General features: G+C 72.6%; 54 protein-coding genes and 1 tRNA gene (1 of these 55 only partly in view). 25 read left to right on the top strand and 30 right to left on the bottom strand.

Translation table 11 applies throughout. The annotated features are described in order from the left end of the window. Together ACSBPG_RS11240 and ACSBPG_RS11235 are read left to right on the top strand one after the other, a co-directional pair. Positions 1–600 carry the final stretch of a methyl-accepting chemotaxis protein gene (locus tag ACSBPG_RS11240; protein ID WP_435537250.1) on the top strand. The gene continues 1,611 nt to the left of window position 1, outside the view, so only the last 600 of its 2,211 coding nucleotides appear in the window; the start codon falls outside the window, past its left edge; it ends in the stop codon at positions 598–600. Positions 601–721: 121 nt separating this feature from the next. After that, positions 722–1,783, top strand: coding sequence for a transporter substrate-binding domain-containing protein (locus ACSBPG_RS11235; protein ID WP_435537249.1), 1,062 nt, complete (start codon positions 722–724; stop codon positions 1,781–1,783). Between the two features lie 2 nt (positions 1,784–1,785). Here the strand turns inward: ACSBPG_RS11235 and ACSBPG_RS11230 are convergent, their stop codons facing one another. The 5 genes from ACSBPG_RS11230 to ACSBPG_RS11210 form a co-directional block, all read right to left on the bottom strand. Continuing rightward, positions 1,786–3,765, bottom strand: coding sequence for a prolyl oligopeptidase family serine peptidase (locus ACSBPG_RS11230; RefSeq protein WP_435537248.1), 1,980 nt, complete (start codon positions 3,763–3,765; stop codon positions 1,786–1,788). A gap of 26 nt (positions 3,766–3,791) precedes the next feature. Next, positions 3,792–4,994: a TAXI family TRAP transporter solute-binding subunit gene (locus tag ACSBPG_RS11225; RefSeq protein WP_435537247.1), complete on the bottom strand. Its 1,203-nt coding sequence runs from the start codon at positions 4,992–4,994 to the stop codon at positions 3,792–3,794. An 84-nt stretch (positions 4,995–5,078) separates the two neighbouring features. Continuing rightward, complete coding sequence (locus tag ACSBPG_RS11220) at positions 5,079–5,633, bottom strand: HupE/UreJ family protein (RefSeq protein WP_435537246.1); 555 nt, start codon at positions 5,631–5,633, stop codon at positions 5,079–5,081. Next, the gene (locus ACSBPG_RS11215; protein ID WP_435537245.1) at positions 5,624–5,884 is read right to left on the bottom strand and encodes a DUF29 family protein; all 261 of its coding nucleotides are present in this window, start codon (positions 5,882–5,884) and stop codon (positions 5,624–5,626) included. The genes ACSBPG_RS11220 and ACSBPG_RS11215 overlap by 10 nt, the downstream gene beginning before the upstream one ends. 83 nt (positions 5,885–5,967) lie before the next feature. Next, on the bottom strand, positions 5,968–6,393 hold the full coding sequence (locus ACSBPG_RS11210) for a hypothetical protein (RefSeq protein WP_435537244.1): 426 nt from the start codon (positions 6,391–6,393) through the stop codon (positions 5,968–5,970). A 138-nt stretch (positions 6,394–6,531) separates the two neighbouring features. Here ACSBPG_RS11210 and ACSBPG_RS11205 point away from each other — a divergent pair, with 138 nt between their 5' ends. Further along, entirely contained in the window at positions 6,532–8,055 is a 1,524-nt protein-coding gene (locus ACSBPG_RS11205; protein ID WP_435537243.1) for a Y-family DNA polymerase, read from the top strand. Between the two features lie 136 nt (positions 8,056–8,191). Then, entirely contained in the window at positions 8,192–11,410 is a 3,219-nt protein-coding gene (locus ACSBPG_RS11200; RefSeq protein WP_435537242.1) for an error-prone DNA polymerase, read from the top strand. Between the two features lie 126 nt (positions 11,411–11,536). Here ACSBPG_RS11200 and ACSBPG_RS11195 read toward each other — a convergent pair whose 3' ends face one another. Beyond that, a complete protein-coding gene (locus tag ACSBPG_RS11195; RefSeq protein ID WP_435537241.1) occupies positions 11,537–12,112 on the bottom strand; it encodes a tyrosine phosphatase family protein in 576 nt (191 codons plus the stop codon). A gap of 160 nt (positions 12,113–12,272) precedes the next feature. Here ACSBPG_RS11195 and ACSBPG_RS11190 point away from each other — a divergent pair, with 160 nt between their 5' ends. Next, positions 12,273–13,346 carry a saccharopine dehydrogenase family protein gene (locus ACSBPG_RS11190; RefSeq protein ID WP_435537240.1) on the top strand — a complete coding sequence of 358 codons (1,074 nt, stop codon included), beginning with the start codon at positions 12,273–12,275 and terminating at the stop codon, positions 13,344–13,346. A gap of 7 nt (positions 13,347–13,353) precedes the next feature. Here the strand turns inward: ACSBPG_RS11190 and ACSBPG_RS11185 are convergent, their stop codons facing one another. Both ACSBPG_RS11185 and ACSBPG_RS11180 read right to left on the bottom strand, forming a co-directional pair. After that, positions 13,354–13,956, bottom strand: a complete 603-nt coding sequence (locus tag ACSBPG_RS11185; RefSeq protein ID WP_435537239.1) for a 2-hydroxychromene-2-carboxylate isomerase — start codon at positions 13,954–13,956, stop codon at positions 13,354–13,356. An 85-nt stretch (positions 13,957–14,041) separates the two neighbouring features. Then, the gene (locus ACSBPG_RS11180; RefSeq protein ID WP_435537238.1) at positions 14,042–14,755 is read right to left on the bottom strand and encodes a response regulator; all 714 of its coding nucleotides are present in this window, start codon (positions 14,753–14,755) and stop codon (positions 14,042–14,044) included. A gap of 246 nt (positions 14,756–15,001) precedes the next feature. Here ACSBPG_RS11180 and ACSBPG_RS11175 point away from each other — a divergent pair, with 246 nt between their 5' ends. Next, on the top strand, positions 15,002–15,184 hold the full coding sequence (locus ACSBPG_RS11175; protein ID WP_435537237.1) for a hypothetical protein: 183 nt from the start codon (positions 15,002–15,004) through the stop codon (positions 15,182–15,184). A gap of 168 nt (positions 15,185–15,352) precedes the next feature. Here ACSBPG_RS11175 and ACSBPG_RS11170 read toward each other — a convergent pair whose 3' ends face one another. Next, entirely contained in the window at positions 15,353–15,730 is a 378-nt protein-coding gene (locus tag ACSBPG_RS11170) for a RidA family protein (protein WP_435537236.1), read from the bottom strand. 171 nt (positions 15,731–15,901) lie between these two features. On the opposite strand from ACSBPG_RS11170, the gene ACSBPG_RS11165 reads away from it, so the two are divergent. Continuing rightward, on the top strand, positions 15,902–17,959 hold the full coding sequence (locus tag ACSBPG_RS11165; protein WP_435537235.1) for a DUF4139 domain-containing protein: 2,058 nt from the start codon (positions 15,902–15,904) through the stop codon (positions 17,957–17,959). 123 nt (positions 17,960–18,082) lie between these two features. Here the strand turns inward: ACSBPG_RS11165 and ACSBPG_RS11160 are convergent, their stop codons facing one another. From ACSBPG_RS11160 to ACSBPG_RS11135, 6 genes are all read right to left on the bottom strand, one after another. Beyond that, a complete protein-coding gene (locus tag ACSBPG_RS11160; protein WP_435537234.1) occupies positions 18,083–18,688 on the bottom strand; it encodes a hypothetical protein in 606 nt (201 codons plus the stop codon). Between the two features lie 250 nt (positions 18,689–18,938). Next, the gene (locus tag ACSBPG_RS11155; protein WP_435537233.1) at positions 18,939–19,637 is read right to left on the bottom strand and encodes an NnrU family protein; all 699 of its coding nucleotides are present in this window, start codon (positions 19,635–19,637) and stop codon (positions 18,939–18,941) included. A gap of 108 nt (positions 19,638–19,745) precedes the next feature. After that, positions 19,746–20,183 (bottom strand): PaaI family thioesterase, encoded by a 438-nt coding sequence (locus ACSBPG_RS11150; protein WP_435537232.1) that lies wholly within the window; start codon positions 20,181–20,183, stop codon positions 19,746–19,748. Between the two features lie 28 nt (positions 20,184–20,211). Then, positions 20,212–21,660, bottom strand: coding sequence for a magnesium transporter (mgtE, locus tag ACSBPG_RS11145; protein WP_435537231.1), 1,449 nt, complete (start codon positions 21,658–21,660; stop codon positions 20,212–20,214). 118 nt (positions 21,661–21,778) lie between these two features. After that, positions 21,779–22,816 carry a LacI family DNA-binding transcriptional regulator gene (locus ACSBPG_RS11140; protein WP_435537230.1) on the bottom strand — a complete coding sequence of 346 codons (1,038 nt, stop codon included), beginning with the start codon at positions 22,814–22,816 and terminating at the stop codon, positions 21,779–21,781. Positions 22,817–22,932: 116 nt separating this feature from the next. Beyond that, entirely contained in the window at positions 22,933–24,114 is a 1,182-nt protein-coding gene (locus tag ACSBPG_RS11135; RefSeq protein ID WP_435537229.1) for a glycoside hydrolase family 88 protein, read from the bottom strand. 372 nt (positions 24,115–24,486) lie between these two features. Here ACSBPG_RS11135 and dctP point away from each other — a divergent pair, with 372 nt between their 5' ends. From dctP to ACSBPG_RS11120, 3 genes are all read left to right on the top strand, one after another. Then, a complete protein-coding gene (gene dctP / locus ACSBPG_RS11130; RefSeq protein ID WP_435537228.1) occupies positions 24,487–25,467 on the top strand; it encodes a TRAP transporter substrate-binding protein DctP in 981 nt (326 codons plus the stop codon). 127 nt (positions 25,468–25,594) lie between these two features. Further along, complete coding sequence (locus tag ACSBPG_RS11125) at positions 25,595–27,520, top strand: TRAP transporter large permease (RefSeq protein ID WP_435537227.1); 1,926 nt, start codon at positions 25,595–25,597, stop codon at positions 27,518–27,520. Between the two features lie 133 nt (positions 27,521–27,653). After that, on the top strand, positions 27,654–29,468 hold the full coding sequence (locus ACSBPG_RS11120) for a DUF2264 domain-containing protein (RefSeq protein ID WP_435537226.1): 1,815 nt from the start codon (positions 27,654–27,656) through the stop codon (positions 29,466–29,468). 140 nt (positions 29,469–29,608) lie between these two features. Here ACSBPG_RS11120 and ACSBPG_RS11115 read toward each other — a convergent pair. Further along, positions 29,609–29,695: transfer RNA gene (locus ACSBPG_RS11115), tRNA-Leu, on the bottom strand. 153 nt (positions 29,696–29,848) lie between these two features. Between ACSBPG_RS11115 and lipB the strand changes: the two genes are divergently transcribed. Next, positions 29,849–30,532, top strand: coding sequence for a lipoyl(octanoyl) transferase LipB (gene lipB / locus ACSBPG_RS11110; protein WP_435537255.1), 684 nt, complete (start codon positions 29,849–29,851; stop codon positions 30,530–30,532). Between the two features lie 90 nt (positions 30,533–30,622). After that, positions 30,623–32,323: a methyl-accepting chemotaxis protein gene (locus tag ACSBPG_RS11105; RefSeq protein WP_435537225.1), complete on the top strand. Its 1,701-nt coding sequence runs from the start codon at positions 30,623–30,625 to the stop codon at positions 32,321–32,323. 33 nt (positions 32,324–32,356) lie between these two features. Here ACSBPG_RS11105 and ACSBPG_RS11100 read toward each other — a convergent pair whose 3' ends face one another. The 6 genes from ACSBPG_RS11100 to ACSBPG_RS11075 all read right to left on the bottom strand — a co-directional run bounded on the left by ACSBPG_RS11100 (position 32,357) and on the right by ACSBPG_RS11075 (position 37,193). Continuing rightward, positions 32,357–33,580, bottom strand: a complete 1,224-nt coding sequence (locus tag ACSBPG_RS11100; RefSeq protein ID WP_435537224.1) for a beta-ketoacyl-[acyl-carrier-protein] synthase family protein — start codon at positions 33,578–33,580, stop codon at positions 32,357–32,359. Positions 33,581–33,585: 5 nt separating this feature from the next. Next, the gene (locus tag ACSBPG_RS11095; protein ID WP_435537223.1) at positions 33,586–33,843 is read right to left on the bottom strand and encodes an acyl carrier protein; all 258 of its coding nucleotides are present in this window, start codon (positions 33,841–33,843) and stop codon (positions 33,586–33,588) included. Continuing rightward, the gene (gene lpxD / locus ACSBPG_RS11090; RefSeq protein WP_435537222.1) at positions 33,840–34,955 is read right to left on the bottom strand and encodes a UDP-3-O-(3-hydroxymyristoyl)glucosamine N-acyltransferase; all 1,116 of its coding nucleotides are present in this window, start codon (positions 34,953–34,955) and stop codon (positions 33,840–33,842) included. The genes ACSBPG_RS11095 and lpxD overlap by 4 nt, the downstream gene beginning before the upstream one ends. Positions 34,956–35,047: 92 nt before the next feature. Continuing rightward, complete coding sequence (locus ACSBPG_RS11085; protein ID WP_435537221.1) at positions 35,048–35,581, bottom strand: AAA family ATPase; 534 nt, start codon at positions 35,579–35,581, stop codon at positions 35,048–35,050. 44 nt (positions 35,582–35,625) lie between these two features. Continuing rightward, positions 35,626–36,429, bottom strand: coding sequence for an ABC transporter permease (locus tag ACSBPG_RS11080; RefSeq protein WP_435537220.1), 804 nt, complete (start codon positions 36,427–36,429; stop codon positions 35,626–35,628). Positions 36,430–36,434: 5 nt separating this feature from the next. Beyond that, entirely contained in the window at positions 36,435–37,193 is a 759-nt protein-coding gene (locus ACSBPG_RS11075) for an ABC transporter ATP-binding protein (RefSeq protein ID WP_435537219.1), read from the bottom strand. 42 nt (positions 37,194–37,235) lie between these two features. Here ACSBPG_RS11075 and ACSBPG_RS11070 point away from each other — a divergent pair, with 42 nt between their 5' ends. Then, positions 37,236–38,570, top strand: a complete 1,335-nt coding sequence (locus ACSBPG_RS11070) for an ActS/PrrB/RegB family redox-sensitive histidine kinase (RefSeq protein WP_435537218.1) — start codon at positions 37,236–37,238, stop codon at positions 38,568–38,570. 71 nt (positions 38,571–38,641) lie between these two features. Next, positions 38,642–39,169, top strand: a complete 528-nt coding sequence (locus ACSBPG_RS11065) for an ActR/PrrA/RegA family redox response regulator transcription factor (protein ID WP_435537217.1) — start codon at positions 38,642–38,644, stop codon at positions 39,167–39,169. Between the two features lie 102 nt (positions 39,170–39,271). On the opposite strand, the gene ACSBPG_RS11060 is transcribed toward ACSBPG_RS11065, so the two are convergent. After that, on the bottom strand, positions 39,272–39,475 hold the full coding sequence (locus tag ACSBPG_RS11060) for a YgaP family membrane protein (protein ID WP_435537216.1): 204 nt from the start codon (positions 39,473–39,475) through the stop codon (positions 39,272–39,274). Between the two features lie 74 nt (positions 39,476–39,549). Beyond that, positions 39,550–40,233, bottom strand: coding sequence for a Crp/Fnr family transcriptional regulator (locus ACSBPG_RS11055; RefSeq protein WP_435537215.1), 684 nt, complete (start codon positions 40,231–40,233; stop codon positions 39,550–39,552). Between the two features lie 176 nt (positions 40,234–40,409). Between ACSBPG_RS11055 and rpmH the strand changes: the two genes are divergently transcribed. The 5 genes from rpmH to yihA all read left to right on the top strand — a co-directional run bounded on the left by rpmH (position 40,410) and on the right by yihA (position 43,827). Further along, complete coding sequence (gene rpmH / locus ACSBPG_RS11050; RefSeq protein WP_435537214.1) at positions 40,410–40,544, top strand: 50S ribosomal protein L34; 135 nt, start codon at positions 40,410–40,412, stop codon at positions 40,542–40,544. Between the two features lie 7 nt (positions 40,545–40,551). Continuing rightward, on the top strand, positions 40,552–40,953 hold the full coding sequence (rnpA, locus tag ACSBPG_RS11045) for a ribonuclease P protein component (RefSeq protein WP_435537213.1): 402 nt from the start codon (positions 40,552–40,554) through the stop codon (positions 40,951–40,953). A gap of 59 nt (positions 40,954–41,012) precedes the next feature. Continuing rightward, the gene (yidD, locus tag ACSBPG_RS11040) at positions 41,013–41,315 is read left to right on the top strand and encodes a membrane protein insertion efficiency factor YidD (protein WP_435537212.1); all 303 of its coding nucleotides are present in this window, start codon (positions 41,013–41,015) and stop codon (positions 41,313–41,315) included. Positions 41,316–41,388: 73 nt separating this feature from the next. Next, positions 41,389–43,113, top strand: coding sequence for a membrane protein insertase YidC (gene yidC / locus ACSBPG_RS11035; protein ID WP_435537211.1), 1,725 nt, complete (start codon positions 41,389–41,391; stop codon positions 43,111–43,113). A gap of 57 nt (positions 43,114–43,170) precedes the next feature. Beyond that, positions 43,171–43,827: a ribosome biogenesis GTP-binding protein YihA/YsxC gene (yihA, locus tag ACSBPG_RS11030; protein ID WP_435537210.1), complete on the top strand. Its 657-nt coding sequence runs from the start codon at positions 43,171–43,173 to the stop codon at positions 43,825–43,827. A 37-nt stretch (positions 43,828–43,864) separates the two neighbouring features. Here yihA and ACSBPG_RS11025 read toward each other — a convergent pair whose 3' ends face one another. Further along, on the bottom strand, positions 43,865–44,017 hold the full coding sequence (locus tag ACSBPG_RS11025; RefSeq protein ID WP_435537209.1) for a hypothetical protein: 153 nt from the start codon (positions 44,015–44,017) through the stop codon (positions 43,865–43,867). 189 nt (positions 44,018–44,206) lie between these two features. Between ACSBPG_RS11025 and argB the strand changes: the two genes are divergently transcribed. Genes argB through ACSBPG_RS11010 form a run of 3 tightly spaced genes read left to right on the top strand, consistent with a single transcriptional unit; the run spans position 44,207 to position 46,416 of the window. Next, positions 44,207–45,100, top strand: coding sequence for an acetylglutamate kinase (gene argB / locus ACSBPG_RS11020; protein ID WP_435537208.1), 894 nt, complete (start codon positions 44,207–44,209; stop codon positions 45,098–45,100). Between the two features lie 16 nt (positions 45,101–45,116). Further along, positions 45,117–45,443, top strand: a complete 327-nt coding sequence (locus ACSBPG_RS11015) for a hypothetical protein (protein ID WP_435537207.1) — start codon at positions 45,117–45,119, stop codon at positions 45,441–45,443. Positions 45,444–45,465: 22 nt separating this feature from the next. Then, on the top strand, positions 45,466–46,416 hold the full coding sequence (locus ACSBPG_RS11010) for a CorA family divalent cation transporter (protein WP_435537206.1): 951 nt from the start codon (positions 45,466–45,468) through the stop codon (positions 46,414–46,416). A gap of 19 nt (positions 46,417–46,435) precedes the next feature. On the opposite strand, the gene ACSBPG_RS11005 is transcribed toward ACSBPG_RS11010, so the two are convergent. The 3 genes from ACSBPG_RS11005 to ACSBPG_RS10995 form a co-directional block, all read right to left on the bottom strand. Then, positions 46,436–46,954 (bottom strand): MAPEG family protein, encoded by a 519-nt coding sequence (locus ACSBPG_RS11005; RefSeq protein ID WP_435537205.1) that lies wholly within the window; start codon positions 46,952–46,954, stop codon positions 46,436–46,438. A 4-nt stretch (positions 46,955–46,958) separates the two neighbouring features. Beyond that, the gene (locus tag ACSBPG_RS11000; protein ID WP_435537204.1) at positions 46,959–47,915 is read right to left on the bottom strand and encodes an acetyl-CoA carboxylase carboxyltransferase subunit alpha; all 957 of its coding nucleotides are present in this window, start codon (positions 47,913–47,915) and stop codon (positions 46,959–46,961) included. A 135-nt stretch (positions 47,916–48,050) separates the two neighbouring features. Continuing rightward, positions 48,051–48,437 (bottom strand): hypothetical protein, encoded by a 387-nt coding sequence (locus ACSBPG_RS10995; protein WP_435537203.1) that lies wholly within the window; start codon positions 48,435–48,437, stop codon positions 48,051–48,053. Positions 48,438–48,642: 205 nt separating this feature from the next. On the opposite strand from ACSBPG_RS10995, the gene ACSBPG_RS10990 reads away from it, so the two are divergent. Continuing rightward, entirely contained in the window at positions 48,643–50,346 is a 1,704-nt protein-coding gene (locus ACSBPG_RS10990; protein ID WP_435537202.1) for an ABC transporter permease, read from the top strand. A gap of 107 nt (positions 50,347–50,453) precedes the next feature. After that, positions 50,454–51,308, top strand: a complete 855-nt coding sequence (locus tag ACSBPG_RS10985) for a pirin family protein (protein ID WP_435537201.1) — start codon at positions 50,454–50,456, stop codon at positions 51,306–51,308. A gap of 74 nt (positions 51,309–51,382) precedes the next feature. On the opposite strand, the gene ACSBPG_RS10980 is transcribed toward ACSBPG_RS10985, so the two are convergent. Further along, positions 51,383–52,414, bottom strand: coding sequence for a Fe(3+) ABC transporter substrate-binding protein (locus tag ACSBPG_RS10980; RefSeq protein ID WP_435537200.1), 1,032 nt, complete (start codon positions 52,412–52,414; stop codon positions 51,383–51,385). A 352-nt stretch (positions 52,415–52,766) separates the two neighbouring features. Here ACSBPG_RS10980 and ACSBPG_RS10975 point away from each other — a divergent pair, with 352 nt between their 5' ends. Further along, positions 52,767–53,282, top strand: coding sequence for a hypothetical protein (locus ACSBPG_RS10975; RefSeq protein ID WP_435537199.1), 516 nt, complete (start codon positions 52,767–52,769; stop codon positions 53,280–53,282). Between the two features lie 136 nt (positions 53,283–53,418). On the opposite strand, the gene cobT is transcribed toward ACSBPG_RS10975, so the two are convergent. Beyond that, positions 53,419–55,296, bottom strand: a complete 1,878-nt coding sequence (gene cobT, locus ACSBPG_RS10970) for a cobaltochelatase subunit CobT (protein ID WP_435537198.1) — start codon at positions 55,294–55,296, stop codon at positions 53,419–53,421. Positions 55,297–55,357: the final 61 nt, after the last annotated feature.

Below are 55,357 nucleotides of genomic sequence, written 5' to 3'. Positions count from 1 at the left end.
CTGGCGGCGCAGGCGGCCACGGCGGTCGGCGAGGCGACGGGGCGCCTCGACGAGACCGGCACCATCGTCCGCACGCTCGGCGACAACACGGTGCAGATCATGCGCATCGTCGACGTCATCACCGGCATCGCCCGGCAGACCAAGCTGCTGGCGCTCAACGCCACCATCGAGGCGGCGGCCGCCGGCGAGGCCGGCAAGGGCTTCGCCGTGGTCGCCGCCGAGGTGAAGAAGCTGGCGGAGGAGACGGCCACGGCGACGGTGCAGATCTCCGCCTCGGTCGACGGCATCAACGGCAGCATCCAGGCGACCGTCGGCACCTTCGACCGGATCGTCCAGGCCGTCGACACGATCAGCCGGGTGCAGGAGTCCATCGGCGCCGCCGTCGGCAACCAGAACCTCTCCTCCACCGAGATCATGCGCCGCGTCGGCGAGATCGCCGGCGGCTCGACCCATCTCACCGCACTCATCGGCGGCGTCAACGAGCAGGCCGGCCGGGTCGGCCGCATCGCCGACGGCCTCATCGAGAACGCCAACCGCCTGTCGGAGGAATCGCGCGCGCTCAACGGCCTGCTGGCCAGCATGCGCGGGCAGGCGGCCTGAGCGATGGCCCCGGGCGGGTGCGGCCGTCGATGCGTGCGCCGGTCGCCGTCCGAGCGTGTATGATGCCGCCCGTTCACGGCGGCGGAGGCGGGGTGCGATGGCGCAGCGGAGGAACGGTGGGATGGTTCGGCGCGCCGGCCTGGTGCTGGCGGCCCTGTGGGCGCTGGCCCCGGCCATCCAGGCCCCGGCCGCCCACGCCGGGACCGCCGGCGCCGGGACCGCCGACGGGGCGACGGTCGCGGCGATCCGGGCGCGCGGCGAGCTGATCTGCGGCGAGCGGGCCGGCATCAAGGGCTTCACCCACACCGACGAGCGCGGCCGCCTCGCCGGCTTCCTCGTCGACTACTGCCGGGTGATCGCCGCCGCCGTGCTGGGCGACGCCGACGCCATCCAGGTCGCCCGGCTGCCCGACAAGCCGCTCGACTTCGAGGCGGTCGAGCGCGGCTACGTCGACATCGTGCTGACCACCACCACCTGGACCCTGAGCCGCGAGGTCGACTACGACGTCGAGTTCCTCGACCCCCTCTACTACGACGGCCAGGGCTTCGCCGCCTGGACCGACGACCCGCGGCTGGTGCCGCTGGACGAGCTGGAGCCGAGCACCGTCTGCGTGAAGTCGGCGACGACGACGCTGCGCAACCTGGAGGACTACATCCAGCGCACCGGCCGGCGCTGGACGATCCGCACCTTCACCACGCTCGACGAGGCCCTGCAGGCCTTCCTCGGCCGCCAGTGCGAGCTGTTCACCACCGACCGCAGCGTGCTGACCACCTCGCTGGCCGGCTACCGGCGCGCCGGGCTGGGCATCCGCATCCTGCCCGACGTCATCTCCCGCGAGCCGCTGACCCCCTTCATCGCCCGCGGCGACCACGTGTGGTACGACCTGGTGCGCTGGGCCATCTACGCCACCATCCTCGCCGAGGAGAAGGGCTTCACCTCGGCGATGGCGAAGGCCGGCACGGTTCCCGACGACCCGGAGCTCGCCCGGCTGCTGGGCGGCCGGCCGGTGCCGGACTCCTGGCACGCGCCGAAGGACTGGGCGCGCCAGGTGATCGCCCAGGTCGGCAACTACGGCGAGATCTTCGAGCGCAACCTCGGCGCCCGCTCCCCCTTCGGCCTGGAGCGCGGCCCGAACCGGCCCTGGGGGCTCGGCGGGCTGCTGCCGGTGCCGCTGTTCCAGTAGCCTCAGCCGAGGTTGCGGATCGGGACCGCCGGCAGATCGCCCGCCGGCGCGAAGCCGAAGACGCGGCCGTAGAAGTACAGCTCGCCCTCCAGCGCGGCGACGATGCTGTCGGCCTTGCGGAAGCCGTGCCGTTCGTCGGGGAAGGTGACGTAGGCCACCGGCAGGCCCTTGGCGTCGATGGCGTCGACCATGCGCTGCGCCTGGTCGGGCGGCACCACCCGGTCCTGCAGGCCCTGGAAGAACACCATGGGCACGGCCAGCCGGTCGACGTGGTGGATCGGCGAGCGCGCCGCGTAGAGGTCGCGGCGCTCCGGATAGGGCCCCACCAGGCTGTCGAGATAGTGCTTCTCGAACTTGTGCGTGTCGGTCGCCAGGGTCTCCAGGTCGCTGATGCCGTAATGGCTGGCGCCGGCCCGGAAGAGACGGTGGAAGGTGACGGCGCACAGCACCGTGTAGCCGCCGGCGCTGCTGCCGGCGATGGCGAGGCGGTCGGGGTCGGCCAGCCCGGCCCCGGCCAGGTGGCGGGCGGCGGCCACGCAGTCGCCGACGTCGGTCAGCCCCCACATCCCCTTGAGCGCGTCGCGGTAGGGGCGGCCGTAGCCGGTGCTGCCGCGGTAGTTGACGTCGACCACGGCGAAGCCGCGGCTGGTCCAGAACTGGATCTTCGCGGCGTAGGCGGCGGACGTGGCGGCGGTCGGGCCGCCGTGGCTGCGCACGATCAGCGGCGGCCGCTCGCCCTCCGGCGCCCGGAAGGCGGGGTTGACCGGCGGGTAGTAGAAAGCGTGCGCCTCCGCCCCGTCGCCGGTCGGGAAGCGGATCGGCTGCGCCACCGAGACGTACGCCGGGTCGGGCGGCGTCGCCGTGGCGAGCCGGACCGTCCGCCACGCGCCGCCGTCGAGGTCCAGCGTCGCCACGCCGTTGGGGGTCGCCGGGCCGGCGGCGCAGAAGGTCAGCGTGCGCCCGTCGACCGACAGGCCGCCGAGGTCGCAGAACGGCAGGTCGACCGTCCGCAGGGTCCCGGCGCCGACGTCGACCAGCCCGAGACGCCAGGTGCCCCGCTCGGTGTAGGCGCAGGCCAGCGTGCGCCCGTCGACCACCGCCAGGTCGCGGATGCCGAACACCCACAGGGGGTGGGCGAACTCGGCCGCCATCGGCAGCACGGCCCGGCTGTGCCCGCCGTCCCAGACGTACAGATTCCACCAGCCGGTCCGGTCCGACACGTACACCAGGCGTCCGTCGGGCAGCCAGACCGGCTGCGCCACCGCTTCGCCGGCTCCCCCGGCCACCGCCGCCGGCCGGCCCGGCGCGCCGTCCGCGTCGAGTTCCGCCACCCACAGGGTGGTGCCGTCCCACGGCATGTTCGGATGGTCCCAGGAGAGATAGGCGAGCCGCCGTCCGTCCGGCGAGAGGCGCGGGCTGGCGTAGAAATCGGCGCCCGCCGCCAGCACCGTGCCGCCGTCGCTGATCCCGTCCAGGGGCACGGCGACCAGGGTGGTCTCCGGTTCGCCGTGCCCCTCCTCCGGGTGGCGTTCGCGCACCGCGATCAGGCGGCGGCGCGCCGCATCGTGGAGGGGGTCGGCGAAGCGGTCGCGGCCGGCCCGGGTCAGCGGCACCGGCTCGCCGCCATCGGGAGCGCCATCGGGGCCGCCGCCGTCGAGGCGGACGAGGTGCAGCGCCTGGTCGGCGCCGGAGCAGAAGACCAGCGCCGGACGTCCGTCGAGGTCGTCGAGATACAGGGCGTCGCCGCCGCCGTATTCGTTGGCGCGGCCGCGGACGTCCCAGCCGGAGCCCAGCAGGTCGGCCGCGGTGCCGTCGGCGGCGCGGCGCACCGGCACCGTGCGCCCGCCCTCGGCCGGCCGGCCCTCCAGCCAGAACACGGCGTCGCCGCGCCGCCACGGGTCGCGCAGGCCGAGTCCGCCCTCGGCCAGGCTGCGGGCGGTCACGGGCGATTCCCAGGTGCCGTAGGGGGCGGTCCGGGTCATGGCGGGTCTCCCTCGGTCGGGACGGATCAGTCGGCGCCGGTGCCCGGCGCCGCGGCGGGGTCGGCCGTCCCGGGAGCGGCGGCGTCGGGAGCCGCCTTGGCATCGGCGGCGGCCGGGTCGGCGGCGGCCGGGGCGGGGCTGGCCGGCGGTTTCGGCTCGGCCTCGTTGGCGGCGTTGCCGACCAGGCCGACCTCGCGGTAGTAGCGCTCGGCCCCGGGATGCAGCGGGATGGAGACGTTGGCGACGGCGCTCACCGGGTCGAGGCTGCTGCCCTTGGGGTGACCCTCGGCGATCAGGCGCCGCGTGCTCGCGTGCCACAGCGCCTTGGTGACGCCGTGGATCACCTCCTCCGGGCGGTCGGCGCGGACGATGAACTCGGCGCCGACGCTGAGCAGCGGCGTCGCCGGAACGTCGGGATAGGTCCCGGCCGGGACGACGGTGTCGATGAAGAAGCGCTGGTGCGCCTTCAGGCGCTGGGCCTCCGGACCGTCGATGGGCAGCAGGCGCACCGGCACCCGCGACGCCACGTCGCTGACCGCCGCGACGGGAAAGCCGCCGACGATGAAGAAGGCGTCGAGGTCGCGCCGCGCCAGCCGGTCGGCGGCGGTGCCGGGCTTGAGGTAGCGGGGCTGCAGGTCGCTCTCGCCCAGCCCGTACGCGCCGAGCACGACGCGTGCGTCCACCAGCGTCCCCGACCCCTCCTCGCCGACCGAGACGACCTTGCCGCGGAGATCGGCGACGCTGCGGATGTCGCCGTCGCCGCGCACGACGATGTGCACCGATTCGGTGTAGAGGGTGCCGATGCTGCGCAGGGAGTCGAAGGGCGGCTTGCCGTCGTAGATGCCGCTGCCGGTGTACGCCCAGAACACCACGTCGGCCTGGGCCAGCGCCGCCTCCGCGCCGCCGCTGCGCAGCAGCTCGATGTTCTCCACCGACCCCGAGGTGGCCTGGGCGACGGCGATCAGGCCGGGCACCCCGCAGCTGCCGCCGCGATCGCACGGCCGCGAGCCCGGCGGGTTGGAGATGGCGTTGGCGATCAGTCCGCCGATCGGGAAATAGGTGCCGCCGGTGGTGCCGGTGGCGATGCGGAAGAAGCGCAGCTCCTGCGCCGCCGCCCCCTGGCCGAGCGCCGCGCACACGGCGAGGCCACCCCCGCCGGCCAGCACCCGGCGGCGGGTGAAGCGGACGCCGAGGGCGGAGCGGGGGACGTGGGCGTTGGCGCGCGGCACGGCGGTCCTTCCTCGTCTGACCAGACCCGGTGGAATCCGCGACACAAGATACCAGCTCCGTGCCTTTTTCAAGGCAACCCGGCCCTAAAGCACGCCCGCGAGGTCGAGAACCCCCACCACCGCGACGGCCGCGCCACACATCTGCACGGCGCGCGCCGACGCCGCCTGCAGCAGCAGCGCCACCAGCCCCACCCCGGCGGCGGTCAGCAGCAGCACCGCCGCGGCGAACCCCGCCCACGCCACCGGCGGCCCGGCCTGGACGTAGCCGTGGAAGACGGCCGCCGCCGCGGCCACCAGCACCGTCACCGCCAGGGGTGCCCGCAGGCCGAAGGCCACCAGCGCCCCCACCACCACCAGCGATCCCGCCAGCCCCTGCCCGGCGTAGGGCAGCGTCAGGCCGGCCTGCGCCGCCAGCCCGGCGGCCAGCGCCGCCACCAGCGCCGCCGCCGGCATCTGCCAGACCGCGGCGCCGCCGTTCTGCCCGGCCCACAGGCCGACGGCGAGGAAGCCCAGGAGGTGGGCCAGCACGACGATGGGGCCGACGAAACCGGCGCCGAAGGCGGTGCCGGTCAGCACCGTGCGGGCCTCCGCCGGTGCCGCCGCCAGCAGCAGGGCGGCGAGGACGAGGCTCAGGCGCATGGGATGGCGTGCGGGACGGCGACGGTGCGGGCGCCATCGAAAGCCTCGTCGAGCAGCGCGCCGAGGGTCAGCGGACACGCGGCAGGAACGGCGAGCAGGGCGTCGCGTCCCAAATCCTCGATCTCCTCGGCCAGGTGATCCAGGTCGAGGTCGTTGGGACGCCCGCGCCGCGCCGCCAGCCCGCGCAGCACCGCCGCTTGGTGCTGCGACCAGGCGAACACGTCCTCGTCGTGGGTCGGGCGGTGCTCCATGCGACGCTCCTGGGTCCATCCTCCCCGGCCTCCGGCGGCCATGGGGCTGAGCGGACTTTAGGGAAACGCCGGAACAGTGTCACCTACCGCCGCAGCGGGTCGCGGGTCAGGCTGTCGAGCTGGTGCTGGCGCATCATCAGGTCGCGCTCCTGGGCGGGATCGAGCCGGCCGAGCGCCCGGTCGAGCCGCAGCCGGTCGAGCGCCGGCTGATCGAGGTCGCGCTTGAACGAATCGGTGGCGCCGCGGATGTCGGGCGGCATCGGCGACGGCGTCACCGTCGGGCCGGCGATGCGGGGCGGCGGCGGCGGGGTGGAGCTGCCGCGGCGCACCGGCGGCGCCTCGCCCCCCGGCGCCTTCGCCGGGGGCGGCGGCGCCTCCGGGGCGGCGGCCGGGGGCGGCTGGTCGCCGATCCGCCCGCCCGGCGTGTAGGTCTGGAATTCGGCGGCACGGGGCGCCCCGCCGGCGGTCAATCCGGCCAGCAGGACCGCGAACAGCGTGAATGTCCTCATGCCTTCCATATCGGCATCCCGGCCGCCGCCGGCAAGCCCGCCCTGCGGCCCAGGCAACGCTGGGGACTCCACCCGGAGCGATCTTGGCCCTATGATGTTCCTGTTATGTTCTGACTGCTCGCAGGAAAGGAGGACGGCATGGCGCGGCGCATCCTGTCGCTCTGGCTGCCCCGGCTCGCCACCGACGCGTGGCGGCGCCGGCAGGGGAATCCAGCGGCCCGGCCGGCCGCCGCGGTCCTGGTGGAGCGCGGGCGGCGGCTCGTCGCCGCGGTGGACCGGCTGGCCGAGGAGGCCGGCGTGCGCCCCGGCGCCACCCTGGCCGACGCCCGCGCGCTGGAGCCGGGGCTGGCCGTCTTCGACGCCGATCCCGAGGGCGACGCCCGCCGGCTCGACCGGCTGGCGGACTGGGCGCTGCGCTACACCCCCTGGACGCGGCCGGACGGCGGCGACGGGCTGCTGCTCGACGTCACCGGCTGCGCCCATCTGCTGGGCGGCGAGTCGCCGCTGCTGCGCGACCTGACCGACCGGCTGGCCGCCGCCGGCTTCGAGTCGCGCGCCGCCATCGCCGACACCGCGGCGGCGGCGTGGGCGGTCGCCCGATTCGCCGGATCGCCGCGCCGCGCCGTGCCGCCCGGCGGCCAGCGCGCGGTCCTCGACCCGCTGCCGGTGGCGGCGCTGCGGCTGCCGCCGGCGGCGGCCGAGGGGCTGGCGGCGGTCGGGCTGCGGCGCATCGGCGACCTGCACCCGGTGCCGCGCGCCACCCTGGCCGCCCGCTTCGGGCCGGAGGTCGGCCGCCGCCTCGACCAGGCCCTGGGCCGGCTCGACGAACCGCTGTCGCCGCACCGGCCGGTGCCGCGCCACGCCGCGCGCCTCGCCTTCGCCGAGCCGATCGCCACGCCCGAGGCCATCGCCGCCGCCGTGCGCCGGCTGCTCGAGCGCCTGTGCGCCGGGCTGGAGCGGACCCAGGAGGGGGCGCGCCGGCTGGAGCTGGCGGCGTACCGGATCGACCGCCGGCTCGACGACCCGGTGCAGGGCGTCGCCATCGGCACCGGCCGGCCGCGGCGCGACCCGGCGGGGCTGCTGCGCCTGTTCGCCGAGCGGCTGGAGCGCATCGCCCCCGGCCCCGGCATCGAGGCGATGACCTTGGCCGCCGACGAGACCGGTCCGCTGGGCGCGGCGCAGGTGGGATTCGACGGAGGATTCGGCGGGGACGGCGACGCGGCCCCGCTGGGGGAGCTGGTGGACCGCCTGGGCAACCGGCTCGGGCCGGCCTCGGTGCTGCGGCTGGTGCCGCGCCAGAGCTGGCTGCCGGAGCGGACGGTGGCGGGAGCGCCGGCGCTGGAGGCCGCGGCGGACGCGGCGTCCTGGCCGGCCGACCGGGTGCGGCCGGTGCGCCTGCTCGCCCCGCCGGAGGCGGTGGAGGCGATCGCGCCGATCCCCGACGACCCGCCGGTGCTGTTCCGCTGGCGCGGCGCCGTGCACCGCGTGCGCCGCGCCGACGGGCCGGAGCGCATCGAGGCCGAATGGTGGCGCACGGAGGGCGAGCCGCGCGACTACTACCGGGTCGAGGACACCGACGGGCGCCGCTTCTGGCTGTTCCGCCAGGGCCTCTACCGGCCGGGCGTCAAGGCCGCCTGGTTCCTGCACGGGTTCTTCGGATGAGAGGCGGATCGATGGCAGGCGGCGTGGTCGCATCGTCCCCCCACCCAACCCTCCCCCACTGCGCGGGGGAGGGCCCGTTCCTCCCCCCGCGAAGTGGGGGGAGGTCAGGAGGGGGGACCGACACGGGAGCGCCCCCATGACCCGCTACGCCGAGCTCCAGGTCACCACCAACTTCACCTTCCTGGAGGGCGCCTCCCACGCCGACGAGCTGGTGCGGACCGCCGCGGCGCTGGGGCACGCGGCGCTCGCGGTGACCGACCGCAACACGCTCTCCGGGGTGGTGCGCGCCCACGTCGCCGCCGGCCTGCACGGGCTGCCGCTGGTGATCGGCTGCCGGCTCGACCTGACCGACGCCGGCAGCCTGCTCGCCTACCCCACCGACCGCGCCGCCTACGCCCGGCTGTCGCGCCTCCTCACCCTCGGCAAGCGGCGCGCCCCGAAGGGCGCCTGCTTCCTCGGCCGCGACGACGTGCTGGAGCACGCCGCCGGCATGCTGTTCCTCGCCGTCCCGCCCGAGGGCCGCAAGGACGCCGGCTTCGCCGCCGAGCTGCGGCGCTGGCGCGGCGAGCTCGGCCGCAGCCTGTACCTCGCCGCCAGCCACCGCTACCGCGGCGACGACACCAAGCGGCTGGCCTGGCTGGCCGAGCTGGCGGCCGGGCTGCGCGTGCCGCTGGTGGCGACCAACGACGTGCTCTACCACGGGCCGGGCCGGCGGGCCCTGGCCGACGTGCTGACCTGCATCCGCAGCCACACCACCATCGACGCGGCGGGCTGGCGCCTCGCCGCCAACGCCGAACGGCACCTCAAGCCGGCGGTGGAGATGGCGCGCCTGTTCCGCGACCACCCCGACGCCGTGGCGCGCACCCTGGAGATCGCCGCGGCCTGCCGCTTCTCCCTCGGAGAGCTGCGCTACGAGTACCCCGACGAGGTCGCCGGCGACGGCCGCACGCCCCAGGAGAGCCTGGTCGCCCTGACCTGGGAGGGGGCCGCCGGGCGCTATCCCGACGGCGTCCCCGATCCCGTGCGGGCGACCCTGGAGCGCGAGCTGGCGCTGATCGGCCAGCTCGGCTACGCCCCTTATTTCCTCACCGTGCACGACATCGTCCGCTACGCCCGCGGCCAGGGCATCCTCTGCCAGGGGCGCGGCAGTGCCGCCAACTCCGCCGTCTGCTACTGCCTCGGCATCACCGAGATCGACCCCACCACCACCGACCTGCTGTTCGAGCGCTTCGTCTCGGCCGCCCGCAACGAGCCGCCGGACATCGACGTCGACTTCGAGCACGAGCGGCGCGAGGAGGTCATCCAGTACATCTACGCGAAGTACGGGCGCGAGCGCGCCGGGCTGGCCGCCACCGTCATCCACTACCGCACCCGCGTCGCCATCCGCGAGGTGGGGACGGCCATGGGGCTGTCCGCCGACACGGTGGGACGGCTCGCCGGCGGCGTCTGGGGCTGGAGCAGCGAGGGCATCAGCGAGGAGCGGGCGCGCGAGAGCGGGGTCGACCCCGGCGACCCGCGGCTGGCCCGCACCCTGGAGCTGGCGCGCGAGCTGATCGGCTTCCCCCGCCACCTGTCCCAGCACGTCGGCGGCTTCGTCATCACCCGCGGCCTGCTGAGCGAGCTGTGCCCCGTCATGAACGCCGCCATGGCGGAGCGCACCACCATCGAGTGGGACAAGGACGACATCGACGCGCTCGGCATCCTCAAGGTCGACGTGCTGGCGCTCGGCATGCTGACCTGCGTGCGCAAGGCGTTCGACCTGATCGACCGGCACTACGGCCGCCGCTGGACCATGGACACCCTCCCCAAGGAGGACCCGCGGGTCTACGAGATGCTGTGCCGGGCCGACAGCCTGGGCGTCTTCCAGGTCGAGAGCCGGGCGCAGATGTCGATGCTGCCGCGCCTCAAGCCCAGGACCTTCTACGACCTCGTCATCGAGGTGGCCATCGTCCGCCCCGGGCCGATCCAGGGCGACATGGTGCACCCCTACCTGCGCCGCCGGCGCGGGCAGGAGCCGGTGGACTACCCGTCCAAGACCCTGGAGCGCATCCTCAAGAAGACGCTGGGGGTGCCGCTGTTCCAGGAGCAGGCGATGAGGATCGCCATCGACGCCGCCGGCTTCAGCCCGGACGACGCCGACCGCCTGCGCCGCTCCATGGCGACCTTCCGCCGGACCGGCCAGGTGGCCGGCTTCCGCGACCGCTTCGTCGCCGGCATGGCCGCCAACGGCTACGCCCGGGAGTTCGCCGAGCGCTGCTTCCGCCAGATCGAGGGCTTCGGCGAGTACGGCTTCCCGGAGAGCCACGCCGCCAGCTTCGCGCTGCTGGTGTACGTGTCGGCCTGGATCAAGCGCTTCCACCCCGACGTGTTCGCCGCCGCCCTGCTGAACAGCCAGCCCATGGGCTTCTACGCCCCCGCCCAGATCGTCCGCGACGCCGCCGAGCACGGGGTGGCGGTGCTGCCGCCCGACGTGAACCTCTCGGCGTGGGATTGCACGCTGGAATCTCCCTCCCCCGCCGCCGGCGGGGGAGGGTCGGGGTGGGGGCAAGGTCCGCCCGAGAAACCTAGCCCCCACCCTATCCCTCCCCCGCCGGCGGCGGGAGAGGGAATCCGTGCCCTCCGCCTCGGCCTGCGCCTGGTCAAGGGGCTGGCCCCGGACGACGCCGCGCGGCTGGTCGACGCCCGCGGGGCCGGCTACCGCGACGTCCACGACCTGTGGCGGCGCGCCCGGCTGTCGCCGGGGGCGCTGGAGCGGCTGGCCCGGGCGGACGCCTTCCGCTCCCTGGGGCTGGACCGGCGCGCCGCCCTGTGGACGGTCAAGGCGCTGGGGGCGGAGCCGCTGCCGCTGTTCGCCACCCTCGCCGATTCCGGGCAGGCCGAGCCGGCGGTGGCCCTGCCCGACATGGCGCTGGGCGAGCACGTGGTGATGGACTACGCCAGCCTGACCCTATCCCTGAAGGCCCACCCGCTGGCGCTGCTGCGTGACGGGCTGGCCGGCACCGCCCCGGCGGAGCGGCTGGCGGCGACGCCGGACGGCGCGCGGCTGACGGTGGCCGGGCTGGTGCTGGTGCGCCAGCGCCCGGGCACCGGGAAGGTCATCTTCATCACCCTGGAGGACGAGACGGGGATCGCCAACCTGGTGGTCATGCCGCCGGTGTACGAGCGTTTCCGCCGCGCCATCCTCACCGCCCGGCTGCTGGCGGCGACCGGCCGGGTGGAGAAGGACGGCGCGGTCATCCACCTCAAGGTGGAGCGCCTCGCCGACCTCACCCACCGCCTGGCCGAGCTGACCGCCGACCACCACCGGCCGCCGGCCCCGGCCCGCACCTTCCCCGAGGGGCGGAGCTTCCGGTAACGCGCCGTTTGCCCCCACCCTTCCCACGGCTTCGCCGCGGGTCCCTTCCCTCCCCCGCCTCGCAGGGGAGGGCGAGGGAAGCTCCCTCCCCTGCGAAGCGGGGGAGGGTTGGGGTGGGGGTGACGGTTACACCAGCCCCTCGACCTCGCGGTTGCGGCCGCAGCCGCGCATGAACTCCACCATCTCCGGCCGCGCCTTGGCGTAGGCGCGGTGGCGGGCGCGCACGGCGGCGACCAGCTCGCCGCCGCGCCCGAGCTGGGCGTCGGCGTATTCGGTCATCAGCAGGTTGGGCCACGCCTTGCCGCGGATCGCGGCGACGGCGGCCATGGCGTCGGCCGCCGGCAGGTCGGGGCGGGCCTGAGCCAGGATCATGGTCAGCGCCGCGGTGGAGCGCGACACGCCGGCGTGGCAGTGCACCAGCAGGTGGCCGCAGCCGGCCGGCTCCTCCAGCAGGTCGCGGCCGAAGGCGAGGATGCGCTCGACGTCGGCCGGGGTCGGCGCCTGCATCGACCCTTCCGGCTCGATGACGTCGTGGAAGCGCAGCTCCAGCCGCTCGTGCTCGCCGTAGGCGCCGAAGGCGGTCGGCTCCGGGTGGTCGGGGTCGAGGATCGACAGCACGTGGCTGACCCCCGACTCGCAATGGCCCTCCAGCTCCTCCAGCCCGCAGACGGTCACGGCGAAGGGAACGAAAGTGTGCGGCATACGGTGCGCTCCATGGCAATGGCAGGGGGGATGCGGGCCGGGTCCGCGGTCGGTGCAAAGGCGGTGCTCCCCCGTCGCGCCCCGGCTCGGGCTGGACAAGGGCGGCCAACGTCCCCACCCTGAAAGATCGGTACGAGCATACCGGATGGAAAGGGTGGGGATGATGACGCACGTCCTGCTTCTGGGCGCCGGCAAGATCGGCAGCATGATCTGCCACCTGCTGCACGCCACCGGCGAGTATGCCGTCACCGTCGCCGACCGGGACGACTCCTGCCTGGCCCACGTCGCCCACGACGAGGCGCGCCGGCGCATCCTCGACGTCGCCGACCCCGCGGCGCTGGCCGCCGCCATGGGCGGCCACGACATGGTCGTCTCGGCCCTGCCCTACTATCTCAACGCCGCGGTGGCGGAGGCGGCGCGGGATGCCGGCGTGCACTATTTCGACCTGACCGAGGACGTCGGGACGACGCGGCGCGTGCGCGCCATCGCCGACGGCGCCGACAGCGCCTTCGTCCCCCAGTGCGGCCTCGCCCCCGGCTTCGTCTCCATCGTCGCCGCCGACCTGGCGCGCCGCTTCGAGTCCCTGCGCGACATCGCCATGCGGGTCGGCGCCCTGCCGCTCTACCCCTCGAACGCGCTCAAGTACAATCTCACCTGGAGCACCGACGGCCTCATCAACGAGTACTGCAACCCCTGCGAGGCGATCCACGAGGGCGAGCTGCGCGAGGTGCTGCCGCTCCAGGGGCTGGAGACCTTCTCCCTGGACGGCGTGGAGTACGAGGCGTTCAACACCTCGGGCGGGCTCGGCACGCTGTGCGACACGCTGGCCGGGCGGGTGCACACCCTGAACTACAAGACCGTGCGCTACCCTGGCCACCGCGACCACGTGAAGTTCCTGGCCCAGGACCTGCGCCTGTGCGAGCGCCGCGACCTCTTCAAGGACGTGCTGGAGAACGCCGTCCCGATGACCAAGCAGGACGTGGTGCTGGTGTTCGTCACCGTCAGCGGCCGCCAGGAGGGGCGCCTGATGCAGGAGAGCTTCGCCAAGAAGATCTACAGTGCCCCGATCGGCGGCAAGCTGTGGAGCGCCATCCAGATCACCACCGCCGCCGGGGTGTGCGCCATGGTCGACCTGCTGCGCGGCGGCAAGCTGCCCCAGTCCGGCTTCGTCCGCCAGGAGGACGCCGACCTCAAGGACTTCCTGGCCAACCGCTTCGGCCGCCACTACGCCTGAAGGGCCGTCACCAGCCGCCGGTGCTCAGCCAGCGCTCCACCATGGGCAGCCGGTCCCAGCCCCAGAACGGCTCGTCGTCGACGATGACGAAGGGCGAGCCGAAGACGCCGCGGGCGATCGCCTGGTCGGTCTCCGCCCGCAGCCGGTCCTTCACCGCCTGGTCCTGCAGGGCGGCCGTCACCTCGGCCGGGTCGAGGCCCTGGTCGCCGGCGACCTCCGCCACCGTCTCGGCCGGGCCGATGTCGCGCCCCTCGCCCCAGTGGGCGTGGTAGAGCGCCGCCGCCAGCCGCCGCGCCTGGGCCTCGCTGCGCCCGTTCAGCCACCAGAAGGCGCGCGACGGGTTGAGGGCGCGCACCGGCATGACGTCGGGGAAACGGAAGGGGCAGCCCAGCATCCGGGCGATCCGCCCGCTGTCGTGGGCCAGGTACTCGCCGCGCAGCGGCTGCTCCATGTTCGGCCGCATGCCGGTGATCTTGAACACCGCCCCCAGCAGGATCGGCCGCCAGCACACCGTCCGCCCGTGCCGTGCCGCCAGCGCGTCGATCTGCAGGCTGGCGAAATAGCCGTACGGCGAGGCGAAGTCGAAGTAGAAGTCGATGGCGTCGGCCATGCCGGTCTCTCTCCCTCCCGGGTGTCGTTTTGCGACGAGGCTAGACCGGCGGGAGCCCTGGCGGCAAGGGTGCGGACGGGGAGGCTCAGACGGCGCGGACCTTGGAGTCGAAGACGTAGCCGGCGCCGCGCTCGGTCTTGATGATGCGCGGCTCCTTGGGGTTCGCCTCGATCTTGCGGCGCAGGCGCAGGATCAGCACGTCGATGGAGCGGTCGAACACCTCCGCCCCGTCGGCCCGCGTCAGGTCGAGGAGCTGGTCGCGGGAGAGCACCCGCTGCGGCCGCTTCACGAAGGCCGCGAGCAGCCCGAACTCGGCCTTCGTCAGCTCCACCTCGCGGCCGTCCTGGTTGCGCAGGCGCTGGGCGGTGAGGTCGAGTTCCCAGGTGGCGAACTGGACGACGGCGCGCAGGTCGTCGGCGCTGCGGGCCGGCCGCCCCTCCCCCGAGACGCGGCGCAGCACCGCCTTGATGCGCGCCAGCAGCTCGCGCGGGTTGAAAGGCTTGGTCAGGTAGTCGTCGGCCCCCAGCTCCAGCCCGACGATGCGGTCGACGTCCTGGTCCTTGGCCGACAGGATGATGACGGGGATCTGCGACTCCGTGCGGATCTGGCGCACCAGACCCAGCCCGTCGCCGTCGGGCAGGCGCAGGTCGCACACCACCAGGTCGATGGGATCGCCTTCCAGCGCCCGGCGGGCCGCCGCCGTGTCCGGCGCGGTGGTCACCCGGTAGCCTTCGGAGGAGAGGTAGGAGTCGAGAAGCGCGCGTATCGGTTCGTCGTCGTCGACCGCAAGAATGTGCATGGCCGGCCCTCTGCCCCCGTCGTTCCCCGGCGGCCGTCGTGGACGACGCCCCCAGCCCCGGGAAAGCGTCCCGCACCGTCGGTTACAGCCTTGTAACACATGCCCGCGCCGCAGCGAAAGAGTGTGTGGCCTGAAAGAGGCGCTGCCGGCGCGAAACCAAAATCCCCCGGCGCTGACATCAAGGGGACATGGAAGCGTCTTCCAATGGGGGCATCGACGGCAGGATGGACACGGCAGGGAGAGGGAATGGACGCGCTGGACCGTTGTCTCGAACGCATCGCCCATCTCGACCGCGCCGACGACCTGCTGAACGCGATTCGCCTGTACGAGGGCCGTCACCCCGTGCGCGACGCTCTGGTCCGTCACCGCGCGACGCTGAACGCGGCGCGCCGCCACCTGGAGACGGCGCGCGCCCTGGTCGCCGTCTGACGCGGCGCACACGAGCTTCCCGAAGCAGCCGGAGGGTGACCGGATGCTTCCCCTGGCCTCCCCTCCCCGTCCCCGGGGAGGGGACTTTTTTCGTGCGCCGGAGTCCCGTGCCTTTGATCGACGAGCGGGGCCACGCTCCAAAGCGATCCCGATTTTACGCGATCCGCCCTACCGCCGCGCCGTCACCTCGATCTCGACCTTCATGCGGGGGTCGATCAGCTGGCAGATGACGGTGGTGTTGGCGGGACGCGCCTCGCCGAGATACTGGCCGAGCACCGGCGCCACCTTGGGGAAGTCGGCGGCGTCGGTCAGGTACACCCGCACGCGCACGACGTCGGCGAAGCCGGCGCCGCCCTCGCGCAACGCGGCCCCGATGTTGCGGAAGGTCTGGTGCGCCTGCTCCACCACGTCGTCGGCGATGGTCCCGGCGGCGTAGTCGAACCCGGTCGTGCCGGAGACGAACACCCAGCGGCCGTCGACCACGGCGCGGGAATAGCCCGCCACCTTCTCGAAGTCGGACCCGGACGAGACGAGCGTGCGTGCCATGCTGCGGGGCCTTTCCTGCGGCCGGTCGGAAGCTTTGCCGGACGGATGATCGCACAGCCGGCCGGCGCCGCAACCGGAAAGTCGGCCGTCTCCGCCGCAATGTTTCCCGATTTCGCCGCTAGGGCTGGTCAGGCGAACGCAACACGGGACTTCGCCAAAGGAGACGCCCACATGCCTCCAACCCTGCACCGCACCGGACAGGCGCCGCTCGCCGCGGCGGCGCTGCTGCTGGTCGCGCTGCCCGCCCACGGCGCCGACCTGACCCTGAAGCGGGTGCTGCTGTCGACCGGCGGCGTCGGCTATTTCGAGCACGAGGCGACGGTGACCGGCGACGCCACGCTGACCCTGGACGTCCGTCGCGACCAGGTCGACGACGTGCTGAAGAGCATCGTCGTCTATGACGACGCCGGCGGCGTCGGCACCATCGCCCTGCCCGGCGAGGCGCCGCTGGACCAGGCCTTCCGCGACCTTCCCTTCGACGCCGCGGCGCTGGAGTCGCCGGCCGCGCTGCTGAGCGCGCTGCGCGGCGCCGAGGTGCGCGTCAGCGGCGCGCGCGACGTCGCCGGCCGCCTGCTGAGCGTCAACGAGGAGCGGACCGACCTGCCCGACGGCGGCGGCACGCTGACCCGCCACCGCGTCACCCTCGCCACGCCCGCCGGCCTGCGCCAGCTCGTGCTGGAGGAGACCGAGTCGCTGCGCTTCGTCGACCCGGCCCTGCAGGCCCAGGTGGACGAGGCGCTGGCGGCGCTGGCCGAGCATGGCGAGCGCGACCGCCGCCGCCTGACCGTGCGCACCACCGGCGGCGGCGCGCCGCGCACCGTGCGCGTCGGCTACGTGGTCGAGGCGCCGCTGTGGAAGGCCACCTACCGCCTGACCCTGCCCGAAGCGCCGGCCCGGGCCGGCGCCCTGCAGGGCTGGGCGGTGCTGGAGAACATGAGCGGCAGCGACTGGCGGGACGTCGACCTCACCGTCGTCTCCGGCAACCCGGTCACCTTCCACCAGGCCCTGTACCGCTCCTACTACGTCGACCGCCCGGACGTGCCGGTCGAGGTCCTCGGCCGCGTCCTGCCGCCCCCCGACGAGGGCGCCGTCGTCGTCGCCGAAGCGGCCGACATGGCCGGCCCGTCCGCCAAGGCCGAATCGCGCTCCTCGCTGATGCGCATGGCGCCGCCGCCGGCCCCGGCCGCCGGGGCGCCGCCGGCCCCCGCCGCAGCGCCGGTGCGGCCGGCGGTTCCGCTGGCGGCCGAGAGCCGGGAGGCGACGACCCAGGTCGTCTTCCACTACCCGCAGCCGGTGACCGTCGAGAGCGGCCGTTCGCTGATGCTGCCCATCGTCGCCCGCGACGTCCCGGCGGAGCCGGTCGCCCTCTACCAGCCGGCCACCCACCCCCGCCACCCCCTGGCGGCGGTCCGGGTGACCAACGATGCCGACAGCGGGCTGCCGCCCGGGGTGCTGACCCTGTACGAGCGCGGCGCCGCCCCGGCCGGCGTGTCGTACGTCGGCGACGCCCGGCTGGCCGCGCTGCCGGTCGGCGAGGACCGGCTGCTGAGCTTCGCCCTCGACCACAAGGTGACGGTCGACCGCAGCGAGCGGCCGAGCCAGACCCTGACCCGCGCCGGCATCGCCGACGGCGTCCTCCACCTCACGGTGGAGGAGCGGCAGACCACCACCTACACCTTGGAAGGCGCCGCGCGCGAGCCGCGCACGGTGATCGTCGAGCATCCCCGCCGCCCCGGCTGGGAGCTGGTGGAGCCGGCGGGCGCCGCCCCCGAGGCGACGGACGAGGCGTACCGCCTGCCCGTCGCCGTTCCGGCCGGCGGCACGGCGACCCTGACCGTGGTGACCCGCCATCCCCGGGTCGACCGCATCGCCCTGACCGACCTGGACGCCGAGCGGATCGCCGCCTACGCCGACGCCGGCGCCCTGGCGCCGGCGGTGCGCGACGCCCTCAACCGGGCCGCCGAGCTGCGCGGCGCCCTGGCGACGCACCAGCGCCGCATCGCCGACCTGGAGCGCGAGCAGGCGGACGTGCTCAAGAACCAGGAGCGGCTGCGCACCAACCTGGAGGCGCTGCCGCGCGACAGCGACCTCTACCGCCGCACCCTGGACAAGATGGGCGAGCAGGAAACCCGCCTGGAAACCCTCGCCACCGACCTCGCCGCCGCACGGCGCGACGCCGAGGCGGCGCGCACGGCGCTGGCCGACTACGTCAAGGGACTGAAGGTGTAGACCGCCCCCGCCCGGCGTCCGTGCCGCGCCATGCACGCATGGTGCGGCACGGAACGGCAGCGCCTCCCCCGGAGGGGAGAGACGACTCCCGCCGCGACACCCGCGCCGGCGGCGGCGCCCCCGTCAGTGGATGACGATCTCCGAGTCGCGCAGGCCGCCGAGGCTGGCCGTCTCGTAGGTGACGAAGTCGTCCACCGGCTGCGGCTGGCCGAACCACCAGCCGGACACGGTGGCCGCCGCCATCTGCACCGCCGAGCCGGCGGCCTGGCCGCTCTGGCCCAGCAGGTTGGCGGTGCCTTCGGACAGCGCCGCCACCGTCGCCTGGACGGTGGCCGCCGGGTCGCTCAGCGCCTTGGCGACGTTCTCGCCGACCGCCGCGGTCGCCCGGTTGGCGTTCTCCACCAGGGCGGCGATCTGCGTCTGGGCGGTGTCGCGGATGTAGTCCTCCTCCTCCCACGCCCAGACGACGCTGGCCGAGGCGACGCCGGCGGCGACGCCGCCGCCGCAGCCGATGGCGCCGATCTCGAGCAGGGACATGCCGGGCCCGGCGCCGAGCGCCGCCGCCACCGCCGGCGCGACCGGGCTGGCGAGGATCGCCGTCACCGCCATGGCGCCGACGCCGGCGATGACGCATTCGTTGAGGAGGTAGCGCGCCATCGACGGCGTCGAGTTGAGCGGCTCGATCCGGTACCACATGAAGTCGTCGACGACGACGCCCGACGGCGGCACCGCGGCGTCCGGGGAGGGAGCGTGGTGTCCGTCCGCCAAAACGGGCGTGGACAGCACGAGAACCGCCAAACCCGCACCGATCATAGCCGTACGCCTCATCGCGTCCCCCCTTCGCGACACCGGCCGGTCGGCGCTGCGACGGCGCCGGCCCCGGACCATGTTCCGAGCACATTCATAAAATGCCCGGCGCAACGGACCGAACGCAAGTGATAAGAGGTTTCGGCGATATTACAGAAGCGACATAAAACCCTTAGCCAGGCCAAGGGCTTACACCGAACACCCCGGTGTGTGCGTACAACAGGGCGAGGCAGAGGGCAATCGCCACGAGGAGCCGCCACCAGCCGATCTCGGCCCACCGCATCTTCTGCTTCCCCGAGGCGATCGCGGCGAAGGGAAGATTCGACGTGCGGTCGGCGTAGCGCCGCCAGGACTCCCCCATCCGCCGCGCCAGCTTGGCGTCGATCAGCGCCGACCCCCACAGCGCGAGGACGCCCAAGGTGGCGAAGAACAGCAGCGAGGCGAGGTCGCCGTTGGGCACCAGGTGGGCCGCCGCCCACAGGCCGACGCCCCACAGGAAGGGATTGCGGGTGATCCGCAGGACGCCGCGCACCGGCGGCTCGCCGCCGGTCAGCAGCCGCTCCTGGCCGACGGAGGTGGGGTTGGGCGTGCTGAGGCCGGCGACCACCAGCAGCAGCGCCACCGGAACGGCCAGCAGCGGCACCCAGGCCTGCCACGGCGCCGGCGGCCACAGCGGGACGTGGGGCGCCCCGGCGTAGGCCATCGCCAGCCACACGAAGGCGACCAGCGACACGGCGGAATACAGGCCCTTGTACGGGGTCTCGCCGAGGCGGCCGACCAGGACGCCGCGCAACGGCGTGCTGGCGATGCCGAAATGGGTGAGCAGCAGGAACAGGCTCGCCGCCGCCAGTCCGCCCAGCGTGTCCGTCATGCCGCCGCCTCCGCCGTCCGGGCCGCCGTCCGGGCCGCCGTCCCGATGATAGCGGCGTCCCACCCTGCGGGCATCTCCTTTCGGCGGCCCGTCCGGCGGGCAGGCCGCTCAGCCGGCGAGGGCGATGCAGGTCTGCTGCATGACCGCGACGTCCTTCTCGGCACCGCCGTCGAGCATCGCCACCTCGATGGACGAGACGGTCAGGGTGCGCCCGGGCTTGAGCACGCGGGCGCGGGCGATCATCACCTCGCCCTTGGCCGGCGCCATCAGGTTGATCTTGAACTCGACCGCCAGCACCTCGGTGCCCGCCGGCATCAGGGTGTAGGCGGCGAAGCCGCCGGCGTTGTCGGCCAGCATGCTGACCATGCCGGCGTGGAAGAAGCCGTGCTGCTGCGTCAGCTCGGTGCGGAACGGCAGGCGCATCTCGCAGAAGCCGGGCTCGAGGCGCGCCATCTCCACGCCCAGGGTGCGGACGATGGGCTGGGCGGCGAAGCTGGCGCGGCAGCGCGCCTCCCAGCCGGGATCGCGGGGGTCGAACGTCTTCACGGGCAAGCGGCCTCCGGGGGATGGGGATTCACAGCAGCACCGCCGCGGCCAGGCCGAGGAAGGCGAAGAAGCCGACGACGTCGGTGACGGTGGTGAGGAACACGCTGCTCGCCACCGCCGGGTCCACCCCGATGCGGTCGAGCCCCAGCGGGATGAGGACGCCGCACAGGCCGGCGATGAACAGGTTCACCACCATGGCGCAGGCGATGACGGCGCCGATCTCGAATCCGAACCACACCCCGGAGATGGCGCCGCACAGCACCGCGAAGACGACGCCGTTGAGGATGCCGACCAGCATCTCCTTGCCGATCACCCGCAGGGCGTTCGCCTCCGACAGCTCGCGGGTGGCGAGCGCGCGCACCGCCACGGTCAGCGTCTGGGTGCCGGCGTTGCCGCCCATCGAGGCGACGATCGGCATCAGCACGGCGAGCGCCACGATCCGCTCGATGGTGGCCTCGAACAGGGCGATGACGCCGGACGCCACGAAGGCGGTCAGCAGGTTGACCGCCAGCCAGGAGACCCGCGCCTTGGCGGTGTCGACGGCGCTGCGGTAGATGCTGGCCTCGCCGACGCCGCCCAGCTTGAGGAAGTCGTCCTCCGCCTCCTCGTCGATGACGTGCACCACGTCGTCGACGGTGATGACGCCGAGCAGGCGGCCGCGGCCGTCGACCACCGGGGCCGAGACCAGGGCGTACTGGCGGAACAGGTTGGCCACCTCCTCCTGGTCCATGGTGGCGGGGATGGCGTGGAAGTCCTCGGTCGCCAGGTCGGCGATGCGCGCGGCGCGCTTCTGGCGCATCACCCGCGACAGCGGCACCGCCCCCACCACCCGGTGCATGGGGTCGACGACGAAGATGGCGTAGAAGTCCTCCGGCAGCTCGTCGCCGGAGGCGCGCAGATAGTCGATGGTGCGCCCGACCGTCCAGAACTGCGGCACCGCCACCAGGTCGCGCTGCATCAGGCGGCCGGCGGTGTATTCCTCATAGGTGAGGTTCTCCTCGACCAGCGCGCGGGTCTCGGCCGGCAGGTTGGCGAGGATCTCGCGCTGCTGCTCCTCCTCCAGGTCCTCGATCAGGTCGACGGCGTCGTCGGTGTCCAGCTCGGCGACCGCCGCGGCCAGCTCCTTCGGCTCGAAGAGGTCGACCACCTCCTCGCGCAGGTCGACGTTGAGGTAGGACAGCACCTCGGCGTCGAAGCCGGGGCGCAGGATGTCGATGAGCCGCTCGCGCTCCTCCGGGCCGGTCTGCTCCAGCAGGTCGGCGACGTCGGCGGCGTGCAGCTCGTCCAGGCGGCCGCGCACCTCGTCGCGCCGGCCGGCGCGCAGCAGCTCGCAGATCTCGTCCACGAACTCGGGATCGACGCCGTAGGCGCGCTCGTCCTCCTCCTCGCGGAACTGCTGGGAACGCTCGGCGGGCAGGCCGCCGGGGTGCGGTTCGGGCCGCACGCCCTGCGGCTCAGACGGATCGGGCGTCTGCATCCTCCGTCCCTCCTGCGGCTGGTCTCGGCGTGGGCGTCGTCGCGGCGGCTCGGCACCGGGGCGCCCACCGAATATAGGGGGGCTTGCGCTTTGTCCAGCCTCGGCGCGCCCGCCGGCGTCAGCGCGCGCGGACGGCCGTCGACTGCCGTTCGACGAGCTCCACGCCGAGACCGATCCGCTTGACCGAGACCTTGATCCCCGCCGCCCGCTCCATCAGCAGCCGCACCGACACGCGCCCCAGCTCCGCACGGTCGATCCGCATGGTGGTCAGCGGCGGCGTGGCGTGGGCCGCCACCGCCAGGTCGTCGAAGCCGATCACCGAGACGTCGCCCGGCACCGCCAGGCCGTGCGCCTGGAGCGCCTGGATCGTCGCGAGCGCCACGATGTCGGCGACGCAGAAGAAGGCGGTGGGGAGCGGATCGCGCGCCGTCAGGAAACGGCCGACGACCGATTCCGCCTCGATGCTGATGAGGTTCGGGTCGCCGAGGTCGAGCACGTGCCGGTCGGGCCGGAAGGCGATGCCGGCCTCCTCCAGCGCGTCGCGGAAGCCGTCCAGCCGCCGCTTGATCGATTCGCGGTGGGTGTGCGTCACGTGGACGATGTCGCGGTGGCCGAGGTCGAGGAGGTGCCGGGTGGCCGCCCAGCCGCCGAAATGGTTGTCGGGCGACACGCTGGACAGCCGCATGGTCCGGTCCATGCCGTTGACGATGACCGCGGGGATCTCCTCGGCGCAGACCGCGTCGATGATCTCGCGCCGGTCGAGGCCGACGAGGATCGCCGCCTTCGGCCGCTCCCGCCACAGCTGGCCGACGTCGCCGGCGGCGATGGCGGCCGAGGCGACGATGCGGATGTCCGCCGGCAGCTCCGCCGCCCTGGCCTCCTCCAGCACGCCGGCGACGATCTCGCTGTAGAAGGTGTTGTTCGTCACGTAGCGGTCGAGGGTGACGATGGTCACGCCGTCGATCGGCGGGCGGACCTGCGGCCGGCCGCCGCGGCCGCGGTATCCCATCTCCTCGGCGAGGCGCATCACCCGGCGCCGGTTGAGGGCGCTGACGCCCTCGCGGTTGTTCAGCACCTTGGAGACCGCCGCCACCGACAGCCCGGCGGCGTCGGCGAGGTCCTTCAGCGTCGGACCGGCGTCTTCCTTCAGGTCCATCCCCGAACTCCCTTTCGCCGCCGGTCCGCCGGCGGCCTGCGGACCGAAACTATCGCACCCTTTCGCCGTCGCGCCAGCGCCGACGGTCGCGGCCCGGGAGAGGGCGCCGGAGCCCTTCACCAGAAGAAGCGGGAATGGCCGATCGAGCGCATCAGCGCCTCCATGAAATAATAGTCGCCGTACGGCAGCATGCCGTCGGTCTGGCCGGCCCGGACGTGGGCCGCGCCATGGTCGATCAGGCCCAGCGCCGACGGGGTCTCGGTCAGGTCGCACTCGTCGAGCAGGCCGTCGAGCAGCCGGTCGGCGAAGGCGCGCCAGCGCGCGGCCTCCTCCCCGGCGGTGGCGGCGGCCAGGATGTAGAGGCCGGCGGCCATCACCGCACCGGCCGAGCTGTCGCGGTGGCGCGGCCCGTCCTCGGGCACCGCGAAGTCCCACACCGGCACCCGGCTCGCCCCCATCAGCGCCTCCGCCGTGTCGGCCAGCCGCCGCGCCGTGTCGAGATGGGCCGGGTTGCCGGTCGCCCGGTGGCATTGGGCGAAGCCGTGGATCAGCCAGGCCTGGCCGCGCGACCAGCAGGACCCGTCGGCGTATCCCTGATGGGTCTGGCCGCGCAGGGGCTCGCCGGTGGCGGGGTCGAAGACGAAGGTGTGGAAGCTGGTGCCGTCCGGCCGGACGAGATGCCGGGCGGTCGTCGCGGCGTGGCTCTCCGCGACGTCGCGGAAGTCGGCGATGCCGGTCTCGCCGTAGGCCCAATGCAGCAGCGCCAGGTTCTGCATGGTGTCGGCGATCATGCGGCCGTTGACGAACGCCGCGCGGCCGGGATTGCCGGTGCCCCAGGGATTCCACGCCTGGATGTATCCGCCCTCCTCGCGGAACCGCGCCAGCAGCGCCGACGCCGCGGCGAGGGCCATGCGGCGCGCGTCGCCGTCGCCGGTCATCATCCAGTCGGCCACCGCGTGCAGCGAGAACTGGAACCCGAGGTCGTGGTCGCGCACCTCGCGGTGCTCGAGCACGTAGCGGAAATCCGGCCTGCGCGCCTTCGCCGCCGCGGCGAAGGCCGGATCCGCGCTAAGCTGGGCGGCGAGCCAGAGCTGACCGGAGTAGAAGCCGATGACCCAGTCCCCGTGGTCGCAATAGCTCCAGCTGTGGTCGGGCCGGCCGAGCTTGGGGTTGCGCAGCCCGATGACCGGCATCGCCGCGCGCAACCGCCGCACGCAGCGTTCGAGCGCCGCCTGGTGGGCGGCCGGCGAGCGGGAGTCCGCACAGCGGGCGAAGTAGGGGTTGGCCAAGGCGTCCATGGATCATCCGAAGAGTCGGTTGCGTTGCGAAACTTTTCGCACATGGCGCCTACTTTCGTCAAATCAAGAAAATTTCCTTGACGCTTTCGGACGGGGCATGCTAGCGAGTCCGCAATGGCCGAATGGGAGTCGTGCACGTCACGCCGGAGGGAAGTTGGGACGGTCGCCGGCCCGGATGGCCGCGGCCGGGGCCGAGGGGCCCGCCCCGCTCTCCCGCCGATCTCCCGTGCGGCCCTCAACACGACGCGCGGCGGCGGGTTCTGCACGCCGCCGGGCCGTGCGGGTGCGGCACCGCCAGCCCCGCACGGACGAGCGGCGACCGACCGCGTCCACCGGGAACGCACCGGTTCCCACCAGGAGGAGAACGTGAGAGTGCTTCGTAAGACCCTGATCATCGCGGGAGTTCTGGCCGCCCTGAGCGCCGGCGCGCAGGCGGCGAGCTACAAGTTCGCCACCAACATCGCCAATTCCGGGACCAGCGCCGACCTGCTGAACGACTTCGCCAAGCGCGTCGAGGAACGGACCGAAGGCCGCATCTCGTTCAAGTTCTTCTGGAACAGCGTGCTCGGCAGCCAGGAGGACTACCTTCAGCAGATCCAGTCCGGCGTCGTCGATGCCGGACTGGTCAACAGCGCGACATTGGAGAACCTCATCCCGGCGTTCAGCGTCATCAACCTGCCCTACATGTTCCGCACCGCCGACGAGTACGGCAAGGTGATGAACGCGCCGGAGGTCCGGGAGACGCTGTTCAAGACCGCCGCCGAACACCGCTTCGCCCCGCTCGGCTTCCTGAGCACCGGCTTCCGGAGCATCTACGTCGCCAAGCCGGTGGCGACGGCGGCGGATCTCGCCGGGCTGAAGATCCGCACCATGCCGAGCGAGACCTACATCGAGATGCTGAAGCGCTTCGGCGCGGTGCCCACCCCGCTCGGCCGCTCCGAACTGTTCGCCGGCCTGCAGCAGCGGGTGGTCGACGGCGCCGAGGGCGGCCTCGCCGGCCTGCTCGACGGCAAGCTGGGCGAGGTCGCCAAATGGGCGCTCGTCACCAACCAGACCCGGCTCACCGACTTCGCCGTCACCAGCCTGAAGTTCCGCGAGCGCATCGGCGCCGCCGACCTGAAGGTCCTGGAGGAGGAGTTCGCCCGGGTGAGCGCGACCTCGCTCGCCGTCGCCGACGCCCACCAGATGGCGGCGGCGCAGCAGGCCGTCGAGCGCCTCGGCGTGACCCTGGTGACGGTGGACACGACGCCGCTGATGAAGGCCGTCGAGCCGATGTACCAGAAGGCCCGCGAGAACGAGCGGATGCGGCCGCTCCTGGAGACCATCTTCGCGATCGAGGGGCGCGCGCTCTGAGCGCGACCGGGGCGGCGCGCCGCGGCGGGCCGCCCCGCGCCGAAACATTTCACGAAAGTTTCGGAACGATCGACGCCCACGGACGAGCGCGCGTGCCCAGCCGCGGCTCATGATCGGGAAGCCCGAGATGCAACAGGAACTGGTCGAAGCCGAACGCGACGGCATCCTGCAGAGGCTGGATGCCGTCCCCCATCACCTCACCGCCCTGATCAAAGGCGCTCTCCTGATCCTTCTCCTGGTCATGAGCGTCCTCATCGTCTACCAGGTGGTGTCGCGCTACATCTTCAACGATCCGAGCAGCTTCACCGAGGAGTTCCTCCGCTACGCCCTGATCTGGATGGGCATCCTGGGTGCCGGGTTCTGCTTCATGGAGAACCGGCACCTCAACCTGCCGCTGGTCATGGACATGCTGTCGGAGCGCAACCAGCAGCGCCTGCGGATCGTCAACGCGCTGCTGACCCTGGGGTTCGGCGTCGTCCTGTGCGTCGGCGGCTACCGCTCGATCATCGACAACGCGCTGACCCTGTCGCCGATCCTGCAGTTGCCGATGGGCTCGCTGCAAAGCGTCCTGCTGATCACCGGCGGCATCATCATCTTCTCGCAGCTGGTCGAGCTGACCCGGCTGGTGCGGGCCGACGCCGGCAACCTCGCCGCCATCGCCGTGTGCTCCCTGGCGATGATCGGCGTGATCGCCGCGGCGGTCGCCGGCCGGCAGACGCAGACGTACCAGTACCTGGTGGACGAGCACCTGATGATGTTCTCCCTGGTGGTGCTGTTCGGCGCGTTCTTCCTCTTCCTCGCCCTGGGCACGGCGATCTCCGTCGGGCTCGCCCTGTCCGGCATCTTCACCCTCAGCCTGCAGATCGACGCCGACGCCCTGTCGGCCACGGTCGGCGGCCAGATCTTCAACGGGCTGAACAATTTCGGCTTCCTCGCCCTGCCCTTCTTCGTGCTGGCCGGCGCCATCATGAACCAGTGCGGCATCGCCCGCCGCCTCATCGACCTCGCCATGGTCATCGGCAAGCGCATCCCCGGCAGCCTGTGGCAGACCAACGTCCTCGCCAACATGCTGTTCGGCTGCCTCTCCGGGTCGGGCATCGCCGCGGCGACCGCCATCGGCAGCATCGTCGCGCCGATCGCCCGCGAGAAGAACTACGACATGGCGATGACCACGGCGGTCAACGCGGCCTCGGCGCCGACCGGCATGCTGATCCCGCCGACCGGCGCCTTCATCGTCTATTCCCTGATCACCGGCGGCAGCGCCTCGATCGTCGCCCTGTTCCTGGCCGGCTACTTCCCCGGCATCGTCATGGGCGTCAGCGTCATGCTGGTGGCGGCGATCTATGCCCGGCGGCACGGCCACGACGCCGACCATACCCCCTACGAGCGGGCGGAGCTGCTGCGCATCCTCGGGCGCGCCGTGCCCAGCCTGCTGCTGGTGGTGCTGGTCATCGGCGGCATCGTCGGCGGCGCCTTCACGGCGACCGAGGGGTCGGGGATCGCCGTCCTCTACAGCGTCGTCCTGGCGCTGATCTACCGCAGCCTGACGGTGCGGAAGCTGATCACCGTCGCCACCGAGACCCTCGTCTCCTCGGGCGTGATCCTCTTCCTCATCGCCTGTTCCGGCCTGATGAGCTGGAGCATGACGTTCGCCGGCATCCCCGACACCATCGGCGCGATGCTGACCGGCATGAGCGACAACAAGTACGTCATCCTGCTGCTGATCAACGTCGCCCTGCTGGTCATCGGCACCTTCATGGACATGTCGCCGGCGATGCTGATCTTCACGCCGATCCTCTATCCCGTGGTGACGGGCATGGGCGTCGACCCCGTGCATTTCGGCGTGATCATCGTCTACAACCTCTGCATGGGAATCGTGACGCCGCCGGTCGGCACCGTGCTGTTCGTCTCCTGCGGCATCACCGGGGAGAAGATCACGCGGGTGGTGCCGCCGCTGGTGCCGATCTTCGCCGTGCAGTTCGTCGGCCTCATGGTGACGACCTATCTGCCGGCGTTCAGCCTGTTCCTGCCGCGGCTGTTCGGGGTGATGTAGGCGGGGGGCGCGCTCCGCCCCGTCCGCCGGCCCCGGCGCGGCGGCGGGCGGGCGGAGCGCGCGCCCCCGGTGGGGCAGACCATCCGCCGCGCCGGCCCCCGCCATGGGGCGAAGGTGACATGGGAGAAGGAATGTGGCGTTCTTCCCGCGTTTTTCCGACAACCCCCTGAGAACGCGCGCGGACTTCCAGCGCTGCGTGGCCGACCTGGTGGAGCCGCTGGTGCCCCACCTGGAGGCCGGGGGTGCGGCCCTCGACCTGCACGAGGGCGGCGCCCACTACGACATGCGGGCGAGCGCCCTGGAAGGCGTCGCGCGGCCGCTGTGGGGTCTCGTCCCGCTGGCGCTCGGCGGCGGCGCCTTCGCGCACTGGCCCCTGCTGCGCCAGGCGATCGCCGACGGCACCGACCCCGACCACCCCCGCTTCTGGGGCCGCACCGGCGACATCGACCAGCGCAGCGTCGAGATGGCCGCCATCGGCCTGCTGCTCTCCCTCCTGCCGGAGCAGGGCTGGGACCCGCTCACGGCGCGGCAGAAGGACAACCTCGCCGGCTGGCTGGCCGGCATCCAGGGCCGCCGCATGCCGGCCAACAACTGGCTGTTCTTCACCGTCCTCGTGCAGGAGGGGCTGAAGGCGGTGGGCCGGGGCGGCCTCGTCGACGAGGCCCTGGAGGCCGCCTGCCTCGACCGGCTGAGCAATTGGTACCGCGGCGACGGGTGGTACGGCGACGGCGACGCCGGGGCGATCGACCACTACGGCGGCTTCGCCCTGCACTTCTACGGGCTGGCCTACGCCCGCTTCGCCCGCGACCCCGACCCGCGCCTGCGCGCCCTCTTCCTGGAGCGGGCGGCGGCCTTCGCCCTGCCCTTCGCCTACTGGTTCGCCGAGGACGGCGCCTGCCTCGCCCAGGGCCGCTCGCTGACCTACCGCTTCGCCACCGCCGCCTTCTGGGGCATGCTTCCCGTGGCCGGCCTGGAGCCGCTTCCCATGGGCCAGATCAAGGGCCTGTGGGCGCGCCAGATCCGCTGCTGGCGGGACAAGCCGATCTTCGCCGCGGACGGCGTGCTGGCGCGCGGCTACGCCTATCCCAACCTCTTGGTCTGCGAGGAGTACAACTCGCCGACCTCGCCCTACTGGGCGCTCAAGGCGTTCGCCCCGCTCCTCCTGCCCGCGGAGTCGCCGTTCTGGACCGCCGAGGAGGAGCCGGTGGCCTATCCCCGCCGCGTCCAGCCGATGCCGGCCTGCCCGGCCGTGGCGGAGCGCGTCGGCGGGCACGCCGTCGTCCACTACGCCGCCCCCGTCCACCGCAAGGTGCAGGCGGACAAGTACAACAAGTTCGCCTACTCCACCCGCTTCGGCATGGAGGTCAACGCCCTCCAGTACGCGGAGATGCTGAAGTTCGGCGACAACATCCTGGCCTTCAGCTTCGACGACGGGGCCAACTGGCAGATGCGCCAGCACAACGACGAGGCGTCGGTCGACGGCGAGCGGCTGCGCGCGGTCTGGCGCTCCGGCCTTCAGCGGGTCGAGACGACCATCGACGTGGTCGGCGAGGGGGTGTGCGTGCGCACCCACAGCTTCGTCCTGGACCGGCCGGCGCTCGTCGTCGACACCGGGTTCGCCGTCGACCGCTGGTACCGCGAGGCGGAGATCCTCGCCCCGGACCCGGCCGACCTGGGCGGGCCGCCGCGGGTCGGCGCCCGCGTCCTGGTGCGCGGCGCCAACGGCACCTCCGGCGTGCGCAGCCTGGACGGGCACGCCAAGGTGCCGCACTGCGCCAACCGCACCCACGCCAACGTCGTCACGGCGCGCTCGGCGGTTCCGTTCCTGCTCGTCGCCCTGCCGGCCGGCCGGCACCGTCTGGTCGACGCCTTCGGCGTGTCGCCGGCCGACGACCCCGGCTTCGTCGACCGGTTCGCCCATGGCGGCCTGGAACGGCCCGCCTCCTGACCCGCTGAACCGCCTCCGGCACGGCCCGCCACCGGGCCCGTGCCCCGGGGCCGGCGCCGGCACGAAAAAACCCGCTCGGCCCAGGGGCCAGCGGGTTTTTCGTCGTTCCCCAATCGCTTGGGGCCCCAATCGCTTGGGGATGGTGCGGTCGAGAAGACTCGAACTTCCACGGCCTTTCGGCCACAGCGACCTCAACGCTGCGCGTCTACCAATTCCGCCACGACCGCAGGGCTGGTAGTCCTCCCGGAGCCCGTTTGGGCTTGCGTCCGGGTGGAGCGGGGGAATACCAGACTCTTCGCAGCGGATCAAGCCATGCAATCGCATCCTTGGGAAAAAAAGTGACGCCCTCCTGTCCCCCCCTCCCCGACGCCGGCCCGGCCCTGCCGGCCGACGCCGACGCCACCGCCGCCACCGCCGCCGCCATCGAGTGGCGGATCAGCGACGAGCCCGTCCCCTACCCCGAGGCGCTGGCCTTCATGGAGGAGCGGGTCGAGGCGATCCGCGCCGGCACGGCGCCCGAGACGGTGTGGCTGCTCGAGCACCCGCCCCTCTACACCGCCGGCACCAGCGCCCGCGACGAGGACCTGCTGGACCCCGACCGCTTCCCGGTCTTCCGCACCGGGCGCGGCGGCCAGTTCACCTACCACGGGCCGGGCCAGCGGGTGGCCTACGTCATGCTGGACCTGAAGCGGCGCGGCGGCGACGTCCGCGCCTTCGTCTGTGCGCTGGAGGAGTGGCTGATCCGCACGCTCGCCGCCTTCAACATCAAGGGGGAGCGGCGCGAGGGCCGGGTCGGCATCTGGGTCGACAAGGGGCCCTACGGCGGCCGCAAGGGCCAGGAGGACAAGATCGCCGCCATCGGCGTGCGGGTGCGCCGCTGGGTCACCTTCCACGGCGTCGCCCTGAACGTCGAGCCGGACCTCGGGCACTTCGCCGGCATCGTCCCCTGCGGCATCAGCCAGCACGGCGTCACCTCGATGGTGGCGCTCGGCCACCTGGTGACCATGCCCGAGGTCGATTCGGCGCTGATGGCGGCGTGGCGCGAGGTGTTCGAGGAATCGTAAACGGACCGGCAACCACCGCGATCTATCTTGTGTAACCGTTTCGTCCGGCACGCCGGGTCCCCTCGTGCGGCCGCGCTGGAGGCCTGTTCCATGCCCACCCCCCTCGCCAACGCCCGGGTTTTCGTCAAGATCCTGCTGCCCACCCTCTTCATCGCCGCGATCACCGCCGGCATCGTCGTCTACGGCCTGTCGACCCTGTCGACCCTGCACGGGCGCAACGCCCGCCTCATCGGCGAGGACGCCGCCCGCCTGGAGATGGCGCTGCGCCTGAACGGCGAGTTGAACGTCACCGCCATCGCCATCTCCAACGCCGTGCTCGCCAGCAAGGCGCAGGACGTCGCCACCATCCAAGGCCGCTACAAGCAGCGTTTCGCCAGCATGGTGGACTTCGCCGGCAAGATCCTCGACACCCGGCCGCCCCAGGAGATCGCCGCCCCGACGCGCGCCATCCAGGATCTCGCCGCCGCCTACGACCGCATCGCCCAGGACATCTTCGCCCTGGCCGCCGCCGGCCGGAAGGACGAGGCCTACACCACCATCATGCAGGGGCTGCGCGACACCCGCTTCAAGATCTCCGGCGAGGCCGACGCGCTGGTCGACGCCGCCACGACCCGAATGACCGCCGCCCAAGCGGAGGGCGAGGCGCTCTACGCCGCGGCGGCGCTGTGGCAGACCCTGCTGTCGGCGGTCGGCATCACGGTGGCGCTGGGCGCTCTGGTGTGGGTCGCCGGTGCGCAGGTGTCGCGCCCCTTGCGCCTGCTCGCCGCCGCCACCGAGCGGCTGGGGCGCGGCGATCTCGATGTGCCGCTGGAAGCCGTCGACGATGGCCGGAAGGACGAGATCGGCGTCCTCGCCCACGCCCTGCACACGTTCCGCGACAACGCCCGCGCCATGCGCCGGCTGGAGGAGGAGCGACGCCAGGACGACGCGCGCAAGGAGCAACGCCGTGCCGCCGTGGAGACCCTGTTGGCGGAGTTCGAGACCGCCGTGCGCGGCCGGCTCGAGGCGCTCGGCCGCTCGGCCCATGCCATGCAGGACACCGCCGCCGGCATGGACCGGACCGCCGAGGCGACCCGCCAGCGCTCCGCCGCCCTCACCGCCGCCAGCGGCGAGGCCTCCGCCAACGTGCAGGCCGTCGCCTCGGCCGCCGAGGAGCTGACCGCATCGATCGGCGAGATCGGCCGGCAAATCGCCGAGGCGAACCGCATCACGGGCGACGCCGTCCAGGAGGTGGGGCGGACCAATGCGACCGTGGAACAGTTGGCCGCCGCCGCGACCAAGATCGGCGAGGTCGCCCACCTCATCACCGAGATCGCCAGCCAGACCAACCTGCTGGCCTTGAACGCCACGATCGAGGCGGCGCGCGCCGGCGAGGCCGGCAAGGGCTTCGCCGTCGTCGCCTCCGAGGTCAAGAGCCTCGCCACCTCCACGGCCCGCGCCACCGAGGAGATCACGACGCAGATCGAGGGCATCCAGACCGCCAGCGGCCAGGCGGTCACGGCGATCCGCGGCATCGGCGGCACCGTGCAAACGATCAGCACGATCTCCGGCACCATCGCCGCTGCCGTCGAGGAGCAGGACGCCGCCACCCGCGAGATCGCCCGCAACACCCAGGAGGCGGCCCACGGCACGGGCCGCGTGTCGGCCAACGTGGGGGGAGTCGAGCAGGCCGCCCGCGACACCGAAACCGCCGCCGGCGCCGTCAAGTCGGCCGCCGCCGCCCTGTCGTCCGACGCGGACGCCCTGCGGGAGCAGATCGACCGCTTCCTCGGCAAGATCCGCGCGGCGTAGCCGGCGGCGGACGCCGGGCCGGGCGGGCCGCTCTCACGCGGCGATGCACCGGAACGCCAGCACCGCGTTGAGGCCGCCGAAGGCGAAGGAGTTGGACAGGGCGGCGCGCACCGCCGCCGGCCGGGCCTCGTTGGGCACGGCGTCCACCGGGCAGGCCGGGTCGGGTTCGGTGAAGTTGGCGGTGGGCGGCAGCAGGCCGCGGCGCATCGCCAGCACCGTCGCCACCGCCTCCAGCGCCCCGGCGGCGCCCAGCGCGTGGCCGAACATCGACTTGGAGGCCGACACCGGCGGCAGCGCCGCGCCGAAGACGTCGGCGAGCGCCGCCGCCTCGCAGGCGTCGTTGGCCGCCGTGCCGGTGCCGTGGGCGTTGACGTAGTCGACGTCCTGCGGCGCCAGGCCGGCGTCCGTCAGGGCCAGGCGCATGGCGCGCGCCGCCCCCGCGCGGTCGGGTGCGGTGATGTCGCGGGCGTCGGCCGACATGCCGGCCCCGGCCAGTTCGGCGAGCGGCTCGGCGCCGCGGGCGCGGGCGTGCGCGGCGGTCTCCAGGACCAGGACGGCCGCCCCCTCGCCCAGCACCATGCCGCTGCGGTCGCGGCTGAAGGGCCGGCAGGTGTCGGGGCTGACGATGCGCATGGCCTCCCAGCCCTTGAGCGCGCCGAAGCTCAGGCTCGCCTCGGCGCCGCCGGTCACCGCGACGTCGGCCAGCCCGGCGCGCAGCAGCTGCAGGGCCATGGCGATGGCATGGCCCGACGAGGCGCAGGCGCTGGCGGCGGTGAAGGCCGGCCCGGTCAGCCCGAACTCCATGGAGACGTGGGACACCGGGGCGCTGACCATCAGGCGCGGGATGGTGAAGGGGTGCAGGCGCGGCGCCTCCTCGCCGTAGAGGCGGCGGTAGCCGTCGTCGAGCGTGCCGATGCCGCCGACCCCGGTGCCCAGCACGGTGGCGGTGCGGGCGCCCAGCGCCGGATCGAAGGCGAGGCCGGCCATCGCCACCGCCTCGCGGGCGGCCACCACGGCGAACTGGGCGACGCGGTCGAGCAGGCCGAGCCGGCGCGCCTCGAAATGGGCCTCGGGCACGAAGCCGCGCACCTCGGCGGCGACCTTCACCGCCAGGCGCTCGGTGGGGACCAGGGTCAGCGGGCCGATGGCGCTGCGGCCGGCGAACAGCGATTCGGCGAAGGCCGGCACGCCGAGGCCGGTCGGGGCGACGACGCCGAGGCCGGTGACCACCACCGGCGCGGCGTGGCAGGCGGCCACGGCGCTCAGGCGGCGCCGCGCTCGGCGACCACGCCCTGGACGGCGCGGACGATGTCGCCCACCGTCTGGAACTCGGTGCGGGCGTCGTTGGCGTTGAAGGGGATCTCCACCCGGAAGCGGTCCTCCAGGGCGAAGACGATCTCGATCACGTCCAGCGACGCGATGGCGAGGTCGGCGAGCTTGGCGTCGGGCGCCAGCTTGGCGCGCTCCACCTGGCCCTTCTCGGCGATGATGGCGAGGACGTCGTTCTCGACTGCGTTCATTCCCCGGTCTCCGGCGTCGGTCCGCCGGAAACGTTAGCGCGTCGCTCCACCGCCGCGAGACGGCTCTTCAGGTCTGCCACTTCCGAGAAGAGACGCTTCAAACGGCCTAGGCTCTTCAACTGGGAGAATGCCTGGGCACGCGGCATCGCCGGGATGCCCATGTAGACCGACTTGGGCGCGATGTCGGTGCCGACGCCGGAATAGGCGGCGATGACGCTGTCGGAGCCGATGGTGACGTGGTCGGCCACGCCGACCTTGCCGGCCATCACCACGCGGTCGCCCACCACCACCGAGCCGGCGATGCCGACCTGGCCGCACAGCATGCAGTTGCTGCCGACCTGCACGTTGTGGCCGATCTGCACGAGGTTGTCGATCTTGGTGCCGTTGCCGATGCGGGTCGCCGTGACGGTGCCGCGGTCGATGCAGGCGCCGGCGCCGATCTCCACGTCGTCGCCGACGATCACCGTGCCGATGGAGTTGACGCGGCGGATCAGCACGTTGGTCGCCCCCACCTTGCCGGTGGTCTTGGCGGTCTCGACGCTGCCCGGCTCCGGCGTCACGAAGCTGAAGCCGTCGTTGCCGACGGCGGCGTTGGGCTGGACGATGCAGCGCTCGCCCAGCACCACCCGCTCGCCGATCCGCGCGCCGGCGTGCAGCAGCCCGTCGCGGCCGATGCGCGCCTCGGCGCCGACGGTGACGTGCGGCATCAGGATGGTGCGGTCGCCGACCACCGCCTTCGGTCCGACATAGACGAAGGGACCGACCGAGACGCCCTCGCCCAGCACCGCGTCGGCCGCGACGCAGGCCGAAGGGTGGACGCCCGGAGCGGCGTGCACCGGGCGCTCGAAGAGGTCGAGCAGGCCGGCCATGGCGTAGCGCGGCCGGCCGACGACGATCCAGCCGGCCAGCCCGTCGGGCACCGCCGCCCCGTCGGCGACGACGGCGGCGCGGGCCCGCGTGCCGGCGAGCAGCGCCAGCAGATCCTTGTCCATGGCGAGCGCCAGGTCGCCCGCCCCTTCGGCCTCGGCGGGATGGACGGCGCGGACGATCTCGATGGACCCGTCGCCCTCAAGGCGGGCGTCGAGGGCGGCGGCGATCTCGGACAGCTTCATGGCGCTCAACGGAAGTCTGGAAACGGTCGGGACGGACCCTACCATGGCCGGCCGCGGGCGATCCAGACGTGGGGGATGCCGTGGGCACCGGATCAGCCCGCGGCCAGGCGGGCCAGCAGGTGGTCCGCCCGTTCCTCGACCCGCACCTTGGGCAGGACGCAGACCTCGTAGTCCAGCACGGCGTAGGCCGCCAGGAGCCGGTCGTACTCGTCGACCGCCGCGGCGAAGCCGTGCCGCCGCTCCGCGTCGTTCCGCCAGATCTCGGGCCAGGGCGGCGTCAGGAAGACCCGCCGGTGGTAGCGGTGGCGGCGGCCCAGCGTCTCCAGGGCCGGCTCGCCCGTGCAGTGCTGGAGGGCCGCGGCGGCGTCGACGACGCCGCGGTCGAAGAAGACCCGGCCGCCGTGCGCCGCCGCCGACACCCGGTCGTCCAGCGCCAGGGCGATGGCGCGGCGGGCGAACGCGGCCATGTCCACCCAGGGCAGGGCGCTCCCGCCCCTGCCCGCCTCGTCGGCGACGATCCGCCGCCCCGGCTCCTCGACGACCGGGAAGCCGCGGCGGGCCAGCGCGGCGAGCAGCGTCGACTTGCCGCCGCCCGAGCAGCCGGAGACGACCACGAATCGCTCCATCCCTATCCCTCACCCCGCTTGCGCGTCTGTCGGGCCGGCCGCCCTCACTCCCCCGTCTGCAGCAGGGCGCCGCGGCTGCGGGCGTTGCGGAACGACCACAGGAAGGCGGCCGCGCCGAGGGCGAGGAAGGCGAGGTTGAGCGCCGCCGCCGCCGCCATGTGGCCCCACGCCACGCCGCCGGCGAAGACCACCGCGCGCATCCCCTCGAAGACGTGGGTGGACGGCAGGCACAGCGCGAGCGGCTGCAGCCAGCCCGGCAGGACGGTCACGGGATAGTAGACGGCGCTGACCGGGGCCAGGACGAACACGACGATCCACGCCAGCCCCTCCGCCCCCATGCCGTGGCGCAGGATCAGCGCCATGATGAAGAGGCCCAGGGACCAGCCGAAGACCAGCAGGTTGGCGAAGAACAGGGCCAGCGGCAGGCCGAGGCCGAACACCGAGTAGCCGAAGAAGGGGATCGCCAGCAGCGCCGCCGGCAGGACGCCGATCACCGTGCGGATCAGGCTCATCGCCGTCAGCGACGCCACCCACTCCCAGGGGCGCAGCGGGCTGACGAAGAGGTGGCCGAGGTTGCGCGACCACATCTCCTCCAGGAAGGAGATCGACACGCCGAGCTGGCCGCGGAACAGCACGTCCCACAGCAGCACGGCGGCGACCAGCACCCCGGCCCCTTGGGCGAACCACGCGCTCTGCTGGGCCATGAACTGGTTGATGTAGCCCCACATCACCATCTGCACCGTCGGCCAGTAGGCGAGCTCGAGCAGGCGCGGCCAGGAGCCGCGCAGCACGAACCAGTAGCGCAGCACCATGGCGCCGATGCGGCGGGCCGGGGACGCGCCGGTCATGCGCATCACTCCGCCGCCTCGTTGCGGCGGTCGCGGGCGATGTCCAGGAACACCTCCTCCAGCGTGTCGCGTCCGTAGCGGGCCAGCAGGGCCTCCGGCGCGCCGCGGTCGACGATCTGGCCGGCGCGCATCACCAGCACCTCGTCGCACAGCCGCTCGACCTCCTGCATGTTGTGCGAGGCCAGCAGGATCGCCGCCCCGGCCTCCCGGCGGTAGCGCTCCAGATAGGTGCGGATCCAGTCGGCGGTGTCGGGGTCGAGCGAGGCCGTCGGCTCGTCCAGCAGCAGCACGTCGGGCCGGTTCAGGAGCGCCTTGGCCAGCGCCACCCGCGTCTTCTGCCCGGCCGACAGGCTGCCGGCCGGACGGTCGAGGAAGGCCGCGACGTCGAGATGCTCGGCCAGCTCCGCCACCCGCCGGCGCACCTCCGGCAGGCCGTAGAGGTGGGCGTAGACGGTGAGGTTCTCGCGCACGGTCAGCCGGTGCGGCAAATCGACGTAGGGCGAGGAGAAGTTCATCCGCCCCAGCACCGCGTAGCGGTCGCGCGCCATGTCGACGCCCAGCACGGCGACGCGGCCGGCGGTGGGCAGCAGCAGGCCGAGCAGCATGGAGATGGTGGTGGTCTTGCCCGCCCCGTTGCCGCCGAGCAGGCCGACCACGGCGCCCCGCGGCACCGTGAAATCGATGCCGCCGGCCGGCCCGCCGACCGCGGTGACGGCGCCGAATCGCTTGGTCAGCCCCTCGGCCGTGATGGCATAATCGCTCATGGCGCCTCTATATGGCCGCCCGTTCGAGGATCGTCCACGCCCATGTCCTTCGCCGCCACCACCGATTCACCCCCCCCTGCGTCGTCCGACACGTCCTTCACCCCGACCATGTGGTCGGCGCGCGACGGGCGGATCACCCTGCGCACCCTGATCCTGATCCGCTGGATCGCCGTGCTGGGGCAGCTCACCACGGTGCTCGTGGTGCAGTTCGGCCTGGGCTTCGACCTGCCGGTCGGCCCGGTGCTGGCCGCCATCGGCGCCTCGGTCCTGCTCAACCTCGTGGCGATGGCCCAGCGCGGCGGCCGGCTGCGCCTGGCCGACCGCGACGCCGCCCTCTACCTCGCCTACGACATGCTGCAGCTGTCGCTGCTGCTGTACCTCACCGGCGGCCTCTCCAACCCCTTCGCCATCCTCATCCTGGCGCCGATGACGGTGGCGGCGGCGATCCTGTCGCGCTACTCGGTCGTGCTGCTCACCGGCCTCAGCCTCGCCTGCCTGACCGTGCTGGCGCTCTGGCAGTTCCCGCTGCCCTGGCCCGAGGCGCTGCCGGCGGTGGTGCCGCTCTACGCCTTCGGGATCTGGCTGTCCCTGTCGGTGTCGTCGGTCTTCATCGCCGCCTACGTGTTCCGCGTCGCCGAGGAGGCCCGGCGCTTCGCCGACGCCCTGTCGGCCACCCAGGTCGCGCTCGCGCGCGAGCAGCGGCTGGGCGCGCTGGGCGCCCTGGCGGCGGCGGCGGCGCACGAGCTCGGCTCGCCGCTGGGCACCATCGCCGTGGTCGCCAAGGAGCTGCTGCACGACCTGCCGCCCGACAGCCCCTTCGCCGAGGACGTGACGCTCCTGCAGAGCCAGGTGATGCGCTGCCGCGAGATCCTCGCCGACCTCGCCCGCAAGCCGGAGGCCGACGGCGGCGACCCGTTCGAACGCGTGCCCCTGTCGGCGCTGATCGAGGCGGCGGCGGCGCCCCACGCCGTCGGCGGCATCGCCCTGGAGGTGGAGCGCCAGGGCGATCCGGACGTCGACGAGCCGATCGTCCGCCGCAGCCCGGAGATCCTGCACGGCCTCGGCAACTTCGTGCAGAACGCCTACCAGTTCGCCGAACGCCGGGTGACGGTGGCGGCGTCGTGGGATTCCGACGCCGCCATGATCTCGATCATGGACGACGGGCCCGGATTCCCGCCGACTGTGCTCAGCCGCATCGGCGAGCCCTACATCTCGACGCGCGGCGATCGCGGCGGTGGTCACATGGGGCTGGGCATCTTCATCGCGCAGACCCTCCTGGAGAAGACCGGCGCGAATGTTGGGTATAGCAACAATCGTAGCGGTGGCGCACGCGTCGTCGTACGCTGGCCGCGCGCTCTCCTGGAACCGAAGGACTAGGGATGGACAGGACGATGGTCACGGATGAGAGTCCCGCGGTCGAGACCGCGAATCTGACGTTTACCGGGGACGTGACCCGCAGTCTGCTGATCGTCGACGACGACGCGCCGTTCCGCGTTCGCCTGGCGCGTGCCATGGAGAAGCGCGGCTTCAACGTGGTCGCGGTCGACAGCGTGCAGCTCGGCGTCGAGGTGGCGCAGGAATCGGCGCCCGCCTTCGCCGTGGTCGATCTGCGGCTGGCCGACGGCAGCGGCCTGGACGTGGTGAAATGCCTGCGCGACGCCCGCCCCGACGCCCGGATCGTCATGCTGACGGGCTACGGCAACATCGCCACGGCGGTGGCCGCGGTGAAGGCCGGCGCGGTCGACTACCTGCCCAAGCCCGCCGACGCCGACGCCGTGGAATCGGCGCTGCTGGCCGACGGCCGGACGCTGCCGGAGCCGCCGGACAACCCGATGTCGGCCGATCGCGTGCGCTGGGAGCACATCCAGCGCGTCTTCGAGCAGTGCGACCGCAACGTGTCGGAGACGGCACGCCGCCTGAAGATGCACCGCCGCACCCTGCAGCGCATCCTCAACAAGCACGCGCCGCGCGGCTGAGGGCCCGGGCATCGCGACGCCCATCGCGCGGCACCGGGACGGTCCCCTTGTGGACGGGGACGGGGGCTCCCTTCCCCGCCCGGGGCGGGGAAGGGCCGCGATTCACGCCGTCTTGTCGCGCGACGCCGAGCAGGTCTTGACGCCGAGCAGGGTGTAGGCTGGGCAATAGCCGATCACCGCCGTCAGCAGCGGCACGAGGCCGATCCAACCCCAGGGGGTCTGCGGCCCGACGAAGACCAGGGCGATGAGAATGAGGCCGACGATGGCGCGCAGGGCGCGGTCGACGCCGCCGACGTTCGTGGGCATGGGACGCTCCTCTTCCGCTTCGGTTTGGTTGACGAGCGCCCAGTGTGCGCCGATGCCCGCACGCCGTCTGTGACCTAGTCACGGTGGTGGGCCGGCCCGGCCAGCCGTTCCAGCGCGGCGGCGTCGCGCACGGCGACGCGGCCGCGGGTCAGGCCGACCAGGCCGCGCCGCTCGAACTCCTTGAGCTGGCGGCTCACCACCTCGCGCGCGGTGCCCAGCTCGACCGCCAGCGCCTGGTGGGTGGTGTCGAGCCCGCCGCCGCCGTCGCGGTGGTCGAGCAGGAAGCGGGCGAGGCGCAGGTCGATGCGGCCGAACGCCACCTCCTCCACCAGCATCATCAGCCCCGTCAGCCGGGTGCCGAAGGACGTGAAGACGACGTCGCGGAACACCGCGGAGCACGCCAGCATGGCGTGGAACAGCGCGGCTTCCAGCGCCACCGCGGTGACCGCGGTCTCGGCGATCCCCTCGGCGCCGTAGTCGGTCCGCGCCATCAGACAGGCGGTGGTGAGGATGCAGGTCTCGCCGCGCTGGACGCGGTAGAGCACGATCTCGCGCCCCGACTCGCCGACCATCTGCACGCGCACCGAACCGTCGACGACCATCAGGTAGCTGCGGCACAGGCTGCCGGGGGTGAACACCACGGCGCCGCGGGGCAGCCGGACCGTCCGGGCGCCGCCCCGCAGCCGCGCCAGCGCGTCCGGCTCCAGGGTCGTCAGAGCGGGAAACGCATCCAGCCACTCCGCACCGTCCTGCGCCATGCCACCGCACTCCGCCCCACGCCCCTTGCCGTCCGTTCCCCTGCGACGCCACCGCCGGCGGGAGGCGCCGCCGGCGCACGACGAAACGGCGCCGCTTCCCGTTGACTCGGTGGGCGCCTGTCTCTATACAGCGGGGCTCGTTTTGTCCCGTGTTCGATCTGACGGAGTAGAGTGTCGTGAAACGCACGTTCCAGCCCAGCAAAATCGTGCGCAAGCGTCGGCATGGCTTCCGCGCCCGCATGGCTACGGTCGGCGGCCGCAAGGTGCTGTCCCGCCGCCGCGCCAAGGGCCGCAAGGTCCTGAGCGCCTGAGGATGCCATGACGGCGCCGGACCGTGCGGTCGGGCGCCTGAAGCGGCGGCCGGAGTTCCTGGCCGTGGCCGGAACGCGCCGCAAGCACGTCGCTCCCGGCCTGATCCTGCAGGTGCGCCGACATGATGACCGGCAGCGGCCCGCCTCCGGCGAGCCGCCGCTGCGCGTTGGCCTGACGGCGAGCCGCAAGGTCGGCAACGCCGTCGTGCGCAACCGTGCCCGCCGCCGCCTGCGCGAGGCGGCACGCCAGATTCTGCCCGTCCACGCGGCACCCGGCCACGACTTCGTGCTGGTGGCCCGGCGCGAGACCGCCACCCGGCCCTGGCCGGACCTCATCGGCGACCTGCGCGCCGCGCTCAAGCGCCTCGGCCTGTGGCGCGAGACGACGCCGGAGGAAGCGCAGCCATGACGCCGCCCACCGGCTCCCGTGCGGACCGGCCCAGCTTGAACCGGCCCCGCCCGAATCGGATGAGTCCGCTGGCCCATGGGCTGCGGGCGCTGGTCGTCCTCTACCAGTGGACCCTGTCCCCGTTCATCGGACAGAGCTGCCGATTCCTACCGACCTGTTCCAACTACGCGCTCGACGCGCTATCTAAGCACGGCGCGATCCGCGGCGGCTGGCTGACGGTGCGGCGGCTCGCGCGCTGTCACCCGTGGGGCGGTTCGGGCTACGACCCGGTGCCGGAGGCGGGCGACGCCCACGGACACGGCCGCTGCGCCCACGACCGCCCGACCGGCGGCGCGTGCGGAGCGGCGCATCACCACCACTAGGCCGGCAGCGCGACGCCGGCGCGCCCCAGGGCGGCCCACTGACGGAAGGCCCGACGGACACACTCGGGGAACCATGACCGACCAACGCAACCTCCTCCTCGCGATCGTGCTGTCGATCGCCATCCTGCTGGGCTTCCAATTCCTCTACGAGGCGCCGAAGGTCCAGCAGCGTCAGGCCGAACTGGCGCAGCAGCAGACGACGACGCAGACCGAGCAGCCGGCCGGGGTGCCCTCGGCCCCGGGGACGGCGCCCGGGGCGCCGCGCGACCGGGCGCAGCTGATCGCCGAGCAGTTCGCCGAGGGCCAGCGCGCGCGCATCAACACGCCGTCGCTGCACGGGTCGGTGAACCTGGTGGGTGGGCGGATCGACGACCTCACCCTCGCCGACTACCACGTCACGCCCGACCCGGCGAGCCCGGAGATCGTGCTGCTGTCGCCGCTCGGCGCCAACGACGCCTATTTCGCCGAGTTCGGCTGGGTGCCCGCCGACCGCTCGGTGCCGACCCCCGCCCCGGACACCCGCTGGACGGTCCAGGGGCAGCCGACCTTGACCCCCGACAGCCCGCTGACCCTGACCTGGGACAACGGGCAGGGCCTGGTGTTCGAGCGCACCATCGCCGTGGACAAGGAATACATGTTCACGGTGACGCAGCGCGTGCGCAACACCACCGACCAGCCGGCGCGCCTGCTGCCCTACGCGCTGGCGTCGCGCCACGGCACGCCGCACACGTCGGGCTACTACATCCTCCACGAAGGCCCGCTCGGCGTCTTCGACGGCAGCCTCACCGAGGTCGACTACGGCGACCTGAAGTCGGAAGGCAAGACGATCACCAAGCAGACCACCGGCGGCTGGATCGGCATCACCGACAAGTACTGGCTGGTGACGCTGGTGCCGGGCAAGGAACAGCAGGTGACGGCGCGCTTCCTCTACAACCAGCGCGGCAGCGAGGACCGCTACCAGGTCGACCTGATGGGCGGCACGGTCGAGGTCGCGCCCGGCACCACCGTCGAGGACACCACCCGGCTGTTCGCCGGCGCCAAGGAGGTGAAGCTCCTGGACGCCTACGCCGAGCAGTACGGCATCACCAACTTCGACCTCGCGGTCGACTTCGGCTGGTTCTACTTCCTGACCAAGCCGTTCTTCTACGCGCTGGACTTCCTGGCGGGGACGATCGGCAACTTCGGCGTGGCCATCCTCGTCTTCACCGTCTGCGTCAAGCTGCTGTTCTTCCCGCTGGCCAACAAGTCCTACCATGCGATGGCCCGCATGAAGAAGCTGCAGCCGAAGATGCAGGAGCTGCGCGAGAAGTTCGACGACGACAAGGCCCGCCTGAACCAGGAGATGATGGCGCTGTACAAGCGCGAGAAGGTCAACCCGATGGCGGGCTGCCTGCCGATCCTGATCCAGATCCCGGTGTTCTTCGCGCTCTACAAGGTGCTCTTCGTCACCATCGAGATGCGGCACGCGCCGTTCTTCGGCTGGATCCACGACCTGTCGGCGCCCGACCCGACCACCATCTTCAACCTGTTCGGCCTGATCCCGTGGGACCCGCCGCACATGCTGATGCTGGGCGCCTGGCCGCTCATCATGGGCGTCACCATGTGGCTGCAGCAGAGGATGAACCCGGCGCCGCCCGACCCGGTGCAGCAGAAGGTGTTCGCCTTCCTGCCCATCGTCTTCACCTTCATGCTCGCCAGCTTCCCCGCCGGCCTGGTCATCTACTGGGCCTGGAACAACCTGCTCTCGGTCGCCCAGCAGTGGGTGATCATGCGTCAGGACGGCGTGAAGCTGACCTGACCGAGATTCCCTCCCCCGGCCCCGCGCCGGGGGAGGACGTCCGCGCGGAGCGCCATCATGACCCAACCGCCCACCCTGACCGGCGGCCTCGACGCGGCCGAGCTCGAAGCGGGGCGGCTGCTGTTCGCCCAGCCCTGCGACTTCGTGTGGGGCGCCGCCGTCGTCGACCAGTTGCCGGAGGCGACCCTGCCGGAGGTCGCCTTCGCCGGCCGCTCCAACGTCGGCAAGTCGAGCCTGATCAACGCGCTCACCGGCCGCAAGACGCTCGCCCGCACCTCCAACACGCCGGGGCGGACGCAGCAGCTCAACTTCTTCAACCTCGGCGGCCGGCTGCAGCTGGTCGACATGCCGGGCTACGGCTACGCCAAGGAATCCAAGGAGAAGGTGGCGGCGTGGACCGATCTGGTCCGGCGCTTCCTGCGCGGCCGGGTGACGCTGCGCCGGGCCTGCGTGCTGATCGACGCCCGCCACGGGCTGAAGCCCAACGACAGCGAGATCATGACCATGCTCGACCAGGCGGCGGTGCCCTACCAGGTGGTGCTGACCAAGGCCGACAAGGTGAAGCCGGCGGCGCTCGCGGCGGTCCAGGCCCGCACCCTGGCCGACCTCAAGAAGCACCCCGCAGCCTTCCCCGAGGTGCATCCCACCAGCTCCGAGACCGGCGCCGGCATCGCCGAGCTGCGGGCCGCCCTGGCCCGGCTGGCCGAGCGCTGAACCGGGCCACAGGGACCGCCGATCCGGGCAAACGCGCTCAGTCCGGCGGCAGGTTCTTCTCGCCCGGCAGCAGCGGCGCCCGCGGCTTGCCCGACTCCTCCCGGATCTTCTTGTTGGCCTCCTCGACCTCGCGGCGGTCGGGGGAATCGTACAGCTTCTCGGCCTCTTCGGCGGTCTTGCGCCCGGTCATGTCCGGTGGCCTCGCTCTGGTTGCTCCTGCCCTGCGGGAACCGCGGCGGCGGTGCGACGGTTCCCCGGACGGCCCCGATCCGGCGCGAAAAATGCCAGCCCGGCGGCCGAAAGCCCCCTAGGCAGGGGGACACGCTTCCGTTAAGAGTCCGAGGACATGTCCACCCCGACGATTGGCGCGCCCCCACCGATGACCGACCGTGAAGAGTGGCTGGCGAAAGCCCGCACCTTGTCCGAAGCGCTCCCCTACATGCGCCGCTACGCCGGGCGCACCTTCGTCATCAAGTACGGCGGCCACGCGATGGGCGACGACCGGCTGGCGGAGATGTTCGCCCGCGACATCGTGCTGCTGAAGCAGGTCGGCATCAATCCGGTGGTGGTGCACGGTGGCGGTCCGCAGATCGGACAGATGCTGGAGCGCCTCAAGATCAAGAGCTCCTTCATCGACGGCCTGCGCGTCACCGACAAGGAGACGGTGGAGGTGGTCGAGATGGTGCTCGCCGGCTCCATCAACAAGCAGATCGTCTCGGCCATCAACCAGGCCGGCGGCCGCGCCGTCGGCCTGTCGGGCAAGGACGGCCAGCTGCTGATCGCCCGCAAGGTGCGCCGCACCCAGCGCGACCCCGACAGCAACATCGAGAGGGTGCTCGACCTCGGCTTCGTCGGCGAGCCGTACCAGGTCAACCCGGCGATCCTCGAAAGCCTGGCCGACGCCGACATCATCCCCGTCATCGCCCCGGTCGGCGTCGACCGCCAGGGCGAGACCTACAACATCAACGCCGACACCGCCGCCGGCGCCGTCGCCGCGGCGCTGGGGGCGACGCGCTTCTTCCTGCTGACCGACGTCGCCGGCGTGCTCGACAAGTCGAAGACCCTGATCCCGCGCCTGACCCTGGAGGAGGCGCGGCGCTGCATCGCCGACGGCACCGCGTCGGGCGGCATGATCCCGAAGATCGAGACCTGCATCGACGCCGTCGAGCAGGGCGTCGACGCCGCCGTCGTCCTCGACGGCCGGGTGCCGCACGCGCTGCTGCTGGAGATCTTCACCGAGGGCGGCGCCGGCACCCTGATCGGCCGGGAGTGACGGCGAGGGGGCGCCGATGAACGACCTGCGCAAGGACCTGCTGCGGCGGATGGCGGAGATCCGTCGCGGCCTCGACCCCAAGCTCCTCGACCGGGCGCGGCTCGCCGCCTTCGGCAAGGTGCCGTTCGACCGCGACACCGCCCGCGCCGCCGTCGCCCGCTTCCTCGACGGGCGCGACGACGACGGGGAGTTCCGCCGGCGGCTGGAGGACGCGCTGCGCCACGAGGGGGCCTCGCCCGATCTCGTGCCCCGGGAGGGCGCCGGCGACGCCCGCCGTCCCGAGCGCGCCGATGGCGACCGTGCGCACCCGCTGAAGCCGCGGCGCATCGGCCGCATCGCCTGACCCCCGAGCGGACGCCCCCGCCATGCTGCACGTCTTCGTCAACGACGACGGCACGCTGCGCTGGGCCAAGGGCGCCGAGACCGCGTCCGGCCCGCTGCCCGAGGCCGCGGTGTGGATCGACCTGCTCGACCCGACGCCCGAGGAGATCGCCCGCGTCGAGGCGCTGACCGGCCGCCGCCTGCCGACCCGCGAGCAGATGGCCGAGATCGAGGAGTCCAGCCGCCTGCGCCTGGTGGCGGGGGCGCTGCACGCGACCGTCCTGACGCTGGTGTGGACCGACACCGACACGCCGCGCCTGACCCCGGTCGGCTTCGTGCTGACCCCCGGCCGGGTGGTGACCCTGCACCACGTCGATCCCCAGACCTTCCTGACCGTGCGCCGCCGCGCCGCCCACCGCGGCCTTCCCGGCGGCACCGCGGCTTCGGTGCTGGCGGCGCTGATCGACGGGACGCTGGAACGCACCGCCGGCGTCCTGCGCCGCACCGCCGGCGAGCTCGACGCCGCCGGCGACGGCACCCTGGGCGGCGACGCCGGCGACGCGCTCAAGCGCGCCGGCCAGGCCGGCCACCTCTTCGCCAAGGCGCACGAGAGCCTGGCGTCCATGGTCCGCGTGCTCGACGCCCTGGCGCGCGGCGAGGGGCCGGTCGGCAAGAAGACGCGGCGCTGGGCGCGCGGCGCGCTGATGGACGCCCGCGGCCTCGACGAGTACGCCCAGTTCCTCTCCGGCAAGGTGAAGCTGCGGCTCGACACCACCCTGGGGCGGATCGGCGCCCAGCAGAACGAGATCGTCAAGATCGTCAGCGTCGCCTCGGCGGCGCTCTTCCCGCCGACCCTGGTCGCCAGCATCTACGGCATGAACTTCGCCGCCATCCCGGGCGAGGACACGCCGTGGGGCTACCCCCTGGCGCTGGCCACCATGGTGCTGTCGGCGGTCGCCTCGCTCTGGTTCTTCCGCTGGAAACGCTGGCTGTAGGCGGGCCGCGGGGCCTCCGTCACGCCACCCAGCCGAGGGCCAGCGCGACGGCCCAGCCCAGCACCACGGCGCTGACGGTGAAGGACATCGCCATGCCCGGCGCGCGGGCGTAGGGATGGACGTGGTAGCCGGCCCAGAACAGCAGGCGCCCGGCCACGAACAGCGCCACGAAGAGGGCGGGCAGGCCCAGCCGGTCGGCGGGCATCGTCGCCGCCAGCGCCCACAGCCCCGGCAGGAAGACGGAGGTCTGCTCGACGCTGTTCGTCAGCGTCCGCTGTGCCACCCGGTAGGAGCGGCTCTCCGGGTCGTCGATCGGGTTGAGGGCGAGGTGCCGTCCGCGCGCCGCCATGACGCCGACGGCCATGGCGAACAGCACCGCGGCGGGCCACAGGGACAGGCGCGCCGCCAGCGCCAGCCGGTCCGCCTCGGCGGGGGGTGGGAACAGCGGGGCCAGGACCGCCAGCAGGGCGAGGGTGACCGCGACGGCCCCGAGGTTGACCGCGGCGGCGACCGGCAGCACGCGACGGTCCGCGGCCATGGCCTCAGCCCAGCCCCTTCTGGCCCATCTCCAGGAACTTCTCGCGCCGGGCGGCGCGCAGGGCGGCGCCGTCCAGCCCGTCGACCTCGCGCAGCGACTCCTCGATGGCGTCGCCCAGCGCCTGGAACGTTTCCGCCGGCGCGCGGTGGGCGCCGCCGATCGGCTCGTTGACGATGCGGTCGATGACGCCCAGTTCCTTGAGGTCCTGGCCGGTCAGGCGCAAGGCGATCGCCGCCTCCCCCGCCATGTCGGAGCTGCGCCACAGGATCGACGCGCAGCCCTCCGGCGAGATCACGGAGTAGATCGCGTGCTCGAGCATCAGCACGCGGTCGGCGGCGGCGATGGCGATGGCGCCGCCCGAGCCGCCCTCGCCGATGACCGTGGCGACCATCGGCACCGTCAGCCGCAGGCACGACTCGATGCTCTTGGCGATGGCCTCGGCCTGGCCGCGCTCCTCGGCGCCGACGCCGGGATAGGCGCCGGCGGTGTCGACCAGGGTGACCACCGGCAGGCCGAAGCGGTCGGCCAGCTGCATCAGGCGCTGCGCCTTGCGGTAGCCCTCCGGCTTCGCCATGCCGAAATTGTGCCGCACGCGCGACTCGGTGTCGTTGCCCTTCTCCTGGCCGATCACCACCACCGACCGGCCGCGGAAGCGGCCGAGGCCGCCGACCACCGCCTGATCCTCGGCGAAGTGCCGGTCGCCGGCCAGCGGCGTGAAGTCGTCGATCAGCGCGCGCACGTAGTCCAGGCAGTGCGGCCGGTTGGGGTGGCGGGCCACCTGGACCTTCTGCGCCGGGGTGAGCTTGGCGTAGGTCTGCCGCAGCAGCTTGTCGACCTTCGCCTCCAGCTTGCTCACCTCGTCGGCGATGTTGATGTCGCCGGCGTCGGTGAGATGACGCAGCTCCTCGATCTTGCCTTCCAGTTCGGCAATCGGCTTTTCGAATTCCAGGAACGTCTGCATGGCCTAGGAAACGGAAACGGATGGGACGGGCTCGGGCGGGGACCGGGCTTGGTAGCACGCTCGATCCGACAGCGCCATAGGGAAGGACGCCGCAAACCGCGGCTTTCCGGGGAGCGGACGGCCGCGACGCCGCCGTCAGTTGCGCGCCGCCGCGGCGATCACGAGATCATGGAGCGCCAGCCAGGCGGCGCGGACCTCGGGGGTGAACTCGGGCCCGAGATTGTTCTTCAGGGTCCACAGCAGGGCCTCGGCGACGGCGGCCGACGGCGTGCCCAGCACGTCGCCCGCGGGGTCGCGCAGCAGCGCGGCGGCGGCGGCACCGGGATCCGACAGGTGGCGGATCGCCGCGGCGAGGCTGCGCATGACGCCCCGCCCCTGTTCGTCGAGATCGCCGTCGAGCCGGCGGCGCAAGGTCGGGTCGATCGCGAACAGGTGCTCGCAGAACTGCACGCCGGCCAGCGCGTTGAAGGCCGTCATCTTGTCGAAGCTGCGGCGGACCGCGTCCATCTGCTGCGGCGTCATGCCCGCCCCTATCCGTTCCCTCCGGCCCACCCGGGTTCGCCCCGGCGCGGTTTGCCACACTTGGCCGGAGCAATCGTCGGCGCGCAAGGGAGCATGTGGATGAGCGGTGCCGACGCGCCGGTCCCGCGCTTGTCATTGCGACCCATTCTCAGACTGTGCCAGTATTCCCGCTCCCCCGTAGGGCCATTCATCCGGAACCGCCGCGTTGACCTCCGACACCTTCCACGCCGCCCCGACGACCCCCGCCCTGAAGGCCGCCGCCCCGACCCGCCGTCGCCTGCCCAACGCCTGGACGGCGGCGACCCTGCTGATCGCCCTGCTCGTCGCCCTGCCCGTGCTGGTGGTGGCGAGCCGCGTCCTCCTGCCGAGCGGCGGCGTCTGGCAGCATCTGGCCGAGACGGTGCTGTGGGAGTACGTGACCAACACGGTCCGCCTGGTGGCCGGCGTCGGCGTCGGCACGCTGGTCATCGGCGTCGGCACGGCGTGGCTGGTCACCATGTGCCGGTTTCCCGGCAGCCGCACCCTGGAATGGGCGCTGCTGCTGCCCATGGCGGTGCCGGCCTACGTCATGGCCTACACCTACACCGACCTGCTGCAGTACGTCGGCCCCGTGCAGACGGCGCTGCGCGACGCCTTCGGCTGGACCCGGCGGGACTACTGGTTCCCCGACATCCGCACGGTGGAGGGGGCGGCGACGATGATGACGCTGGTCCTCTACCCCTACGTCTATCTGCTGTCGCGGGCCGCCTTCCTGGAGCAGTCGGTGTGCGTGCTGGAGGTCAGCCGCACGCTCGGCCGCGGGCCGTGGCGCAGCTTCTTCTCGGTGGCGCTGCCGCTGGCCCGTCCCTCCATCGTCGCCGGGCTGGCGCTGGTGCTGATGGAGGTGCTGGCCGATTTCGGCACGGTCCAGTACTTCGCGGTCAACACCTTCACCACCGGCATCTACCGCACCTGGTTTGCCATGGGCAACCCGGTGGCCGCGGCCCAGCTCGCCGCCACCCTGATGCTGTTCGTGCTGGCGCTGATCCTGCTGGAGCGCTGGTCGCGCCGCCAAGCCCGCTACCATCACACCACCACCCGCTACCGCAACCTGCCGCGCCGCCGCCTCGCCGGCTGGCGCGGCGGGCTGGCGCTGGCCGCCTGCGGGCTGCCGCTGCTGCTGGGCTTCGTGGTGCCGGCGGGGGTGCTGCTGCACATGGCCGTCACCGTCGGCGACGACCGCCTGCGCCGCACCTTCTTCGAGCTGGCGGCGAACAGCTTCACCCTGGCGGCGCTGGCGGCGCTGCTGGCGGTCGCCCTGGCGCTGGTGCTGGCCTACGGCCAGCGCCTGCACCCCTCGCCGGTGCTCAAGGGCGCGGTCCGGGTGGCGGCCATGGGGTACGCCATCCCCGGTTCGGTCATCGCGGTCGGCGTGCTGATCCCCTTCGCCCACTTCGACAACGCGGTCGACGCCTTCATGCGGACCAATTTCGGGGTCTCCACCGGGCTGCTGCTCAGCGGCACCATCGCCGCGGTGCTGTTCGCCTATCTCGTGCGCTTCCTCGCCGTCTCCCTCAACACGGTGGAGGCGAGCCTCGGCAAGGTCCGCCCGACCATGGACCACGCGGCGCGGGTGCTGGGCAAGACGGCGGGGCAGACGCTGGTGCGCGTGCACGCCCCCATCATGGCCGGCAGCCTGCTGACGGCGGCGCTGCTGGTGTTCGTCGACGTCATGAAGGAACTGCCGGCGACCATGATCGTGCGGCCCTTCAACTTCGACACCCTGGCGGTGCGGGCCTACACGCTCGCTTCCGACGAGCGGCTGACCGAGGCGGCGATGCCGGCGCTGGCCATCGTCGCCGTCGGCATCCTGCCGGTGGTGCTGCTCAGCCGCTCGATCCGCCACACCCGGCCGGGGCAGAGCGACTGATCCGATTGTTGTCCGGCACGCAACGGAGTGGCGCGCCGGAAACGGCTGTGCGGACGGTGCGCAAGCGCCTACCTGTTGCGCAGTCCCCCACCGCCGGGAGCGTTCCCATGACCCATTCCCAAGCCGGCACCGCCCGTTCCGTCCTCGCCACCGTCCCCGGGATGGAGACCTCGGACGGCGCCGGCGTCCGCCTGACGCGGCTGATCGGCACGCCGCGCCTGCGCATGCTGGACCCGTTCCTGATGCTGGACTTCTTCGGCTCCGACGATCCCGGCGCCTACATCGCCGGCTTCCCCGAGCATCCCCACCGCGGCTTCGAGACGGTGACCTACATGCTGGCGGGCCGCATGCGCCACGCCGACAACCGCGGCCATTCCGGCGTCATCGAGACCGGCGGCGTGCAGTGGATGACGGCCGGGCGCGGCATCCTTCATTCCGAGATGCCGGAGCAGACCGAAGGCGAGATGCGCGGCTTCCAGCTGTGGATCAACCTGCCGGCGCGGCTGAAGATGTGCGACCCGGCCTACCAGGAGTACCCGGCCCCGCGCATTCCCGTCGAGGCCCGCGACGGCGGCGTCGCCGTCACGGTGATCGCCGGCACCACGTCGCACGGCACCGCCGGGCCGATCCGCGCCGAGGCGACGGACGCCCGCTACCTCGACGTGGTCCTGCCGCCGGGCGGCCGCTTCGCCGAGCCGCTCACCGCCGGCCACAGCGCGGCGGTCGTCGTCTACGAAGGCGCCGCCACGGTCGCCGGAACGCCGGTGGAGGCGCTCGGCGTCGCCGTGCTGGGCGACGATGGCGACCACGCCGCCGTCGCCGCCGGGCCGCGAGGGGCGCGGGCGCTGTTGCTGGCCGGCCGTCCCATCGGCGAGCCGGTGGCGTGGGGCGGCCCCGTCGTCATGAACACCCGCGAGGAGGTGCTGCAGGCCTACCGCGACTTCGAGGAAGGCCGGTTCTGACGGGCCCCGCACAGAGGAAAAGGGCGCGCCCCTCCGCCGGGCGCGCCCTCGACTGAACCGCTCCGGCCGGTGGCTTACTTCCAGCCGGCGCGGTCCATGATCTTCAACGCCTCCTCGTTGTTCTTGCCGTAGACGGCGGCGTTGAGCTCGTCCTCCTTGAACGGCCCCCAGGCGGCGACCACCGGCGCGACCTCGGCCCCGGCGACGATCGGGTACTCGAAGTTCAGCTCGGTGAAGATCTTCTGCGCCTCGGGGGTGACGAGGTACTCCAGGAACCGGACGGCCTCGTCCCGGTGCGGCGCGTTCTTGACGACGGCGCCGCCGGACACGTTGACGTGGGTGCCGCGCCCCTGCTGGTTGGGGAAGATGACGCCCAGCTTCGACGCCACCGCCTGATCCTCCGGCTTGTCCGAGGCGGCGAGGCGGGCGAAGTAGTAGCTGTTGGACACGGCGACGTCGCCTTCGCCGGCGGCGACGCTGCGGATCTGATCGGTGTCGCCGCCCTGGGGCTTGCGCGCCATGTTCTCGACCACCGCCTCGGCCCATGTCTGCGTCCATTCCGCACCGTGGGCGGCGATCAGCGAGCCGACGAGGGACTGGTTGTAGACGTTGGTGGAGGAACGCACCAGCAGGCGGTCGTTCCACTTGGGATCGGCGAGATCCTCGTAGGACTTCAACTCCGACGGATCGACCGCCACCTTGTTGTAGATCAGGATGCGCGCCCGCTTGGACAGCCCGAACCAGTAGCCCTCGGGCTCGCGCAGGTGGGCGGGGATGGCCTTCTCCAGGATCTCGGACCGGATCGGCTGGAGGATCCCGGCGTCCTGCGCCCGCCACAGGCGGCCGGCGTCGACGGTGATGAGGACGTCGGCCGGGCTGGCGCCGCTCTCGTTGCGCAGGCGCTCGATCAGCTCGTCGTCCTTGCCCTCGATCAGGTTGACCTTGATGCCGGTCTGCTTCTCGAAATTCTCGTAGAGCGCCTTGTCGACGTCGTAGTGGCGTGCGGAGTAGACGTTGACCACCTTGTCCTGCGCGCCGGCCGCCCCGGCGCTCAGCATCACCGCGCCGAGTGCGGCAAGCACCAGCCCGCGCGTCGCGTTGAACATTCGGTCCACTCCCTCTGCTCGGATCCCCATTGACTTTGCGAATTGTTCGCAAGGCCCCACCTTGACCATGCGGGAAGGGGCTGTCAAGCGCGAATGATAACTGTTTGCATGCATGGCACCGGGGCCGCGGGGCGGCCTGCCCGCACCTGTTGCCGAAGTGGCGCAGCGCTGTGGCAACTGCATGGAAGAGGCCGCGCCACCGCGCCGTAATGGCTTGGTCCGAATACGGCTTCGCCTAAAATGCCTGCGACCTGAAGGGCGTGTTTTTCCGCAACACTACGCTTGCACCCGCCCGTTCGAAGGATATCATGCGGGCGGGGTTAGCCCGAACGGATCGCAAAGGACCGCACCGATGCGCTGGACACTTGTTTTGACGCTGCTCGCCGGGCTCATCATGTCGGCGCTCACCCTGACGCCCGCGAGCGCCGTCGATATCGCCAAGTCCAGCGCCGACTTCGGGCCCGAAGGGGCGTGGGCCAACTACTGCGAGATCGACCGCATGACGGACGCCAAGACGTGCCGTCTGCTGATCTACCGCCTGTTCGACGAGGGCCGCGAGGTCGGCTTCGTGGCGCTGAGCGTCATCCCCACCGGCACCGACTACCATCTCTTCCTGACCACCAGCCAGGGCCTGATCGAGAGCTGTGCGATTCGCATCGACCGCCAGCCACGCATCGAGACGCACATCGCCACCATCAACATGTGCATGTTCCCGAACTTCGTCTCGGGCCGCATCGCCGACCAGTTCCGCAACGGCTCGACCGTGCTGGTGCGGGTCAACTTCCTGCGCGCCGGCAAGCGCGACATCGATTTCCCGCTCAACGGCTTCAGCCGCAACTTCGAGGAAATGCAGCGGAACCTGCAATAATCTTGGATGGACCAAGTTTTATAGCACCAGGATTTGAAGATTCGGAGATCGAAAGGGGCCTCGCCACGCGCAGGCCCCTTTCGTTCTTATATTCTTTCAATCTTCGCGTTGAAAATCCGAACCCCGCCGGCGCGCGTCACGCCCGCCGGCGCACCGGCCGTCCCGGCATGGCGCGGTCGTCCTCGTCGAACAGCTCGGCCAGCTTGTTCATCATGGTGCCGCCGAGCTGCTCGGCGTCGACGATGGTGACCGCGCGGCGGTAGTAGCGGGTCACGTCGTGGCCGATGCCGATGGCCACCAGCTCCACCGGCGAGCGCGTCTCGACGTAGTCGATCACCTGGCGCAGGTGCCGCTCGAGGTAGTTGCCGGAATTGACCGACAGCGTCGAGTCGTCGACCGGGGCGCCGTCGGAGATGACCATCAGGATGCGGCGCTGCTCGGGCCGGGCGATCAGGCGGTTGTGCGCCCACATCAGCGCCTCGCCGTCGATGTTCTCCTTGAGGATGCCTTCACGCAGCATCAGGCCGAGGTTCTTGCGGGCGCGCCGCCAGGGCTGGTCGGCCGATTTGTAGACGATGTGGCGCAGGTCGTTGAGGCGGCCGGGGCCGGCGGGCTTGCCCTGCTGCAGCCACAGCTCGCGCGCCTGCCCGCCCTTCCAGGCCCGCGTGGTGAACCCCAGCACCTCGACCTTGACCGCGCAGCGCTCCAGGGTGCGGGCCAGGATGTCGGCGCTGATGGCGGCGATGGAGATCGGCCGGCCGCGCATGGAGCCGGAATTGTCGATCAGCAGCGACACCACCGTGTCGCGGAAGTCGGTCTCCTTCTCCCGCTTGTAGGACAGCGGCAGCACGGGATTGACGACGATCCGCGACAGCCGGGCGGCGTCGAGCATGCCCTCCTCCAGGTCGAACTCCCAGGCGCGGGTCTGCTTGGCCAGCAGGCGGCGCTGCAGGCGGTTCGCCAGCTTGGCGATGACGCCCTGGAGATGCTGGAGCTGCTGGTCGAGCATCAGGCGCAGGCGCGCCATCTCGTCGGGGTCGCACAGCTCGGCGGCGTCGACGGTCTCGTCGAACTGGGTGGTGAAGGCCTTGTAGGCGTTGGGATCGACCTCGTTGCGCCGGTTGTACTCCGGCCGCCAGGGCACGCCGGGCCCGGCCGGCTCCTCCGCGCCCTCGCCCTCGCCGAGCTCGCCCTCGCCCTCCTCGCCGCCCTCGTCGGCCCCCTCGCCGGCGCCGCTGTCCTGCATGTCGGGCGACGCCATCTGGTCGCTGGGGTTCGACACCTCGTCCTGGCCGCGGGTCTGGCCGTCGTTGGCGGGCTGCTCGTTCTCCTCGGAGTCCTGGCGGTCCTGCTCCTCCTGCTCCTCCTCGGTGTCCGGCTCCTCGCCGACCTCCATGTCGAGCTCGGAGAGGAGCGAGCGCACGGCCCGGGCGTAGGCGTCCTGGTCGGCCATGGCGTCGCTCAAGGCGTGCAGGTCGTGCCCCAGCTTGTCGCGGATCCAGGGGCGCCAGAGGTCGACCGCGTGCCGGGCCGAGGCCGGCGGCGCGGCGCCGGTCATCGCCTCGCGGGCGACCAGGCGCAGCACCTCGGCGAGCGGCGCCTGGTCGCGCTCGGTCATCTTGTCGAAGCCCTGCTTGCGGTAGCGCTCGTCCAGCGCCGCCGCGAGGTTGCCGGCCACCCCGGCCATGGCGCGCGCGCCCAGCGCCTCGCAGCGTGCCTGCTCCATCGCGTCGAAGGCGGCGCGGGCGGTGTCGCCCAGCGGCATGCGGTGGGCGTGGATGGCGCTGTTGTGGAAGCGCAGGCGCAGCGCCACGGCGTCGGCCGCGCCGCGCAGCATGGCGACGTCGTGGGGGTTGAGGTCGCGCGCCGGCACCGGCACCCGCACCCGCGTGCCGATGACGCCCGGCGGTTCCTGGGAGAAGCCGACCTGCACGTCCTCGCGCCCGGCCAGCGTGCGGACGGTGGCGATGGTGGAGCGCTTGAAGGTCTCGAGGGGGGATTCGCGATCGGACATCTTTATCGGCTTCGCTGTTCGAAAGGCCGCGGATTCGCGGGCAAGGTTCACACGGACCGCG

This window comes from Azospirillum sp. ST 5-10 (genome assembly GCF_051225715.1).
Taxonomy (GTDB): Bacteria; Pseudomonadota; Alphaproteobacteria; order Azospirillales; family Azospirillaceae; genus Azospirillum.
The sequence above is the reverse complement of the archived record's forward strand: the minus strand, read 5'-3'. Positions and strand labels throughout refer to the sequence as shown.

Bases quoted from the DNA above. Each gene is read 5' to 3' on its own strand.
- ACSBPG_RS10975 (WP_435537199.1), top strand. From the start codon at position 52,767: ATGCGCTGGACACTTGTTTTGACGCTGCTCGCCGGGCTCATCATGTCG.
- ACSBPG_RS11180 (WP_435537238.1), bottom strand. From the start codon at position 14,755: ATGCACATTCTTGCGGTCGACGACGACGAACCGATACGCGCGCTTCTC.
- lpxD (WP_435537222.1), bottom strand. From the start codon at position 34,955: ATGAAGCTGTCCGAGATCGCCGCCGCCCTCGACGCCCGCCTTGAGGGC.
- yihA (WP_435537210.1), top strand. From the start codon at position 43,171: ATGACCCAACCGCCCACCCTGACCGGCGGCCTCGACGCGGCCGAGCTC.
- ACSBPG_RS11025 (WP_435537209.1), bottom strand. From the start codon at position 44,017: ATGACCGGGCGCAAGACCGCCGAAGAGGCCGAGAAGCTGTACGATTCC.
- ACSBPG_RS10980 (WP_435537200.1), bottom strand. From the start codon at position 52,414: ATGTTCAACGCGACGCGCGGGCTGGTGCTTGCCGCACTCGGCGCGGTG.
- ACSBPG_RS11055 (WP_435537215.1), bottom strand. From the start codon at position 40,233: ATGGCGCAGGACGGTGCGGAGTGGCTGGATGCGTTTCCCGCTCTGACG.
- ACSBPG_RS11140 (WP_435537230.1), bottom strand. From the start codon at position 22,816: ATGGACCTGAAGGAAGACGCCGGTCCGACGCTGAAGGACCTCGCCGAC.
- rnpA (WP_435537213.1), top strand. From the start codon at position 40,552: ATGACGGCGCCGGACCGTGCGGTCGGGCGCCTGAAGCGGCGGCCGGAG.
- ACSBPG_RS11175 (WP_435537237.1), top strand. From the start codon at position 15,002: ATGGACGCGCTGGACCGTTGTCTCGAACGCATCGCCCATCTCGACCGC.
- ACSBPG_RS10995 (WP_435537203.1), bottom strand. From the start codon at position 48,437: ATGACGCCGCAGCAGATGGACGCGGTCCGCCGCAGCTTCGACAAGATG.
- ACSBPG_RS11165 (WP_435537235.1), top strand. From the start codon at position 15,902: ATGCCTCCAACCCTGCACCGCACCGGACAGGCGCCGCTCGCCGCGGCG.
- ACSBPG_RS11205 (WP_435537243.1), top strand. From the start codon at position 6,532: ATGGCGCGGCGCATCCTGTCGCTCTGGCTGCCCCGGCTCGCCACCGAC.
- ACSBPG_RS11105 (WP_435537225.1), top strand. From the start codon at position 30,623: ATGCCCACCCCCCTCGCCAACGCCCGGGTTTTCGTCAAGATCCTGCTG.
- ACSBPG_RS11005 (WP_435537205.1), bottom strand. From the start codon at position 46,954: ATGGCCGCGGACCGTCGCGTGCTGCCGGTCGCCGCCGCGGTCAACCTC.
- ACSBPG_RS11085 (WP_435537221.1), bottom strand. From the start codon at position 35,581: ATGGAGCGATTCGTGGTCGTCTCCGGCTGCTCGGGCGGCGGCAAGTCG.
- ACSBPG_RS11190 (WP_435537240.1), top strand. From the start codon at position 12,273: ATGATGACGCACGTCCTGCTTCTGGGCGCCGGCAAGATCGGCAGCATG.
- ACSBPG_RS11230 (WP_435537248.1), bottom strand. From the start codon at position 3,765: ATGACCCGGACCGCCCCCTACGGCACCTGGGAATCGCCCGTGACCGCC.
- ACSBPG_RS11195 (WP_435537241.1), bottom strand. From the start codon at position 12,112: ATGCCGCACACTTTCGTTCCCTTCGCCGTGACCGTCTGCGGGCTGGAG.
- ACSBPG_RS11075 (WP_435537219.1), bottom strand. From the start codon at position 37,193: ATGAGCGATTATGCCATCACGGCCGAGGGGCTGACCAAGCGATTCGGC.
- ACSBPG_RS11215 (WP_435537245.1), bottom strand. From the start codon at position 5,884: ATGGAGCACCGCCCGACCCACGACGAGGACGTGTTCGCCTGGTCGCAG.
- ACSBPG_RS11210 (WP_435537244.1), bottom strand. From the start codon at position 6,393: ATGAGGACATTCACGCTGTTCGCGGTCCTGCTGGCCGGATTGACCGCC.
- ACSBPG_RS11010 (WP_435537206.1), top strand. From the start codon at position 45,466: ATGCTGCACGTCTTCGTCAACGACGACGGCACGCTGCGCTGGGCCAAG.
- ACSBPG_RS11060 (WP_435537216.1), bottom strand. From the start codon at position 39,475: ATGCCCACGAACGTCGGCGGCGTCGACCGCGCCCTGCGCGCCATCGTC.
- ACSBPG_RS11000 (WP_435537204.1), bottom strand. From the start codon at position 47,915: ATGCAGACGTTCCTGGAATTCGAAAAGCCGATTGCCGAACTGGAAGGC.
- ACSBPG_RS11185 (WP_435537239.1), bottom strand. From the start codon at position 13,956: ATGGCCGACGCCATCGACTTCTACTTCGACTTCGCCTCGCCGTACGGC.
- yidC (WP_435537211.1), top strand. From the start codon at position 41,389: ATGACCGACCAACGCAACCTCCTCCTCGCGATCGTGCTGTCGATCGCC.
- argB (WP_435537208.1), top strand. From the start codon at position 44,207: ATGACCGACCGTGAAGAGTGGCTGGCGAAAGCCCGCACCTTGTCCGAA.
- ACSBPG_RS11125 (WP_435537227.1), top strand. From the start codon at position 25,595: ATGCAACAGGAACTGGTCGAAGCCGAACGCGACGGCATCCTGCAGAGG.
- ACSBPG_RS11015 (WP_435537207.1), top strand. From the start codon at position 45,117: ATGAACGACCTGCGCAAGGACCTGCTGCGGCGGATGGCGGAGATCCGT.
- ACSBPG_RS11155 (WP_435537233.1), bottom strand. From the start codon at position 19,637: ATGACGGACACGCTGGGCGGACTGGCGGCGGCGAGCCTGTTCCTGCTG.
- ACSBPG_RS11135 (WP_435537229.1), bottom strand. From the start codon at position 24,114: ATGGACGCCTTGGCCAACCCCTACTTCGCCCGCTGTGCGGACTCCCGC.
- ACSBPG_RS11170 (WP_435537236.1), bottom strand. From the start codon at position 15,730: ATGGCACGCACGCTCGTCTCGTCCGGGTCCGACTTCGAGAAGGTGGCG.
- ACSBPG_RS11220 (WP_435537246.1), bottom strand. From the start codon at position 5,633: ATGCGCCTGAGCCTCGTCCTCGCCGCCCTGCTGCTGGCGGCGGCACCG.
- cobT (WP_435537198.1), bottom strand. From the start codon at position 55,296: ATGTCCGATCGCGAATCCCCCCTCGAGACCTTCAAGCGCTCCACCATC.
- ACSBPG_RS11070 (WP_435537218.1), top strand. From the start codon at position 37,236: ATGTCCTTCGCCGCCACCACCGATTCACCCCCCCCTGCGTCGTCCGAC.
- yidD (WP_435537212.1), top strand. From the start codon at position 41,013: ATGAGTCCGCTGGCCCATGGGCTGCGGGCGCTGGTCGTCCTCTACCAG.
- ACSBPG_RS11235 (WP_435537249.1), top strand. From the start codon at position 722: ATGGTTCGGCGCGCCGGCCTGGTGCTGGCGGCCCTGTGGGCGCTGGCC.
- ACSBPG_RS10985 (WP_435537201.1), top strand. From the start codon at position 50,454: ATGACCCATTCCCAAGCCGGCACCGCCCGTTCCGTCCTCGCCACCGTC.
- mgtE (WP_435537231.1), bottom strand. From the start codon at position 21,660: ATGCAGACGCCCGATCCGTCTGAGCCGCAGGGCGTGCGGCCCGAACCG.
- ACSBPG_RS11080 (WP_435537220.1), bottom strand. From the start codon at position 36,429: ATGACCGGCGCGTCCCCGGCCCGCCGCATCGGCGCCATGGTGCTGCGC.
- ACSBPG_RS11095 (WP_435537223.1), bottom strand. From the start codon at position 33,843: ATGAACGCAGTCGAGAACGACGTCCTCGCCATCATCGCCGAGAAGGGC.
- ACSBPG_RS11200 (WP_435537242.1), top strand. From the start codon at position 8,192: ATGACCCGCTACGCCGAGCTCCAGGTCACCACCAACTTCACCTTCCTG.